This window comes from Paenibacillus massiliensis 2301065 = DSM 16942, from assembly GCF_000377505.1.
In the GTDB taxonomy this organism is placed as follows: Bacteria; Bacillota; Bacilli; order Paenibacillales; family Paenibacillaceae; genus Paenibacillus; species Paenibacillus massiliensis.
Genome location: NZ_KB898195.1, coordinates 115343 through 173013, shown reverse-complemented (window position 1 = coordinate 173013; position 57671 = coordinate 115343). Strand labels below are relative to the sequence as shown.

Sequence of the window (57671 nt, the reverse complement as noted above, 5' to 3'; positions counted from 1 at the left end):
TCCCTTGCTGTGGGAATCGACGACATTTGACAATGTGAAGGATGTCTTGCTTGGCAAGACCAAGAATGGCCCGATGCTTGTACCACTATATGAGCGCCTCCGCACAGATATTGATAATCTATGGGACCCCATGTTCGCCTTCAGGTTACTTGATATGGAGCGTACTCCAGCGATGGAGCAGGCACTGCTGAAGACCATTCAAGAGGTTCATGGAGCTGTCTTCCCGAATGAGGTGGAAATGCTGGAGATCGTAATGGCTGGCAAGCTTGGAGTGAATCCGGGGCATCACAGTATGTTCTGCAGCCAGTTATTCGCTTACACGTCTATGCAGCTCGGTCTGCTACCAGCTTCTCCAGTGCCGAACAGCTATTGGCCTGTTGACTTCTCCAGCGAAGGCAAGGTACAACCGCTGCATGGTGCCACATGGTCTGAAGAATACTATCTGCTGGCTGATGGACTGCCGACTGTCGAAGAGAATGAAGCTATGTGACACAGGTTTGGCTAATGCGTCTAAGATTCGGCTAATAACGACCAGACGAGGCTCGCTATGGTGGATATGCACGATATTCTCCATATGCCTGTTCATGACTCTGCCTCAGCCTCAAGCTGCAGCTTCGTATATTGCCGAGCAGGGAGTTCTGGACTTGAAGTCTTGGGATGCAGACCACGATGGAGCCGTGCGATTAGACGGGGAATGGGCTCTGGACTGGCAACAATATACGAACCCGGCACTCTCGTCTGGAGCCGAAGTGAACTGTGAGAGCTGTAATACAGGCTACGTCCAAGTGCCGGGTATATGGAAGTCGGGTGCCGAAGCCCCGCTCGGAATACAGGATAGCGGCTATGCTACCTATCGCTTGACGATCCAGACAGCAGCGACGGATGGGCTGTATGGTCTATATTTGAAAAGTGTCCACTCGGCCTACCGACTGTACATTAACGGTACACTCGTCTCTAGCGTTGGTGAGGCTGGAACAAGTCCAGCATCGACAACCGGGCACTATGGCAGGCCAGTCGTGTTATTCCATCATCAGGGTACAGAGCTTGAGCTCATGCTGCAGGTCGCTAATTATTCATTTCCGACGGGGGGAATTGATAAGAGCATTCTTTTTGGTACCCAGGAGCAGATCACAACCCTGCGCCAGGAAGGCTTGGCAAGAGATCTGTTCTTGTTCGGGGCCATGTTCACGATTGCCATCTATCACATGGTGCTGTATGTCCTGCGTAGGCATAATTGGTCAACGCTGTATTTCTCGCTATTTTGCTTCATGATGGCAGCACGTACATTAGCAGTGAATGAGCGATTTATTCTGATGCTGTTCACCGACATGACGCAGGAGATATTCGTCAAGATATCCTATGTGACCGTGTATCTGGGTCTTCCTCTCTTGATCCTGTTCATCTACAGTCTATATCCGTCCTATTACTCTCTGCGCATTGTCAGAGCGGTGTGTGCGATCAGTGGGGTCCTGTCATTATTGATTTTGCTCACCCCTGTTCGTATCTATCATTTCACGCTGCTCTACTACCAGGTGTTAATCCTTGTGGTCCTGATCTACATCCTTGCTCGATTAGGGGTTGCTGCTTTGCAAAAAGAGGCAGGCACGACTCTACTGCTGATTGCCTTCGCCAATCTTTTCGTCTTCGCGTTGAATGATGTCCTCTATAATAACAATCTGACGCAATTTGGCACACTTGTCCCGTTTGGAATGTTCGTGTTTATTTTGCTGCAATCCTTGCTATTATCGATTAACTTCTCCAAGGCATTCACGCGGATCGAGCAGCTCTCGGATCGTCTGCTTCAGCTGGATCGCTCCAAGGATCAGTTCCTGCATAACACTTCACATGAGCTGAAGACACCGTTACAGGGGATGATCGGCTTGGCTGAATCACTCGCTGCGGGGGCTGCGGGCCCGCTTCCTGCTGAGGCTGTGCGTCAGCTGCGTCTGATTCAATCCAGTGGACAGCGGTTGTCCCATTTGGTGCATGATCTGCAGGATTTTACGCGTCTGCAGGATAAAGAGATCGTTCTGCAGCCGACAGTATTGCATATGCATCAGGCTGCCGAATTGGTAATCAGATTACTGAAGCCTCTAACGGAAGGGAAGACGGTTGCCTTCAACAATCAGATTCCGGCTGACGTGCTCGTGTATGCTGATGAGAATCGTGTATTGCAAATCATGAGCAACCTCATTGGCAATGCATTGAAGTTCACAGATGCTGGCTCCATCACGCTGGAGGCGTCTACACTCGGTCAGTGGCAGTGCATAACGGTGCGCGATACGGGCATCGGGATACCTCATGATCGACAAGAGGCGATCTTTGAAGCCTTCGAGCAAGGAGACGGCTCGATCACCAGATTATACGGTGGTACGGGTATCGGCTTGAGTATCACCAGACATCTGGTGGAGCTTCATGGAGGGCGCATTTGGGTCAGATCGACCGAGGGAGAAGGGGCAGCATTCAGCTTCACGCTTCCTTTACACGATCCAAGTTGCCAAGCTATGCCTATGGATGCCGAGACTAGGACGGATGTGAAGACTCAGCTATACAAGTCATCTGGTCTAGCCCTTGCTGAGCTACATCAGCAGCTGGAATCCATACCGACCCCGTACTTGGAAGGCATGAGGGAAGAGGAGAACACGGAGGGACAGAGGAGGGAGAGGTGTGAATCGCCTTGTATTCTGATTGTGGACGATGATCCGATTATATTGCAGATTCTGCATAATCATCTCTCCTCCGCAGGTTACATCGTAGTACAAGCCAGCAGCGGACAGGAAGCTCTTGAGCAGCTGACTGAAGGCTGTGAGCCGAGTCTCATTATTACGGATCTCATGATGCCCCGCATGTCAGGCTATGAGCTATGCCGAGTTCTGCGGGACCAATACGGGGAACGAATCCCTATTCTGATCCTTACGGCCCGCAATCAATCAGAGGATATCGAGCTGGGCTTCGACGCAGGCACTACGGATTATCTCATCAAGCCGATCACGCGAGCGGAGCTCCTTTCCAGAGTAGAGCTGCATCTGAAGCTGGCGACCTGGAATCATAGTCTGGAGAAAGAGGTCATCAAGCGCACGGTACAGATGCGCCAGACCATGAAGGAGACAGCAGTAGCCATAGCCGATATTAGCGCTGAGGAGGAGAGAAAGCGCATTACGAAGGAGATTCATGATGCGCTGGGCTATTCCCTTACGACGACCCTGCTGCAGCTTGAGGCTGGCAAGAGTCTGATCCCGAGCAAGCCAGAGGAAGCGCTCAAGTACATGAGCAATTCCCAGGAGCTGGTGCGACGTGGTCTCAGCAGCATCCGCAGGTCGCTGAGGCAACTGAAGGAGCATGGGGATGAGCAGCAACAATACGAACGAGAGCATGGGCGTCCTTTTGCGGAGCGAATTCAGCATCTGATTCAGGAGACGGAGGCGTATACGGGAATTCAGGTGCAGTGTGAGCTGCAGGTGGGTGAGGCATCATTGAGCCCCGAGCAGCAAAGGGTTCTATACGATGCGCTGCAAGAGGGAATTACGAATGGCATCCGACATGGACATAGCCGTGCCTTCCAGCTGCAGTTACTTGAACAGGATGATTGGATCGAATTCAGCTTAAGAAATACAGGCCATCCCTATGCTCCAGAGCAGCCCGGTATAGGGCTTTCTTCGATGAAGGAAGCTGTGCATCGTCTGGGAGGCCAGATAACCGTTGGCTCCGATGGGGGGAAGGGCTGCCTTATTACTATACATTTAAAGAAGGAGCGAGATTGACGTGGAGCGAATTCGAATCATTATTGCAGATGATCAGCGGCTCCTCAGAGAAAGCCTGCATACCGTACTGGAGCTGGAGGAGGATCTGGAGGTGATCGGGTTGGCGGAGGATGGCCAGCAGGCTTATGACCTAAGCGTCAGACTGCAGCCTGAGCTGGTGTTGATGGATGTACAGATGCCGATTATGGACGGTATTCGTGCGACTCGCAAGATCAAGGCGCGCTGTCCTCACACCCAGATCTTGATCCTCACGACCTTTACGGACGACGAGTATATTATAGAAGGACTGGCTGCCGGGGCCATGGGCTACTTGCTGAAGGATATGGACAAGGCTACGCTCTTGAAGGCGATCCGTGATGCTGTAGAAGGGCGTCATCTACTGACACCTGAGATTGCAGCCAAGCTGGCGGCACGTCTGTCCTCCATGTCCAAGGTAGAGCCCGTTGCTCTGAACCAGGAGAAGCTTCACGGCATGAGCATTGAGTTCACCGAGCGTGAGAGACAGATTATTGCACTGATGGTGCATCCCATGACCAACACGGAGATTGCGGAGACTCTGTACATTAGCGTGGGCACTGTGAAAAATTATATCAGCGTCATCTATAGCAAGCTCGGTACGAGCGACCGGATGCAGGCTGTTGCCTACCTGAATAAGCTCATGACCTCTGGCTAGCCAACGGACGGTTAGGCGAGATTAATCTTGGGATAAGCATTCCTACGTAAGCATCGAATAAGCATGGAGTCCTCATTACATTTCGGATAGACAAGCCTGGCCTGTAGGTCAGGCTAATTTTTTATGCAAATAAGATCAGTGAAGAGTGGTTCATTATAAATAGAAACAGAAGAAGCTTGAGGAAGACAATGATGTTTAGAAAAAGTGTTGACAACAATTACGAATTGTTATATCTTTAAATCAAGATAAACGAAATTGAGGTAAACGCAATTAAGGTAAATGCAATTGAACATACATGATGAGCAGTCTAATCGGCATTCTATAACCTATGGGAGGTTTTTCAAATGACAATTCAAACAACAGGTATTCATCACATCACTGCTTTTGCAGGCGATCCACAGCGTAATGTTGATTTCTACGCCGGTATTCTTGGCCTGAGATTGGTGAAGAGAACGGTGAACTTCGATGCCCCGGATATCTACCACTTGTATTTTGGTGACGAACACGGTAGCCCGGGTACAATCATTACATTCTTCCCGGCTGCAGATACACCGAAGGGGAGAGTCGGCGGTGGACAGGTGGGCGTTACATCATATGTAGTGCCTACAGGGGCGTTGGAATTCTGGCGGAATCGTCTGGAGAGCTTCGGGATCGCAGTGACGACTGCTACTCGCTTCGGAGAGACTTATCTGCAATTCGAGGACAACGAAGGGCTGAAGCTGGAGCTTGTCGAGCGTGAGGGTGGTGCTAACGGCACCTGGACACATGACGGCATTACTTCGGATACAGCGATCAAGGGCTTCGGTGGTGCAATTCTCTATAGCACGAATCCTGTGCGCACCATGGATGAAATGGAGAACCTGCTCGGAATGACCAAAGTAGGGGAAGATGGCGAGTATGCACGTTATCGTGCAAGCGGGGACATCGGTAATATCGTTGATATCCCGCTGGCCAGAAAGGCTCCAGGGTATGGTGGTGCAGGTACGGTTCACCATATCGCTTGGCGGGCATCGGATTTCGATCAGCATGAGCAGTGGAGAGCGGCCGTTCAGGCTTATGGCTACCAGCCTACCAATGTAATTGACCGTCAGTACTTCAACGCAATCTACTTCCGGGAGCAGGGGGGAATTCTGTTCGAGATTGCTACAGATCCACCAGGGTTCGCCAATGATGAGCCTAAGGAAAGCCTGGGCCAGAAGCTGATGCTGCCAGAGTGGTTCGAGCCGAAGCGTGAGCTGATCGAAGGCAACCTGCAACCTATTGAAGTGCGCATTCCACCACGGCAGGGTTAATGAAGAGGGCTTGCAGCTTCTAAGCAGGCCAAGACCAATTCATCTTATGTAACGTAAAAGAGCCTCCATTTCCACTATGTACGTACAGTGGATGTGGAGGTTTTTTCTGAATCGAGCAGAAGTAGGAAGCGGGGTCAGGTCGTGACCATGTCTCCCCCGTTGATATGCACACATTCCCCGGTGACATAGGATGAATCCCGGGAGGCCAGATATACATAAGCTGCCGCCAGCTCATAGGGCTGTCCGGCTCGGCCCATAGGAGTATCGGTCCCGAAGACCATGACATCCTCAGCGGAGAAGCTGGAAGGAATCAGCGGCGTCCAGATCGGACCAGGTGCTACGGCATTCACCCGAATTCCCTGAGAAGCAAGTGATTTGGCCAGCACGCGGGTCAGGGACACGACCGCCCCTTTTGTAGAGGAGTAGTCGATCAGCTGCACATTTCCTTTATATGCCGTTATGGAGGCTGTATTAATAATGGAGGCTCCACGGCTCATGTGTGGCAGCGCCGCTTGTATCAGGAAGAAATAGGAGAAGACATTAGTCTGGAACGTCTGGTATAGCTGCTCCTCTGTGATATGTACAATGCTGGATTGAACATATTGCACCCCATGGTTGTTGACCAGTATATCAATCCTGCCGAAAGTATCTAACGCAGCACGAATGACTGCCTCGCAATTCTGCTTCAGCCTCAGATCGATCTCAAGTAACAGACAGCGCCCCCCGACCTCCTCAATCCGCTGCCGTGTTCGTTCTGCATCTGTCCGTTCATAAAGATAGGCAATGACGATATCAGCACCCTCCTTGGCAAAAGCAATTGCTGCTGCTCGCCCGATCCCGCTATCACCACCCGTAATAATAGCCACCTTGTCTTTAAGCTTGCAGCTACCGATGTAGGCGAGATCTTCACTGATGGGCTGCGGTACCATAAGGGTCTCTAAGCCCGGCTGTCGATCCTGATGCTGTGGTGGGAAGGCGATGTTCTGTTCCTTACATACCGTTGTTTTACTGTAAAATGGGTATACCGGATTCATGCAGCAGTTCCTCCTTTATTGGGCGTCCTCAGATCATACGGTTAGCCTATGCATTCGCCTAGGAAATGGTGAGTGCGACAAGATATGAATCCTTTTGGGCCTAGTTCGAGTATTATATAGGTAGATACAACCTTTGGAGGAGGGATTACGATATGGGAATCCTATCGAGGTTCAGAGATGTAATGAAAAGCAATGTGTATGCTTTGTTGGAACGGACGGATGATCCAGAGAAGGCCATTGAACGTTACATGCGAAGTATGCAGCAGGATTTGGGCCAGGTCAAAGCGGAGTCCGCTTCGGTGCAAGCACAAGAACGCAGGGCAAGGCGTGCCATGGAGGACTCCCAGGCCGAGATGGATAAGCTTCATAGGTATGCCGAGCGTGCGGTTAGGGACGGAAATGAGCAGCAGGCTCGCACATTTCTGGAGCGCAAGAGTGATCAGGCCCGCAAGCATCAAGCGCTGAAGGTAGCTTATGATCAGGCAGCAGCAGCGGCAACAGGAATGGAGCGTATGCAGGATAAGCTTACCGATGACCTGTCGCGTCTGGAGGAGCGCCGGGCTCAGCTGAAGGACAAGATGGCCGAGACGAGACAGCAGGAGCGGCTGAATGCCATGAATACCGGCGGTGAAGGAGCTGGGTCTGTATTCGGTGCGCTGGAGGAGAAGGTCAATCAGGCCTATGATGAGGCTATGGCACTGGCGGAGCTTCGGGGTGAGCGTAAGGATGATCTGGATGAGCTCATTGCCGAGCTGGAGCGGCAGGAGGCTGGCAAGAATGCGGAGCGCGGTGGGAAGGATCATCTCACGCAGGCAACGGACATCGTGCTGGACACCGAAGCAGAGCTGGCTGCACTCAAGGCCAAGGTAGACCGTGGAGAATAGGGGATTATCGCGTTGCTTGGAGGAAGGACCTTCCTTCAGGGAGGAAATTCACGTCTATGCAACGATTATATGGACCGTAATAGGCATGAACGGAGAATGTGAGGTGAATAATGCCGGTTATTGATTATAAATGCCCAAGCTGCGGGGGCAGCATGGCCTTTGACAGCACGAAAGGCATGTTGGCTTGCAGTAGCTGTGGGAGAACCGAACGGATCGAGGACTTTCCCGATCCCCTGAAGCAGTCTGTTTTTACAGATAATGAAGCCAGAGAGTATCACTGCAATAGCTGTGGTGCGGACTTGATGACCGATGCAGAGACGACAGCTACCTCTTGTAGCTTTTGCGGCTCGCCGGTTGTGCTTGCAGATCGTCTGACAGGACGAAGAGCTCCGGTGAAGATCATTCCGTTCTCCATCAGCAAGGAGGAGGCGATCGCAGCCTTCAAGAAATGGTGCCGGAACGGCCTGCTTACGCCAAGGGGCTTCATGACAGCGGACCGGATCAAGGGAATTACAGGGATCTATGTGCCTTACTGGCTGTATGATCTGGACAATGATATTGAAGTACAGGCCCGAGGCACGAAGGTCCGCAGCTATACGAGTGGCGACTACCAATATACCGAGACAAGCCATTATGATATTTATCGCAAAATACGTCTTAATTACGTCGATGTGCCGATTGATGCCGCCGCCAAGATGGATGATCATATGATGGATAAGCTGGAGCCATTCCCTCTCAGGGAGCTAAAGAGCTTCAAATCACCTTATTTGGCCGGATTCATCGCGGAGAGCTACAGCTATGATGATGGAGAGCTGCTGCCTCGTGCCAAGAGCAAGATCAGCTCTTATATTGATTCCTATATTCGTAACTCCATGGCAGGCTATGCCACCGTGACGAATGTCGATAGACAGATTGATACGCAGATGAAGGATGCTGACTATGTCCTGCTGCCAGTGTGGATGGTCGTCTATGATTACAATCGCATGGAGCATGCCTTTGCCATGAATGGTCAGACAGGCAAGGTGGTCGGCAAGCCGCCACTCAGTAAAATGAAAATGGCTACCTGGTTCGCGGGTATTGCCGGGGCAACACTGCTTACCTTGAAGATTGCATCCTTCATGATGGGAGGAGGCTTCTGGTGATGAGAAGATTCGGTATATTGCTGACGGTACTGCTCATATGGACAGCCGGAGCATTACACGGGCCTATAGCTTCTGCTACAGCTTCTACAGCTACTTCTACAGAGCACAAAACCTTGATCTATGACGAAGCGGGCTTGCTTAATCCGCAGGAAGTGGAACGACTGGGTATACTGGCTAACCAATACAGCGCGAATCGTGAGACGGATATGATTGTGTACACGACCAATAATCCTGAGAATACCGATGTAATTCTGCTGACACAGAATTTTTATGATGAACGGGCACCTGGATATGACCATGCGCATGGGAATGCAGTCATTCTGACGCTGGATATGTACAATCGTGATGTCTATCTGGCCGGCTTCTACAAGGCTGAAGATTACCTCGATAATGGGAGACTGGATAAAATACGTGCACGCATCACACCGAGATTATCAAGCGGTGATTATGCTGAGGCGTTCCAGATCTATCTGCAGACAGCAGATCGCTATATGGGGTATCCGCCGGGTATGAATCCGGACAATATTCTCTTCAATGGCTGGTTTCAGCTCATTGTATCCTTGGCAGTTGGAGGGGGAGCTGTAGCGATCATGGCCTATCGGTCTGGCGGGCGAATTACCGTGAATGGCAGCACCTATGAGGATAGTGGTACATCAGGCATACTGCAGCGCCGGGATCAATACCTGCACACGACGACGACAAAGACCGCAATACCGAAGAACAATTCTTCGGGTGGCGGTGGCGGTGGAACGACGGGCGGAGGTCATTCCCATAGTGGCAGCAGGGGTTCATTTTAAATGTAGGAACGAGTTCAGGATACATTCACAAGGTTGACGACGAAGGGGTGGAGAATTGTGGGATTTTTTAGAAATCAGTTTGCGAATGTAGTGGAATGGGAAGAATTCAGAGATGATATGATCTTCTGGAAATGGAGCAATCGAGAGATCAAGAAAGGGAGCAAACTGATCATCCGACCGGGTCAGGATGCTATCTTCATTAATAACGGCAGGATTGAGGGCGTATTTGAGGATGACGGAGAGTTCAACATCGAGTCGGAGATTATTCCTTTTCTGTCAACGCTCAAAGGCTTCAAATTCGGCTTTAACAGCGGGATGAGGGTCGAGGTGCTCTTCGTCAATACGAAGGAGTTCACCGTAAAGTGGGGTACGCAGAACCCAGTGCTGATCCCAACTGCGCAGCTTCCAGGCGGAATGCCGATTCGGGCAAATGGAACCTTTAACTTCAAGGTAAGCGATTATGTCACGCTCATTGACAAGATTGCCGGTGTACGAAGCAGTTATCTGGTAGATGATGTGAAGCTGCGTATCACGTCGGTGTTAGACCAGCTGCTAATGAAGTGGATTAGCCGAGAAGGGAAGGATATGTTCAACCTGCAGGCTAACGCTTCGGATATTGCCCGGGGAATACGTGAAGACCTCGATATGGAGGTTATGGATAATGGCATAACCATTACAGGCTTTCATGTGATGAGCTTCAACTATCCGAAGGAAATACAGGATATGATTACGAAGACGGCCTCACACGAGATGGTGGGCAATGTGCAGAAATACCAGCAAATATCTATGACGGATGGTATGGCCTCCGGGAAGATTCAGGGTGGGGGCGCCGCTGCGGATATGGCTGGAATGATGATGGGGATGAACATGGCTAGCGAAATGCTGAAGAATATGAATCAACAGGGCCAGCAGCAAGCTAACTCACAGCAAGCCAACCAACAGCAGGGTAATCAGCACCAAGGCAGCTCACAATCGGGTCCACAGCAGCAAGGTGGACAGCAGTCCGGAGGTCCTACGAGCGGTCAGACGTCAGGTTCTGCTTCAAGCGGAGAGGGTGCAAAACGACCGAACTTTTGCCCCAATTGTGGTACAAAAAACGAGGGAGCGAACTTTTGTCCTAATTGTGGACATAAATTAAGTTCGTAACTGTGAATTTTTTACTTGCTAATCCTGCAGACATGGACTATGATGTACATTATAAGTAAGCGTATACAGTTTGCGGGTTGTAACTGTTGAATCAGGCAAAACCGACTATCTTGGGAAAGGTAGGGTTCTGCCTTTTTCTATATACTGGAGCGATTTCTGTATATTGGAGTGGATAAGGTGAAGATCGAGAAAGTGCTTAACAATAATGCAATCGTGGCCCTCAAGGACAACCAGGAAATGATCGTGATTGGCCGCGGCATCGCCTTCCAGAAGCGCCCTGGTGATGTCGTCTCTGAAGAGCACATTGATAAGATATTTACTTTACAGAACGAAGATATACAGGAGCATTTCAAGACGCTGATCTCCAGTATACCGATTGAATACATGAAAGTGTCGGAAGATATCATCGCGTACGCCAAGCTTAAGCTAGGAAAGAAGCTGAATGACAGCATCTACCTGCACCTCACGGATCACATTTATTTCGCAATTGAGCGGTATAAGAATAACCTGCCGATTAAGAATGCCCTGATCTGGGAGACCAAGCAACTGTATAAGGAGGAGTACGAGATTGGGCTTGAGGCGTTGAACATTATATGTGACCGCTTTGGCGTTATTCTTCCAGAGGATGAGGCCGGATTCCTGGCACTTCACCTCGTCAATGCAGCCTTGAATGAGGAGATGCCCAATATTCGCAGCATGACACAGGTCATGCAGGAGATATTGACGATCATCAAATATCATTTTAAGACGGATTTGAATGAGAACTCGCTGAATTTTTATCGGTTCGTCACACATTTGAAGTTCTTTGCCCAGCGCTTGGTTAAAGGGAATCATTACAAGAGCAACAACGACGATGAATTGTTCAAAATGATTCAGAAGAAATACCCCGAGGCCTATAAATGCACGCAGAAGATTAGAAAATTCATCGAGAACAACTACACGTATCAACTAACGGATGAAGAGATGATGTATCTGACCATTCATATCGAAAGAATGGCCTATAACACAGAAGAATAATGCTTGTAACTAGCGAACAGGGTTGTAACTTATGAAGGCAAAACCTGGGTTGCTGGTATGGAGTCAGACTCGGATATTCCGGTTCTGTTGCTTCAGACCAGTGGCTCAGGTTTTTTTGAAGCTCAAGGTAATACTACAAACAAAAAAAGAGGGAGACATTCCAATGAAATACGATCAATTGGCGAAAGATGTCCTGTCCCGAGTCGGGGGCAAAGAGAACGTAAACAGTGTATTCCACTGTGTGACACGGCTTCGTTTCAAGCTGAAGGATGAGAGCATTGCCAAGACAGAAGAGCTCAAGGCGTTGCCAGGTGTCATTACGGTTATGCAAAGTGGTGGCCAATATCAGGTCGTTATCGGTAATGAGGTACCTGATGTGTACAATGCGCTAATTAAGGTAAGTGGACTTCGTGCTGAGGGCCAGGTAGAGGCGGAGAAGGAAGAGGGCCCTAAGGGCAGTCTGCTCAGCCGTTTCATTGATATTATCTCTGGCGTGTTCACGCCATTGCTGGGTCTACTGGCTGCAACAGGGATGATTAAGGGTTTCAATGCCATGTTCAGCTCCTTCGGCTGGATTGAACAGACCTCAGGGACGTATCAGCTGTTAAATGCGGCAGGGGATTGCTTGTTCTACTTCTTCCCGATCTTCTTGGGTTACACCGCGATTAAGAAATTCGGCGGTAATCCATTCCTGGGTATGGCGATCGGGGCCTCCATGGTCTATCCGACACTGGCGGGGCTGAGAGCTGGAGATCCGCTGTACACGCTGTTCCAGGGCACAATCATTGAATCGCCGATTCATGTTACGTTCTTGGGTATTCCAGTCATTCTGATGGATTATTCATCGACGGTTGTACCGATTATCATTGCGACGTACTTCGCAACGAAGGTCGAAGGGGTGCTGAGACGCATCATTCCAGGTGTCGTAAGAACATTCCTGGTTCCATTCTTTAGTGTACTGATTGTAGTTCCAATTACGTTTATGGTGATTGGCCCAATATCCACTTGGCTCAGCCAATTGATCGGTGCTGGCGCAGTAGGCATTTATAACCTCAGCCCGACAATTACAGGATTGCTGGTAGGCGGATTGTGGCAGATTCTCGTAATATTTGGTTTACATTGGGGGCTCATCCCGGTCATGCTCCTGAATATTTCTCAATTTGGAGAAGATCCGTTGCTTGCCATGATATTTGTGCCATCTTTTGCTCAAATCGGTGCTGTAGTAGCTGTAATGATTAGAACTAGAAATTCCAAGCTGAAGACACTCAGTGTACCTGCATTCATCTCGGGTCTCTTCGGTGTTACAGAGCCAGCCATTTATGGTGTGACACTGCCGTTGAAAAAGCCGTTTATTATGAGCTGTATCGCAGGCGCTGTCGCAGGTGGCTTCCTTGGACTGATGGGCGTTAAGAACTATATGCTCGGTGGACTTGGAATTTTCCAGATCCCATCCTTTGTAAGTCAAGCAACAGGTATTACTTCTAATATGTACTATGGAATCATTGGTGCAGGGATTGCCTTCGTACTGGGTCTGGTACTGACTTATGTAGTGGGCTTCAAGGACTCGGCTGAGACGACTGCAGCTCCTGCACAGGAATCCAAAGAGCTGGAGCCTAATCCGAATGTACGTCATGACATCTACAGCCCGATGGAAGGTGAAGTTGTAGATCTGAAATCCATTGATGATATTACCTTTGCTGGTGAGCATATGGGCAAGGGGATTGCGATTCGTCCAACGAGCGGTAGAGTAGTATCCCCTGTGAACGGGGTTGTACAAACTGTATACCGTACCAAGCATGCGATTGGTCTGGTTAGTGATGATGGTGTGGAAATGCTGATCCATATTGGTCAGGATACGGTTCAACTGAAGGGTAAGCATTTCACAGCCCACGTAAAAGATGGCGATCGTGTTCAAGTGGGAGACCTTCTGGTGGAATTCGATCTGGAGGCGATCAAGCAAGAGGGGTATGAGACCGTAACACCGATTATTGTGGCAAATACCTCCAACTACCTCGATGTAGTAGGTGTTGAGGCGACTGCGGTAAAAGAAAAGGATAAGCTCCTTACGGTTATGGGATAATTCCGTACGTTGAATAGAGGATGTCAGATAGATCGCATCAAACCAACAACATGATTCGTCAAAGGGCAGCCTCGGGAAGAGGTTGCTCTTTGGCTATAACGATACATAGCAGGATGAAGTGTCATGCGGCACCTATCTATATCATCTACAGTACCATCTGCACCCATCTATAGCCATCTTCAGCCATCTCCACAGCATGAGGAACGGCTCTACAAAAGCAGATAAAATCAGATTATTGAGCACGATAAAATTTTTTGCTATGTTTTCTGCAAAACATGTAACTTTTTCTTCGACAATTACCGACAATATATCTTATACAATCTTTATGCAAAGAATATGAAATTACTCATTGAGATGACAATAATCATTTAGGTAATGAGCGAAAGGTAGGTTATCCCCCGTGGAAATTGTTGAAGCTATACTGAAGTCAATCCCTTATTTCAAATCTATGATGCGTGAAGAAGTCACCATTACTGTTTTTGACCGGACTCATGTTCTAGGTTACTTTGAATCGGAGGGGATAAGTCTGGGTTTCAATGTAGGCGATCCTATGGCTCCAGGATTTGAGAACTTTGCGTCTCTCAAGAATGGACGAGAAGCTACATTGGTGCATCTTCCTGCGGATCTGTTCGGCGTACCGCTCGATATGATCAATATCCCGATCTTTGACGATAATAATGAGGTTGTTGCTGCCTTCGCTGTCAGCTATAACGTCACTATGCAGAATGAGCTGGATAAGGTCATTACTAATAACCGTGAGAGCACAGAGAACTTGGTTGAGATGGTGCAGCAGGTAGCCGCACATTCCGAGGAGCTGCAGGCGACTAGCGAGCAGATTCTGCAGAATACGCAGCAGGCGGTGCAGAATTCCGCAAAAATTAATAAAGTAGCCGAGTTCATCAAGGAAATCTCTGAGCAAACGAACCTGCTTGGCCTGAATGCGGCGATTGAAGCAGCACGAGTAGGAGAAGCGGGTGCAGGCTTCGGTATCGTTGCTCAGGAGGTACGCAAGCTATCTGTAGAATCCAAGAAAGCAACTGTCGATATTGAGGGTGCACTGCGTGATGTGCAGGAGTCGATCCGTCAGATGGAGAAAGAGCTGGAACAGGTCGTAACCTCATCACAGGAGCAAGCCAAGATGGTATCTTCCTTTATAGACATTACCGAACGCATGCACAAGAGCAGTGAAGCGTTGCAGCAGGTAGCCAATAATCTGACCTCCTATCAGGTGTAAGCCTTAGAGGAATTGTAGAGTTGGTAAGTGAGTAAGTGGTAAATGGATCAGCGTAGAAAAAGATAGTGACAAAGATAGAAGAGCCCCACATCCCCGGATATGAGCTATGAGCTGCAGGCTGGACACTTTGAGACAAAGTAATCTGCCTGAGCCATATTTCTATGATAGGGAGTGGGGCTCTATGTTTTGGAGCTGGAAAGTTTGCTCTGCCTATTCCAGATTGGCATGCATGCCATACATGCGTTGTCCGGTCTGCTGGGTGCGCTCCATAATCCGAAGGATAAGTGCATCTCCGCATAGCAACAGGGATTGCTCAAAAAGTGAGCCCATAGGCTGGATGGTTACACTGCTACTGTCGTTATTATCCTTGGGTGCTCCTGGCAGCTGGATGGCTATATCCGCCATCTCACCAATTCGTGAATTGGGAGCGGTCGTCAGGAGCGCAACGGAGGCACCGAGTGCCTTGGCCTTGTTCGCCATAGCAGCCAGGCCTGCCGTCTCGCCTGACCCGGAGCCAATCAGGAGGAGATCACCCGCTCCGATTCCTGGTGTCGTTGTCTCTCCGACGACATAGGCTTGCTGACCAGCATGCATGAGTCGCATGGCCAGTGAGCGCATCATGAAGCCGGAGCGACCTGCCCCGGCACAGAAGATTCGCTTGGCACCCAGCAAGGCCTCTACCAAGGGCTCGGCTGCTCCATCCTTCAGGAGCCCGGGAGCGGTCTCCAGTTCGGAGATAATGTGTGCCAAATACTCATGTGTCTGCATACTCTTATGCCTCTTGGCGGACCAGCTGCTGCATGCGGCTTGCTACCGCTGCTTTGTCCTCTACACCTGTAATGCCACCGCCAACAATGACGAGGTCTGGCTTGGCTGCAATGACCTCTTGCAAGGTGTGCTCTTTAATGCCGCCAGCTACAGCGGTCTTGGCTTGGCTAACAGCCTTTTTCACCGTCTTCAGGCCTTCAAATGGGCTCTCACCCTCAGCTTGCAAATCATAGCCGGTATGAACACAGATATAATCGACGCCGAGTGCATCCACTTCGCGTGCACGTTGCTCCAGGTTTTTAATACCGATCATGTCCACCAGAATTTCTACGCCACGCTTACGCGCTTCCTCAACTGCACCCTTAATAGTCGCATCCTCAGCTGCAGCAAGAATGGTAACGATGCCAGCACCTGCCTCAGAAGCCTTCATGACCTCATAGCCACCTGCGTCCATGACCTTCAGATCAGCGAGAACAGTCATTTCAGGGAATGCTTCCTTCACAGCCTTCACCGCGTGCAGGCCTTCATTAATAATGACTGGCGTACCAATCTCAACGACGTCAATATAGGATTCAACCTCTCGAATCAAAGCGATGCCTTGTGGGATATCTACCAGATCCAGAGCCAATTGCAATTTCATATTTGTCCACTCCTTCATTATTTGTACTATAGGTTTACCGTTCTGCCAGCGACCAATGCAGTCCTGACCGGCTTGGACATTATTTTAAGTTCATAGCCGTGATAAAGAAAGTACGCACTATTTTGTAACGTAGTCACCAAAAAGAAACTATGGAGAGCTGGAATATCCCGTGAAGCCGTAAGTTTGTGCTCCTTCAGAGGCTACCAGGTCTCATATCACAATGCTGTGAACGCAAAAAAAGCAGGCCATCCATTCAGGAGGACTGCTGAGCTGACTTGCCTCAAAGCTGTAAGCTTCAAGCTATACGTACTTCAGGGCTGAGCATGCTCCAGATGCTGCTGATGACGGCTTCCCCACACGGCCATGACATCCAGCAGATCGCGTACACTTGAGCCATATTCGGTTAATGAATATTCTACTTTGGGCGGGACCTGAGAGTATACCTTGCGATGGATAATTCCGTCATCCTCCAGCTCCCTTAGCTGCTGGGTCAGCATTTTCTGGGTTATTCCCGGCATATCACGGCGCAGCTCGCCAAAGCGCTTTGTGCCATCTGTCAGATGGCACAAAATAACGGGCTTCCATTTTCCACCGATGACCTTTAGCGTTAGTTCAACCGCACTTTTGAATTGTTGATCTCCCATCCTCATTACTCCTTCGTCCTGTCTTATTGCATTCATTGTATCGGACTGTACGAGGTTCTGCAAAACAAGTCATGAGCCCACGCATTTCTCTGGCTAGACCAATATGCTGTTTTGAGCATTTTGCCTGAATGGGAATCTGAGTCAGCCGCAATCAAATAACTACCACCAATTTAAGCAGTAAAATGCTGAGTCCAAATATAAGAATGGGTGAGCTGATTGGCGACATTTGCAGAGGCACTCGCGTTGAAGACAAGATTAGCCCCGAGATTATTGAAGAATGTCCTGGTGCAGGCCGTGGGGGTCGGATATGCAGATCCCACGCGGCCAAGCAAGGGAGCGGCTGTCATTATTTATACACATAAAGGAGTATCTTACTCTTCACTCGGGATGAGCCTCGGGCCGACGGTATTGAAGCAGGAGAAGTCAGGTCATGCTGTGCGGGTGGTTCAGGCCGCGAGACTGAATGCGCATGTCTGCTATCGAAGCCGAATACGTCCAGTTCCAGCAGGCTATAGCGTGGGGACGGTTGATGGCTCCGGGACCGCAGGACTGATCGTTGTGCCTGTAGCGGACAAGGAGCATCGGTATTTGCTCAGCAATAATCATGTACTAACCGATCCTGTGAATTCACGTCGCTGTGTGGCAACAATCCAGCCTGGAGGCGCAGATGGTGGGCGGAGCAGAAGAGACCAGATTGGAAGGCTGTACCGTATCATCAGATTGAAGCGTCGCGCTAAAAATTATATGGATGCCGCATTGTCGAAGCCCTTTTGCAGCAAGCTTCTGGACCCAAGATATGCGACAGTAGGTACCTTGCCAGGCTATGTAACATCTTACCGAGTCGGAGATCGCCTCGTGAAGGTAGGGCGTACTACGGGAAGGGTATCTGGAAGGGTCGACTCTGTCCATACCGATGTGCAGGTCAGCTATGGCGAAGGGCTCGGCACCATTACCTTCCAGGATCAGACCATTATCGCGGGGAAGTGTGCTGTCTCTCTGCCGGGAGACTCGGGTTCGGTCTGGCTGACCTGCCGGGGTCACTATGCCGCTGCTGTGAATTATGCGGGCACAGATGATGGCAAGCTGTCCATTGCCTACCCGGTGAGTTGGTTCATGCGAGCCTTTCGGATGCAGGTAGCGAGACCAGCAGGGAAGGGAGCAGCGAGGGTCAAGTGCATCCATACAAAGGGAAATCCCGCCTATGCCAGGCAGCTTAGCCAGAAGGAAATCCAGGGTTTGTGCATGACCCGACCTTTTAAGCTCTGAGGTGTGGACCGGTCATCAAGCAAATGTTTAGAGAGATCATTTTAGAGAGGTCATGAAGTAATAGCGTATGAGGTAATGAGTCAAAAAGTAATAGCGCAAAGAAGTAAAGAGGTAAAGAAGTGGTGGGATATGAAGTAATAGCGTAAAGAATTCGTGGGATATGAGGTAGTGCGATAATAATGTAATAAATGTGACCGTATTATTGTGTGAGTAGGGATAATGAATAATTTCGCTACTCTATTTTGGTACAACATACAATTCAGCTTCCAGCAGATTGCTAATCCATAGTAGAGAATATAACATGATGTATAAAAATCGTGATAACTCTGACATGTTATCTGACATTGAATGCTGGGTTAGAACATGAAGCTACTGATGGGGGCGGAGTAAATGAGTGTGGAGGCGTTAAATGAGCGTGTGCGGACAGACCTTGGATACCTGGCCTACCGTGGGGCAAATTGGGTACGTGAGCATCGCCATCCGGAAGGGCACGTCTACGATGTTATTGTAGTGGGTGGTGGTCAGAGCGGATTGGGCATCGCTTTTGGACTGCTGCGAGAGCGTGTGGCGAATATTCTGGTCATTGATGACAATCCAGAGGGGCAGGAGGGACCGTGGGAGACCTATGCCCGCATGATGACGCTTCGTACACCGAAGCATATCACCTCGATCGACCTCGGGATTCCTTCTCTGACCTTCCGCGCATGGTGGGAGGCTCAGACGGGCACTCAGGGCTGGGAGATGCTGGACAAAATTCCGCGACAGCACTGGATGAGCTATCTGCGTTGGTATCGTCAGGTGCTCCAGCTACCTGTACGCAACGAGGTCAGGCTGACCTGGATTGAACCGATCGAACGTGGGCTTCATCGTCTACATGTAGACGGTGCTGGTGCTCCCGCCGAGACGCTGCTGACTCGCAAGGTTATTCTGGCTAATGGCATACAAGGCGGAGGAGAGTGGCACATCCCGTCTATGATCAAGGAGCAGCTCTCTTCCGAGCTGTATGCCCACACCTCACAGCCTATAGATTTCAATTCGCTGCGGGGTAAGAAAATTGCTGTACTTGGTGGCGGAGCCTCTGCGTTCGATAATGCCAACTATGCGCTTGGCGAGGGTGTGGCTGAGGCTCATGTGTTCGTACGGCGCGGGGAGCTGCCACGGATCAATCCTATCCGCCAGATGGAGCTGTCCGGGATGATCGAGCGTTACGCTGCACTTGGAGATGCTGACAAGTATGCAGTAATGTCACACTTCTTCAGGCATAATCAGCCCCCGACGAATGATACCTTCGAACGTGCATCCTCCTGGCCAGGCTTCCACCTGCATCTTGGTGCGCCTTGGGAAGCTGTGGAACAGACCGACGCTGGGGTGCGTATTACCACACCGAAGGGAGTGGATTCATTTGATTATCTGATCATCAGCACAGGACTTCTGACGGACCCGGCACTGCGCCCTGAGCTGAGAAGTGTGGAGCCAGTTATTACACGCTGGGGTGACCGATACACGGCTCCAGAGGAGGTAGCGAACCCGCTATTGGATCTGCACCCATATCTGAGTCAGGGCTTTGCCTTCATCAGCCGAACCCCGGAAGGGGAAGACAGGCTACATGGTCTGTTCAGCTTCAACTATTCGGCGCTGATCAGCTGCGGCTTATCGGCCTCGGCTTTGTCAGGCATGCGCTTTGCGATCCCCAAGCTGGTCGGCGCCGTGACGGATCAGCTCTTCCTGGATGATCGGGAGGAGATTCTGGCTGATTTCTTCGCATATAGCGAGCCTGAGTTCACCGGAGCATGGCCAATAAGAGCATAGCCTAGCTAGCGACCAAATCGGTATTCCTTGGGGGAGTACCCCGTATGCGTGCGGAACAGCTTGATGAAGTAGCTGGTATTGTCATAGCCCAGTGATTGAGCTACCTGCTGTGTCGTAATGTCTGACTGCTCGAAGGCTTCCTTGGCCTGCTCCATCTTGATGCGTGTCACATATTCAATGAAGGTCTCGCCGGTCTCGCTCTTATAGATTCTGCTAAAATGGCTTGGGTTCATGCCGAGATGTCTCGCAACGTCCTCCATGCTAATTTTCTCATGCAGCCGTGCCGAGACGTACTTCTGAGCTTCATGGATGACAGGACGCTTGGATTGCTGGGCAATGGATTCTGCCAGAGTAATCTTGTCGCGTACATATCCGTCAATGAATTCCTGCAGCTCCTCCAGCGTATTGAACTGGAGGAGCTTCTTGTGCAGCGTCTCAGCAGAATGACCGTGGAAGTGCAGAAGAGAGCTGTACTTGACCTCGATATCCATCAACAGCTTGAGCAGGAAGGCTCGCACGGCATCGACCTGGAAGCGTCCGTCCCGAATGTACTGTGTCCATTCCCGAACGATACCGCTGCAGCGATCCCGATCCTGTACAGCAATGACCTGCTTGATATCATCCAGCGCCTGCTGGTAGCTACTAAAGATATCCTCGCTCGAGGTTGTAAAATTTGTACGCTTGTAGATGCTTCCCTCTGCTGCATAGAAACGTTGATTGTCTGTAACTAGTAGCTCCTGCATCCCCTTACGCAGCTCTGCCGGGGAAGAGAAGGGCTCGGACATGGCAGCCGACATCCGGATGTGCAGCCGCTGAAATGCACTCAACAGTGAGGTTAGATGCCCACGTACGACCTCGTACTGGTTCTGCTTGATCGTCTTCGGGAAAGGAAATAGCAGCAGCGTCTCCTGCTGGCTGAACTGGAAGCTCACGCCGATCCCTGCGCGGTCGATCAGCTCTTCAATGACATTATCGAAAGCATAGCCCATGAGAGTGCCATTCTGGAACCGTCTTTGTAGCAAGTGGGCGTTGTTAGGATATAACAGCACAGGCATGTAAGGTGTCGTATGGATATGAACGCCCAGCTCCTGCAGCTCACGCGTCCATCCTGCCTCGTTAATCACGGGATTATGCAGGGATTTGCGCATGAATTCGGCTTTGTACAAGGAATGAGTCTCGTGTACGATCCGTTGCATCTGTAGCTTCTTTTGCTGCTCGGTCAGTTCCCCTTGCAATTTGTCCACGATATTGCGCAGTTGTGTCGTAATCTCCTCAGGCTGCATGGATTCCTTAAGTATATAGGCGGTCACCCCGATGGATACGGCTTGCTGTGCGTACTGGAATTCATCGTGGCAGGAGAGAATGATCGTCTGCAGCTTAGGATTTCGTTCCTTCAGCTGACGAATGAGCGCCAATCCATCTACCTTGGGCATGCCGATATCCGTAACGAGAATGTCTGGCAGCGTCTGCTCGCAGCATTCCAGAGCTTCGCTACCATTGTGGCAAAGGCCAATGATCTCAATTCCAAGCTCCTTCCACGGAATCGAGTGCTGCAGGAATTCCAACACAGGGTAATGATCATCAGCCAGCAGTGCTTTCATCATACGTATCCCATCCTTTCCAGGGAATGTAGAGTTGGACGCATGTCCCTTCCCCCGGTGAGCTATCAATTCTCATATCACTGTCCTTGCCATAGATAAGCTGCAGACGGTGGTACACATTGTTCATGCCGATCCCTGACATGCCCTGACGCTGCGCGGAGAGCGTGTTGGTATCCATCCTGAGATTCCGGTTCAGCTCCTCCAGCTGATCAGGAGGAATGCCCTGACCGTCGTCTGAGACAGTGACGATGAGGAGGTCTTCTTGTATTTCCGATGTAATGCAGATTGTGCCGCTACCCTTCTCCAATCCATGGATGAGCGCATTCTCAATAATGGGCTGGAGTACAAAGCGTGGCATCATGACGTCCAGCGTCTCGGGAGCGAGCTCCGTCTCGTAGTGGAATGGTTCACGCAGCGTTACCTGCATGAGCACCATGTATTCCACACTGATGCTGATCTCTTCATCGAGTCGTACCATACGGTCCTGGCGTTGGATCGTCATGCGCAGTAGCCTGGACAGGGAGCTAAGCAGATCGGCGCTCTCCCGATCGCCTCTCAGCCATATTTTCATACGGATCGAATTGAGAATATTGAACAAAAAATGCGGGTGAATCTGGGCTTGTAGCATGGATAGCTCAGCCTTGCGCTTGTTCTCTTGCTCTGTCGTGATTTCCTCTACCATTCCTTCTACCCGGTCCAGCATTTTATCAAAGGATTTGGCCAGCATGCCTACCTCATTCTCCCCGCGAATACCCGAGCGCACGGAAAGGCGGTCCGCTTCGATACTGGCAGCAACCCGACTTAACGCGACAAGCGGCTTGGTGAACTGGCGCAGCAGATAAATCAGAATTGTGACGAACAGGACCATGAACCCAACCTGCCACAGGAAATTAATCCAGTAAATCCGGTTCGCTTTGGACACCGCGTCATCATAAGGAATAAGACTGACGATCGACCAGTTCTCATAGGGCATCTTCTCCATGGCATACAGATAGGAGACACCATCAATGGAGATCACAGGTGATTCCTTGGCACTGTGCTCATTCATAGCATTAAGATGAGGGAAGGTCTCACCCACACCCTCTTGTCCGGCCAGAATTCGACCGTGGTCATCTACGAGTAGAATCGTCTGCTCCTTGTAGGCTTCGAAGAGCTCAGAGATCCGTTTCTCCGAAATGCTGACGACGAGGTACGCGTAGGGTCGTGTGCCCGATGTACGGAGCGTGCGCACGAAGGTAATGACCTGAGGATTACGCTCCTGTTGATTCTCTACATAGTTGGGCTGAATACCCAACCACTTGTTCTGATAGGCAGGCAACTGGTCCATCGTCTTGAACCACGGCTCCTCCATGAATTGGAGAGGAGTGAACTGGTTCATGAGCAGGTAATTGGTATAGAAGCGTTGATCTGGCGTGAGCACGGTCACGAATACCCCATCCTTGTCATGCGTCAGCGAGTTGATCCGTTCGGTAACATTATAGGTGCCGCGATAGAAGGTATCCTTGTAATTGCCGCTCTTCAAAAAAGGGGTGATGCTGCTGTCGAACTCCAGATGATTGGCAATGCTGAACAGACCCTGTATGGTGTTCTGAAGCTGCAGCTTGACGAGCTTGAGCGATTCAGAGGCATTCGTCACAGCCTGCTCCTTGATCAGATTGTTGGTGAACATACCGCTGATATAGACGACAAACCCAAAGGGAATAATCAGGCATATTAAGGAGGTCAAAATAATCTGGTGTCTCAGCTTGGAGTTGCGAATATATCGAAGCATATCATTCATCCTCTTCAGGTAGTTCGGCATCATTTCCTATTTTTATTATAAAGCGCTTCCAAAAGGCATGCACCCCAAATTTTTTGTAAGGGGTCATAGAAGGCTGATATTCCGCGTGTGAATTACGATGCAGAGCACTTCGGCATCAAGTCTGTAGGCAATCCTGCGTTCATGGCACTGTACTTGAGAGGTCAGAATGGAATATTGGCTAAATGCAAGGAATTAGGACACCGCATAAGCGGGTCCTAATCCGTGGGATGAATCTATGAAGATGTAGTGCGCTATTGATTCGCGCTAATCAGGTTCTTAATGTTGGTCTGCGCATTGGTGACGGCCGTATCCAGATCCTGAGCACCCAGCAGCATTTTCTCCATTTCGTTCATCAGGGCTTTATCCAGCTCTTCTTGATAAGGTACGGAGATGTACATCTTAGCAAGCTTTGTGGCATCAAGCACATGCAGCAGGGATTCCTTGTCGATCAGCTTCTCTGCATCAGGACCAGAGGTCATCTTGTCAATCAGAGCCTGGGAGTCCGATTTAGCCCAGCCGTTCAGGTATTTACCTTGCAGCTCCATACCTTCTGTAGTGAACCATTTTGCGAAGGTGTAGGCTTCTTGCTTGTGCTTGGATTTAGCATATACAGTTACAAAATCACCATCTGCCTTACTTGCAATCGGATCGCCAGCTTTAGCTGTCGGATAAGGAGCGAAGGCTGTCTTGAAGTTCTGCTTGATCGGTCCGTTACCGGCTGCTTCTGTAATCATCCAGGAACCGATCATCAGCATGCTAGCTTGACCGTTCATGAATACATTCCGATAGTGCAGCTTCTGGCTAATAGTATCCTCATAGGGTACAGCGGAGCCTTCCTTGGCAGCACGATCACGAATCGCGAGCCCTTGGCGGAACAGGTCGTTGTCTACATTCGGTGTACCGTCAGACTTGATTACGTTGTTGTTCTCCAGTTGACCCATCAGTGGCAGCATGGAGTAGTCTACCCATGTGTGGAAATAGGTACCGTATTGCTTGGAAGGGCCTTCACCCTTGGTCAGCTTCTGTGCATAGTCGAGATACTCATCCCAAGTCCATTCGGTCGGTACAGGTAGGCCTGCTGCATCCAATTGGTCTTTGTTCAGCATGACGAAGTATTGATTGACTTTACCAGGGAAGGCATAGTGCTTGCCATCAATGGCCGTGTCCACTTGATATTCATCGTTGAATGTCTGGCCGTCCTTCTCCAGATACTCATCGAGCGGCTCCAATACGTCAATCGCAGCACGCTGAGCATAAGCAGTTGGGTTATTCATAATCATAACGTCCAGCTCTTCGCCAGAGGCGATCGCAAGGTCAATCTTCTTCATCGTCTCGTTGGCGTCATTCAGAACACCTACGACGGATTCTACTTTAATATTCGGATGTTGCTTCTCGAATTCAGCAATAAGCTTGTCGAAGCCCTCGATTTTGTCATCGTACCAGTGGAAAAACTTGATTGTGACTTGTTCATTGCCACTCTCACCGGAACCAGAGGAGCTTTGCTCATTCGCAGAGCCTCCGCAGGCAGTCAGTAATAGAGAGAGAAGCAGCACCGCGCAAAGGCTGATGGAGACAGAGCGCCGTTTTTTCATGGATATAACCTCCCTGTGTGTATGCTTTCTTTATAATGGATGAAACGCTTACATTGATCATCCTATCATTTGCACTGACATGCGACATGCAACTATCTTTTTGAAAAGCAAAATATTTTGACTTCATGTGCGTTATTCGATGTTAAAGTTGTCATTACTTTATGAAGTGTTTCTGTTAGGAGTATCCTTTAACAGTTATCTTGCGCATGTCCAGTGCATCGATATTATCCCTTAACGCCGCCGACTGCGATGCCTTCAATAACCTGTTTTTGCCCGATGATAAATATAATGAGCAGCGGAATGATAGCAGATACCGCTCCCGCCATGATCAGTGAGTAATACTGTCCGTAGGCGTCGGCAAATTTGTTGATACCCAGTTGGAGCGTATACAAATGATCGGAGCGTAGGAAGATCAGTGGATTCTGATAGTCATTCCACGTCCAGATAAAGCGCAAGATTGCATAGGTTGCAATGGATGGACGAACGAGCGGGAACGCGATCTGTGCGAAGATTCGGATATGACCCGCACCGTCGATCTTGGCCGCTTCGATGAACTCCTGATTAATCCCCAGGAAGAACTGACGCAGCATGAACGTCCCCATAACACTGAAGCTACCCAGCATGATGAGTCCCAAATGGCTGTCGAACAGGCCAAGCCAGCGGTACAGAATGAACTGCGGCACGAGAATAGCTTGCCCTGGAACCATGTAGGTGGCCAAGACGATCAGGAAAAGAAACTCTCGCCCACGGAACTGGATTTTGGAGAAGCCATAGGCCGCCATACTGGATACTGTTACAGAGATTAGAACTGTTAATAAGGTTACCTTAACGGTATTCCAATAGTATAAGGCAAACGGATAGTTCCCGGCCCATACCTGCGAATAGTTCTGCAGGGCATTCCAGGTCGTCGGAATCCATTCGATTGGATATTTGAAGACATCGGCTTCGATCTTGAAGGATGTGGACAGCATCCAGATGAATGGCAGCAGGAATATGATCCCGATAATCAGCATAATCACGGTCATGATCAGCTTGCCGGACTGCCCTTTAATCGATTGTAGCATAGACATGTTCCCTCCCTTGGAGCCTCATTAGTAATTGACCCATTTCTTCTGTGCGACCCATTGAATACCCGTAATCGCCAGTACCATGAGCAGCAGGACAATCCCCATGGATGAAGCATATCCGGTCTTCAGATTCACGAATGCCGTGTCGTAGAGATAATACACCATTACAGAGGTGGAGCCGGCTGGTCCGCCCTCGGTGAGGACCTTGATCAGATCGAAGATCCGGAATGTAGAGATGACACCAGTTACCAGCAGGAAGAATGATGTTGGTGACAGCATAGGAACCGTAATGAATCTGAATTTGTGGAAAGCATTGGCCCCATCAATATCAGCGGACTCATACAGGTCCTTTGGAATGTTCTGCAGTCCTGCCAGATAGAGGATCATGTAGAATCCGATACTAGTCCATACGTTAATCATCATGACCGAGATCAAGGCAAAGTTCGGGTCAGCGAGCCATTTCGGTGGGCTGCTCATTCCAAGGGACATCAGGAACTGGTTCACTGGTCCATAGGAAGGGTGGAACAACACTTGATACACGATAGCTACAGCTACTACGCTGGAGATGTAAGGCATGAAGAAGATGACCTTGAACATCCCTTTCAGGAATACCTGCTTGTTCAGCACGACGGCCAGCACCAGCGAGACAATCATCGTGACCGGAATGACGATCAGGAGCAGTAGGTTATTAACTAAGGATTGAATGAACAACGGGTCCTTCGTTAATTTAATAAAGTTGTCCAGACCCACGAATTTGATCCTGTCCAATCCGGCGACGAAGTTCCAGTCCGTCAAGCTCAGAACGATTGTAGCCAGAATCGGAATGAGTGTGAATACGAATAAGCCAGCCAGCATCGGACCGACAAATAGATATCCCATGAGTGTTTCTTTGCCGTTTTGACCAGCTGAACGGACCTTTGTCTTGCGCCATCCGGTCTGTTGTGTTTCTGCCACGGCCGTGTTGCGATTCCCTTTCATAGTCATCCCTCTCTCTATAGAATTTAGCAAATGAGTTCATTACGCATCTGCGCTGCAGCGTCTGTGCCTGGTCCCAATATGTTGTGCCAGGGACAGCTCAGCGCTTGCTCTATACTCCACATTGTAGGCAGGGAGGGGTGTCCATACATGAAATATATTTTTCAGTTTTGGAATTATTGTGCGCGTCTGTGCGCCGCAGGAATAGAAGAATGCTTGATGTAGACCCATTTGAGCCAAGAAATCAAGGTCTAATCATGCTCAGAAGACGGTGTACATCGGTAGCTTTTATGGCAATGAACGCGATAGCTTCTATAGATAAGTCAAAAAGCTTTGTGAAAAGAAAAATATGTTCCATCTGCTGCAAGAACAAGCCGAGTATAATGGGGGCATAACCTCAAGATTAAGGAGGAAGAATGCATGTTCACGTCTGCCGAGATACGTCAGGCCCTGCAGGATGGACCTCCCGCTTCGTTCCCTGTCATGAAGAACAGAGAGCGCTGGGAGATGATAGGCAGAGCGGATGTATTGCAAGCACTAACGAACGAAGTCAGGGAAATGGCTCATCAGGATGCCCACAGCGTGCCACCTCGCCTGACCTACTCCCTGTATCGGCTATTCGCCGAGACGGGTGACCGGACGAACTATCAGGAGGCTTATTTCGAACGGAGACGCCGTCTGGCGAGTCTGGCATTGAGCAGCTTGTTGGAGAATAGTGAAGAGCTGATCGCACCGCTGGAGGATATGCTATGGGACATCTGTGAGGAATTCACCTGGAGCCTTCCAGCACATATATCATCCACCCAGGATATTAGCAGTGTTAGCACGACGGTGGATCTGATGGCTGCAGAGACAGCACAGGCGTTGGCCGAGATTGCGGTCTGGCTGGGGGATAAGCTAAGTCCTGAGCTTGTTCGAAGAATTCGCTATGAGGTGGATCGGAGGGTGCTGCGTCCAGCCTTCGAGGGCCCAGTCCCGTTTCACTGGGAGCAGGCGACACATAACTGGGCAGCCGTCTGCGCAGGAGCTGCGGGCATTGCCGCATTGCTGCTCGTGCAGGATCGAGACAGGCTAGAGCGGATATTGAACAGAGTGTGTGGATCAATGGCCTGCTTTGTAAGCGGATACGGTAATGATGGCGGATGTGCTGAAGGGCTGGGGTATTGGGTATACGGGTTCGGCTATTATGTGTACTTCGGTGACCTGTTATATGAATATACCGATGGCAGGCTGGATCTATTAAGCCAACCAAAGATTGCTGAGATTGCCTTGTTCCCTGAGCGTATTCACTTTGCTGACGGTGTATCCGCGAACTTCTCGGATAGTGGCGAGATCGAGCCTCTTCCTTCAGGGTTGCTCTCCAGACTATCTGTACGGATACAGCATCGTTATTCGCTCCCGCTCACGGTTCCGGCTTTTGGCGAGGACCCTTGCTACAGATGGTGTCACGTCTCACGTAACCTGCTGTGGACGAAGGAAGAGGCTCTGGGACGGGCACAGGCTACAGAGAGCCATTACTTGCCGGAGCTGGCCTGGCTTATTACAAGAGGTATCTTGGAGAATTCGCAAGGCGAGAGATTGACTGCAGGTCTGGCCGTCAAAGGGGGACACAACGACGAGCCGCACAATCATAACGATCTGGGCCATGTGACCGTGCATGCTGGAGGAGAGAATATCCTGTGCGACCTTGGAGCGGGGGTGTACACGAAGGCGTACTTCTCAGACCAGCGTGATGAGATTGTGAATATATCGTCCCGTTATCATTCTGTGCCCATCATCAACGGACAGGTCCAGCACTCGGGCAGGCAGGCAGCCAGCATCGTTCTGAATGTGCAGTATGCACCTGACAGTAGCTCTATCGCACTGGATCTGACGGGAGCATACGAGGTGGAGGGGCTGCAGTCGTACAACCGCTCTCTGGATTGGCAATGTGCGGAGCCTGACACGAGGCGTGGAGATCGTGCCGATTCGGGAGATGTGCTTACGGGAGCGAACGGAAATGATGATGCCCTGACCAAGTTGGAAAAATACACCTCACATACAGCGTTTGGGATGCAACATCCCCCTGCAATGGCCTCACTGACGATTCGGGATGTATTCACGTATACAGGTTCTGCGGCACCGCTGGAGGTAGAAGAGCGATTCATTAGCTGTCATCGGCCTGAAGTGACTGCTAGCAGCATATGCTGGACAGGAAGCAAGGCAGAGGTTGAACTCACTTATGATGGAGAGCAATCCAAGGTGGAGGTTACCCCGGTAGCGCATCTGGACCATGACGGGCATCCCTTTACCTTCTACGTTACTGCCATAACAAGGAGTGGAGTAAGTGAGCCTGCTGACCCGGCAATATCAGGGCATCCGATGGTTGAGACTTGGGAGATGAATGTGACGATTCGGGCGATTTGAGCGATTTGCAGCGGATGATTGAGCCTGGACCTGGCGATTGGTGCATGATTGGTGCATGATGATCAGCTTGGACCCAGACTCGTCAGCTTGAACCCTTATGTATTGCCAATGAATATTTCAACAATGCAAATAGTGAAGACAAACAGAACTGACAAATAGATAAGCATTCACTCTTATGCAAACAGATAAAGTTCACCACCCTTTGCATGTTGCCATGCAAAGCATTAAAAAGCTGACGAAGGAGCGGTTATGACGATGAAGCATGTGACAGAAGTTACCCGGGAGGATTACCCATGGTCAGTCCAGGCGCAGGAATACCTCGCAGCACTATCCTCGGCTGAGGAGTCTGTAGCCAGTGGCTGGGATCGCCAGCGCAAGCTGGCATTACTCGAAGGCTTGGTTAACGCCTATAAGCAGCATCAGGATCAGCATGGGGCTGTTATTGACCCCTATTCGGATCAGGAGCGATACTACTCCACCCCTTGTTATGCACTTGCCGCAGCCGTGCTCGTGAATGAGGGGAGAACAGAGCTGCTGGAATCCGCAGCCTCGGCACTGGAGAGCAGCATCCAGAGTGTGGTGACTCGCACGGCTCCGGATGAGCACCCGGATTTCTTTCCAGTCATGATTATGGGGGCTTACCGACTGCTCAAGACACGGCTGCCTGATCGTGCAGCTCATTGGCATGAGCAACTGCAGCAGATTCAGCCAGAGGAGTACTATCGGTTCACCATGAGCCATATGAAGAATCCGAATCGGATGATTAATTGGAACGCCATTATGATCTCCGGCGAATATGTTCGCTATCTGGAAGGAATGGCATCTGAGGCAGGCTGGATGGATACCTATCTGCGTAATTACCACTTGCCGCGCTTCACGGCACTTGGACTGTACCAGGATGGTCCGCTTAATCTTCCGAACAGCCCCTTCTCCTATGATGCTGCGACGAGATACCATCTTGGTACGATGCTGAGAGCCGGCTATCATGGGGAGTGTCTCGGGGAGCTGGAGAAGCATCTGGCCCGCGGAGCCTTCAGCTCACTGCTTATGCTGTCACCACAAGGCATGATCCCGCCGCGGGGAAGAAGCGGTCAACACCAATGGAATGAAGCAGCGGCGGCCTTCACCTTCACGACATCGGCTCAAGCTGCCTACGAAGCGGGGGATGTGGCCTTGGCAGGAGCCTTCCGCAGAGCCGCCGCATTATGCTGGGATGCCATTGGACGCTGGGTTACACCTGAGGGTAATTTGCGCATCGTCCGCAACTATTACGAACCAGAGGCGCGGCATGGCTTCGAAGTGTACAGCAATCACACCTGTTATAACCTATGGACGACCGCGGCCTTGGCTTACACGATCCTGCATGACGGCGTGGATGTGCCGGAGCGGCCTATACCTGCAGAGCTTGGCAGCCGCGTGCTCGTCGGGGATGGCTGGTTCCAGACGATCCTGGCTGCGGTGCCAGGGCAGCAGATGGTCATCCAGACCTCGCTCAATGATCCCTATCATATTCCGGGTATCGTCCGCATCCAGCATCAGCAGCTTCCTGAGCTGATCGGTCCGGCTGCACCGGGACATAAGGATAGCGGCTTCACTGAATACGGGGAGGGAGATATTCTTCCGATCAGCTACGCCCCAGCATGGCGCACCTTGGATGGACAGTGGCACAGTCTGGCAGAGGGTCTGGAAGGCTCCAGCCCGTTCGATCGGGACGTGGGTATTGATCCCGCGGACGGTGGGGGCGCCGTTCAAGTGAAGCATGAAGCAGCTGGTGAGCAGTTCAGTGAGCTGGAGCTCTCCTGGAGCGGTCCATTCAAGGGCGTATCCGAGGTACAGACCCGCTACAGACAGGAGCCGGGACGCATTACCGTGACCTATGAAGTGAGTGGAGAAGTTGAAGCTATCGGGGCCATCATACCGTTAATGTATTTCGACGGACAGGAGTATAGCCATATTTGTCTGGAAGGCCAGACACTTGTCAATGAGTTCAGAGGTGCAGCGGTGACGGTGACAAGCGATACCCCTAATGCGGTGGTAGAGCTTCAGACGGAGACTGTAGCCTGCCGAAACGGATTGCTCAGATGGGCGCGCATCGAAGCGAGTGGACGCGAGATTAGCTTCCAGATCGAGCTGGCTGAGAACGCTACGAGTTGATAGCGTGTGGGATGATTAGAGTTAACGGCAAGTAGGATGACTTATGAGAGCTGACTATATTGGAAAATTAAGGAGTGATTAGAGTTGACTTCGACTTGGATTGATACTGCCTGGCAGCATACAGTAGATAGCACGCTGCGAACGGCTCAAAGAATCAGTGATTCCTTCCCGCATGTTGTCTTGGATGGGGCCTACGACCAGCGCGAGGCAGCTTGGTGGACTGCGGGCTTCTGGCCCGGACTGCTATGGCTCGTCTATCGCTCAGAGCAGCGTAATGAGCTGCTACCTATAGTGGCAAGCTGTGAGCGACAATTGGAGGAGTGCCTGCATGATACGGAAGCTGTGGACCATGATCTTGGATTCATTTGGCTACTGAGCGGAGTAGCCAGCTACGGACTGACTGGAGAGCAGGACTCAAGACGGCGCTCGCTGCTAGCGGCGAATCTTCTCTCGGCTCGTTTTCATCTGAGCGGCCGCTTCATTCGTGCCTGGAACTTCGAATCTACGTTCATGGATACCCGTTATGTTGCGATTATTGACAGCATGATGAATCTACCGTTGCTGCACTGGGCATCCGCGGAGAGCGGAGACTCCAGATTTGCAGAGATTGCCGTGGCTCATGCCGATACGGTCGCGAGCGAGTTCGTCCGCAGTGACGGCTCCATCTCTCACGTCATGGAGTTCTTGCCAGGACAGGCTCCAATCCAGCATGGTGGTCAGGGCTACGCCCCGGGGTCAGCATGGGCGAGAGGGACCTCTTGGGCAGTGTACGGCTTCGCGCTCTCCTATGGCTGGACCCGGAATCCGCGTGATCTTCAGGTGGCCGAAGGAGCGGCAGACTTCTTCCTGGCCGAGCTGGGCGATGACATCGTGCCTTATTGGGACTTCCGTGCTCCAGAAGAGCATCGAATCGCTTGGGATTCATCAGCGTCTGCTATTGTAGCAAGTGGATTGCTAGAGCTGGCGCGTTATTCGACCAAGGGCGAGAAGTATAAGGAAGCGGCTGAAAGAATCCTTAAGGGACTCTACGAGCAGTATACTTCACCAGCAGGTGAAGAAGGGATCATCACGAAGGGGACGGTTCATTACCCAGAGCAAAAGTACCTGAATGTGCCGATTATCTACGGAGATTATTTCTTTGCAGAGGCGCTCGCGAAGCTGCGTGGTGAACAGGGCTTTTTCAGCCTGAGCAGCAAATAATGAAGCAATATCTCGGCAGAGATAGAGATTAGTCCCGTCTGGGCATTCATACGGTCATAAAGCCATAAAGCCATAAAGCCATAAAGCTACGTAGCTACACAGGTCTTTACATTCACCTGCTTGCCAGTCACACGTAGAATACGTACTTATACGCAGGCAAAAAGAACGGATACGCTAACCAAGCTGTATCCGTTCTTTTTTTATGGAATAGGAGACCGTGAAGCCATGAGCCTCGCAACAGCGTGAAAGGACAGGCTAGACCAGATGACAAGCTACCTGGTGCCCCTCGCGAGCGTAGCGGAACTCGGGAACTACCTCCCGGCAGCGCTCTTCCGCCCACGGGCAACGGGTATGGAACTTGCAGCCGCTCGGTGGATGAATCGGACTCGGAATATCCCCCTTTAGTACGATGCGCTCCCGCTTCAGCTTGGGAATCGGGACAGGAACGGCTGACAGCAGCGCTTTGGTATATGGGTGCAGTGGATGTCGGAACAGTTCGTCTCTGGAGGCGCTCTCCACCATTGATCCGAGATACATGACCCCAACTCGGTCGCACAGATGCTCCACTACACTGAGATCATGCGATATGAATAAGTAGGCCAGACCGCGCTGCTCCTGAAGGCGCTTGAAAAGGTTAATCATTTGTGCCTGAATCGAGACATCCAGGGCAGATACAGGCTCGTCTGCAATAATGAGGTCGGGATTCAGCACCAGTGCGCGGGCGATACCGATCCGTTGTCGCTGTCCTCCCGAGAATTCGTGTGGGAACCGATCAATGTGATGCTCTGACAGGCCACAAGCGGTCAAGGCCTCCATTACCCGAAGGCGGACATCCTCTCCGGATGCGATGCCATGATCCAACAAAGCTTCTCCGATCGCATCCCCAATCCGCATTCGCGGGTCCAATGAGCTGTAGGGGTCCTGAAATATTAACTGCAGCTGGGGTCGAAGCTGCCGTAATTGTTGGGGGTCGAGCTGATAGAGATCGATGCCTTTGAAGCGGATTTCACCCTCTGTCTTGTCCGTGAGGCGGACAATGGTTCGTCCCACGGTGCTTTTGCCGCTACCTGATTCCCCCACCAGTCCGAAGGTCTCTCCGGGACGGATCGTAATTGAGATGTTGTCAACCGCTCTGACATAGCCTACCGTCCGATTCAGCAGGCCCTGCCGCACGGGGAAATACGTTTTTAGGTCTTTCACCTCAAGGAGTGCCTTAGCCATGGTGTAGTTCCTCCTTGTCGGATAGATTCTCATATAGCCAGCACGCTACCTTTTGCTCGGGATTCATCATTTTGAGCTGTGGTTGCTGTGTCTTACAGATCTTCATGCAGTACTCACACCGCTCATGGAAATGACAGGAGTCGGTCAAGGTTAATGGATTGGGAACCTGGCCCGGGATCGAATACAGTTCAGCCTGCCGCTGATTCATAATGGGTTTGGAACGAAGCAGGCCTTGTGTGTAGGGATGCTGCGGGTGCTCGAACAGCCTCACGACCTCTCCTTCCTCCACAATATTGCCTGCATACATGACAATGACATAATCGGCCATCTCTGCTACGACGCCCAGATCATGAGTAATAAGCAGCATGGACATCCCTGTATCGTCCTTGATTTGTCTCAGCATATCGAGAATTTGCGCCTGAATCGTCACATCTAATGCAGTAGTAGGCTCGTCGGCTATCAGCAGTCGGGGGCCACAAGAGATGGCGATGGCGATCATGATTCGCTGTAGCATGCCGCCGCTCAGCTCATGCGGATAGCTGTCCAGAATGTACTCAGGCCTGGAGATACCTACCTGCGCAATCAGTTGAAGTGCTCGTTCTCTGGCTTGTTTTTTTGTCATTTTTAAATGGGTGCGCAAGGGCTCCATTACCTGCTCGCCGACCTTCAGGACAGGATTCAAGGAAGACATTGGTTCCTGGAAGATCATCGAGATATCATGGCCGCGGATGCTGCGCCACAGAGAACGGCTCGCTTGCAGTAGATCCTGACCCTCGAAGCAAATGCTTCCCTGATCGATCCATCCTGCTTGTTCATCAATCAAGCCCATTATGGACATGGCCGTGACACTTTTGCCACAGCCGGATTCTCCTACGATGCATACCGTCTGACCAGGCTGTACGCTGAGACTGACGTCATTCACCGCTTGCACAGTACCCTCCTCCGTATGGAACTGAACACGTAAATGCTCAATATCGATAATGCTGCTCATGGCGAAGCCCACCTACCTTTTCTGTTTGGGATCAAGCACGTCACGGAGCCCGTCGCCGAAGATATTAATTGAAATAACGGTGATGAAAATGGATAACCCTGGTGGTATCCACAACCAAGGATGCTCTTGAAAATCAATCATATTGTTGGCTGCATCAATCATATTTCCCCAGGTCGGGGTGGGCGGCATGACCCCAAGCCCAAAGAAGCTGAGCACGGATTCACTCAAAATGGAGCCTCCGATATTCAATGTGGCCATGACGATCAAGAGAGGCACGATATTCGGGAGCAGATGAGCGAATAGCTTGCGTCGATCCCGCAGGCCGAGGACGATAGTCGCCTGCATGAATTCCCGCTCTCGCAGGCTCAACATCTGTCCGCGTATCATACGAGCCATCCCTGGCCAGTTGACCAGACTGAGCATGAGCATGACGATATACATCCGGGATTGAGGGGGGATCTTCCATTCCGAGAGTAGGGCTCCAAAGATGAACAGAAGAGGTAGCCCGGGAATGGTCAGTAGCAGATCTGCCAAGCGCATAATGATCTGGTCCACAATGCCGCGATAGTAGCCAGCGACAGCCCCCAGTAGAGAGCCGATCAATACGGACAATAGCATGGAGGCTAGTCCGACGGTCAAGGAAATACGACCTGCTAGTAGCACACGGGTGAGTACGTCTCTACCCAGTGCATCGGTCCCCAGCCAATGTGCCGGACTTGGACCCTGCTTCATGGCGGCCATGTTGATCTTATTGTCGATGTATGGAGAGAAGAACGGACCAATGAAGCAGGCAGCGAACATGGTCACCACCACAATAAAACCACCCACCGCCAGCTTGTTTCTGAGCAAGCGTCGTAAAGACATTCGCCAGAGTGAGGAAGGTCTAGAGGCGCGAAGCTGTGGCCTTATTCTGTCAGATTCATGCCTGGTTGGTGTAAGGAATGAACTCATGGCCGCAGCCTCCTTAATGCAGCCGGACCCGCGGGTCCGCAAAATGATAAAGCAAATCGGACAGCAGTGTGCCCAGTACAGTCAGAATGGCGATAAACATGGTGAAGCCCATGAGTAAGGGATAATCACGGAGAGAGAAGGATTGCATATAGAGCTGTCCGATCCCTGGCCAGTTGAAGATTCGTTCAATGATCAGAGAGCCGCCGAATAAGGAAGGAAGCTCAAAGCCGACGAGTGTGATGGCTGGCAGAAGGGCATTGCGCAGGGCATGGGTGTATAGCACCTTGCTCTCGCTCAGTCCTTTGGCCCGCGCTGTTCGAATATAGTCCTGTCTGATTACCTCGATCATATTGCTGCGAAAGTAACGGGTAAGTGAACCTACACCGAGCAGGGTCATGACGATGACAGGCAATGTCATATGCTGGACAACCTCAAGGACATAATCCAACCCTGTCGCATTACTTCCGGTAGTCAGCATGCCACCAGGCGGTAGCCACTTGAAATCCACTGCCAGCAGCTTGATCAGGAACAGACCGATGAAGAACGAAGGTAATGACATTGCTGCAAAGATGCCCACCATGACTAGAGAATCGAACCAGGAATATTGTCGATAAGCTGCAACGACCCCAATAATGACGGCAATGAACCAGGTCAGAAAGGTGCTGACGATGGCGAGCAGGAAGGAATTCCAGATGTACTCGTGAAAAAGGGTCAGCACAGGCTTCTGCTGTGCAAGCGAGTATCCGAAATCGCCCTGAATCGCTTGCTTCATCCAGATGAAATAACGCTCCAGAACAGACTTATCAAGACCGTATATGGCTCGTAGCTCAGCCTTTCGTTCAGGTGTGAGCTTGATATTGCCAGAGATAAAGTCACCCGGAGTCAGTGCGTACAGACTAAAAATGAGAAATGAGGCAGCCAGCAGAATGACGACCATGTAGATTAACCGTTTGACAATATACGTGCTCATGGAGGACTCCTTTTAGTCAACTGCCCCATGAAATCGGCACAATCACCGGATTCATAGGGCAGCAGGGATAGGGTGTTTACTTCAGGGACCATTCAGGCAAGCTAGTAGCAATCCCGCGGAAAGGACTGACCTCCAGTCCTTCAATCCGTCCGTTATAGGCATAGACGGTTTTGCGGTAATTGGTGAAAATGACGGGTAGCTCATCATTCAACAGTTGATATAGCTCATGGTACACCTGCTTGCGTTCTTCAATATCGGTAGTAGCGAGACCCTTGTTGTATAACTCCTTCACTTTGGGATTGTTGTATCCCTTGATTTCATCATTCACGAATTTGAGTACGCCTTCGGAAGGATCGGTGAGCATCGGTGTAGAGAATGAAGCCGCATCATAATCTCCTCCTTCAACCTTCGAGAGCAAGGAATTGAAATCGGCAAATATCTCTGGGTGGAAGTCCACGCCAATGGCTTCAAGGTTCTCTTTGGCTACAGCTATGAAGATATCAGATGCTGGGCTCTTGGTCCCCAAATAATGAAAGGATAGCTTCTGACCATTCTTCTCACGGATCCCGTCCGCTCCGCGTGCCCAGCCCGCCTCGTCAAGCAGTTGGTTAGCCTGTTCTGGATCATATCCATATGGGTTGATCCCCTCCTCGGTGTAAGACCAAGAGATGGGAGAAGACGGGATATTAGCGACTGCACCCGCTCCCTGGTTGGCATCGACATAGATGGATTGACGATCCAGACCGTAAGCCAGTGCCTGACGAACTCTCTTGTCCTGCAGATGCTCCTTCTCCAGATTGAGCTGAAGATAGCCATATGTGCTCGGTGTATAGGGAAGCAGATTCAGGTAAGGGATATTCTTCAGCTTGCTGATGTTCTCTGAAGTAGCCGTGAAGGAAGCAAAATCAATCTCACCAGTCTCTATGAACTGCCAGGCATCGCCCTCCGCGGTTTTGTAGATGAAGCGCTCAGTCTTGGGTTTGCCTTTGTAATAATATTCATTGGCTATGAACCTTACTTCTTGCCCTGGCCGGAATTGATCCAGCTTGTACGGACCATTGCCGACAGGGGTGCTATGTAGATTCTTGATGTAATCCAGTTGGCCGAAGCTGTAATCCTTACCATAATAGGCTTTGGACAGCACCTCTGAGCCTAGCGTGAGCAGGACAGTCGCATTGGGTTGCTCTAGCGTGACTGATATCGTTAATGGATCAATGACCTGAATCCCCGTGATTTGCTCCACCTTGCCATCCGTATAGTCTTTACCGCCTTTAATGCGGGTAGAGGCAATATCAAAATCCCCATCATAGGCTTTGTCGTGAAGCAAAGTCCAGGTGAAGGCCACATCATTGGCAGTCAGTGGAGACCCATCACTGAACTTGGAATCCTTGCGCAAATGAAAGGTATAGGTGAGCTGATCGTCGGATACATCCCAGCTCTCTGCAAGATCAGGAACGGGTAGCCCCTCCTGGTCCACAGTAACTAGGGAAGCGAAGAGCAGCGAAGCTACGTTGCCGTCATAACCGCTCTGATGAAAATAAGGCGTAAATGCGCCACTTGGATCAGTCAGGGCAACAATAATGGTATCCGTCCGTTTTTGGGCGGTGTCAGGAAGCTTGGATAGATCTGCGGCTCGATAGAGCCCATCCAGGCCAGATGAGGATACACTGGTGGTATCGACCGTGCCCAGGTTATTTGTGGTGCCATTTCCACTAGTGGCAACCTGAGCCTCTCCGCTGGAGCATGCAGCCAGTACAAAGATCATGCCAATCAATACACTTAAAGCCTTCAAGTTCTGTCTCATAAAGCCCTCCCATAAGGTAATAGTTAACCTTACCAGCGGTGGTCATTATTGCTGGCGGCGTCTAATTGTCAAACAGATAAAAACTGAAATTCCGATGGAAATAATAAGATTAATGGCGAGCTAAGCCCTATTATAAGAACTCCATTTAGTTCTGTAAATAAAGAACCTAAAAAAACTTTATAATTAACCCAAAAATATCCACAATAAATTCAAAAAAGACCGTATGATCTAGCCGACCGCAGCCATATAAGGCGCCCTAGCTAAAAATTCATACGATCCTATTTTTAGTAACCATTAACCCTCAATATATTCATCCAGAAGATGCTGAACCTGCTTCAAGGCTCTTCGACGGAGAGTGTATTCGACCAAATTCTCCCCCTCCAGATGGGCATATACTAATCCTGCCCCACGAAGTTTCGAGATATGATCATGCGTAATTCCTTTGGACAATTCCAGATGTCGGACAATTTCAATGAATGAACGGGGGCCGTGCTGAAGGTACCGCAGGATTCTAAGACGGTTTCTCTCACCAAGACTGCGAATAACCCTTAGGCTGTGAGTGGGGAACAGATCCTGATCGCCAAGATAGAGGCGGGAAGAATAGTGGCACAAGAGACTATTGCCAAAATAGTAGATGACATTCAAGGGCTGGAAATGATACTGAGGCACAAGAATAACCTTCTCCAGTCCTTGCACTGGACGAAACATTAAGCCGTTGGTGACATCGTCCAGCACCTTCTCCTGAGGAAGAGTCTGTAGATCATGCTGCCTTCTGTCCGCTTCCTCTTTCAGCCTGGTGAGGATCAGAGGGTCCACCTGACTGAAATATTGAGTATTCCACGCTGTCAGCACATAGATCATACGGCTGTGAAAGGTGGGGATTTCGGTGGGGAAAGGGACATCGTGACTATTAAATATTCTGGCCAGGCTCTGAACCGTTTGTGCCTCCAACCAGCGTACGAACGGCTCTGGCTCCTGTTCGTCAGACAGACTGGCCAGAAGATATAGGCATTTCCAATCCTCATCCACGTTCATATCGTCCAGCGCAGCAACCAATTCAGGTGTTAGACGATCACGGGTCGTAAGGGCCCAGGAAGAGGAGAGGTCCACTTTCTTGTGGGACTTGCGACAGATCATAGTGTGAAGGCTCGCCATACATTCGTATAGTGGTGAAAATACTACGTCCAATCGGTAGCTCAAGCGGAGTCGTCCTTTCCTGAGAATTCATTAGGCTGCTACAAAAAATCGAGAAATACATAGAAAACAAATCAGGCCATGGCTGCAATGGGATGTCATTGCTGCAATGGACGTGCGCAAATCATAAGATTCTAGGCGCTAGGCCACTTTTTATCACCAGTCAGATACTTCTCGGTCAGCACGGACAGCAGCTGAATGCCGACTTCATTTTGCCCACCCTCGGGAATAATCAGGTCTGCATATTTCTTTGAAGGCTCGATGAAGGCCTCGTGCATAGGCTTGACGGTAGTCAGATATTGCTGATGAATGGATTGAATCGTCCGTCCGCGCTCCTCAATATCACGGAGTACACGACGCAGAATCCGCACATCAGGATCAGTATCGACGAATACTTTGATATCGAGAATTGTACGGAGCTTCTCATCTGATAACACATGAAGCCCTTCCAGAATGACAATGTTGTTAGGCTTCAGCTTGATCGTCTCCGTAGAGCGCGCATGGCGAGTGAAATCATAGATAGGTGCGTGAGCCGGCTCGCCTTGCTTGAGCTGTGTCAGGTGCTCCATGAGCAGGTCATTGTCAAAAGCGAAGGGATGATCGTAGTTCGTCCGTTCGCGCTCCGCGAAGCTGAGGTGAGGCTGGTCTTTATAATAATTATCCTGAGAGATGAAGGTAACCTTCCCTGATCCCAGGCGGTCAATAACTGAACGAGCAACGCTGGTCTTCCCAGAGCCGGTGCCGCCGGCGATACCAATAATGAGCATGGTGATTCAATTAACCCCCCTGAAGTTATAGGCTGTACAATTCATGTATTGTAGCACAAGCTGCACTTTTTTTCACGCACTGAAGCAAGTTATTTCAGGAGTAACCCATCTGGTGCACCCTACACATCAAGACAGCTGATTACAAGAATCGCTTGTGTGCTGTATCTGAATTGCTATAATCCAATTTTATAAATCGAAGCGACGGATATCCTTTTTTTCCAGCATGTTTTATGCCTGCCTCAACAAACTCAGGATGTACCTCTAGCATATCAATATTTTCGTTGTAACTATTTTTTTTCATGATGATATACCCCCAATCTTTGAGGAACTTGAAATTTCTATAAGCATCAATGCATACACAAAATATATACGCCAAGAAACCGTCCCCGTGTAAATGGCCAGTCGTACTTCCATTTTACCAAGAGACGGTATGTACATACTTTTAGTATAAAAAATCAGGCTAAACAGCAATCTTTAAGGCTCGTTTGTCCGGAATGGACATTCATCATGTTGCGTCCTGAATCGGTCCGCATATCATCCTATTCATAACGAAGCGCGTCGATCGGCTTGAGCTTGGAGGCCTTAAGTGCCGGATATACGCCGAAGACTACTCCAACCAGTACACAGCTGGTAAAGGCATAGATAATTGGCTCATACGAGAATTCAATCGGCATGCCCGCGAACTTCTGCAGCATCTTGGCTGCGCCAATCCCGGTGCCAATCCCAATCAAGCCGCCAATCAGACTGATGAAGACCGACTCGGTCAGGAATTGGGTCAGAATATTGCTGCGTCTTGCTCCAATCGCCTTGCGGATACCGATCTCCCGCGTACGCTCGGTTACGGATACCAGCATGATGTTCATAATACCGACCCCGCCAATGACGAGTGCAATACCAGCCACGCCAAGCAGCAGCAGATTCATCGTATCGTTGACACCAGAGGACATTTGCATGATCTCTGATTGCGTCATGAACTGGAAGTCATCTTGCTCCTCAGGCTTCAGCTTATGACTGCTACGTAGCAACTGCCTAATCTCCTCCTTGGCCTGATCGATCTTGTCGAAGGTGATAGCGGAGGCATTCATTTCCTGAATATTCATCTGGCCAAACATGTTCATCCCCGTCGTAAGGGGAATGTAGACCTGATTGTTCGTATAGCTGCGTGCGCTGTTGGCTGGATTCATCACGCCGACGACCTTGAACGGAATATCCTTGAGCTGGATCGTCTGTCCTACAGCGGTAGAGGCTGCTTGCCCGAAGAGCGACTGTGCTGCATCGGAGCCCAGAATGATAACGTTCATGCGGTTGTCCACCTCGTGATGGGTGAAGGTGCGACCGTACTTCAGCGAGAGCTTTTTGACACGGTAAAAGGACTCGGTAGTAGCCTCAACCTGAGCATCTACGACTTGCCGCTTCCAAGAGGCTTTGGCTGAATTCATGGCACTAGGCGCTACATCAGCAACAGAGGGAAGCTTCTCCATGCCCTTTGCATCTTCAAGGGTGAAATTTTTGGGCTGGGCCATCGTCATCCAGTTGTTCTCGTCGAAGGGTGCATACGGATAGATCATGAGCAGATTACTGCCTAGTCCGTTGATCTCCTTCGTGATGCTGGCGGACGTTCCGCGGCCAATAGCCATGATGGCAATCACCGCACCGATCCCAATGATGATCCCCAGCATCGTCAGGATCGTACGGAGCAGATTACTGCGCAGACTGCTCAGTGCTACACGAATCGTCTCGAGGAAACTCACTCCACCACTTCCTTTCGCGCGAATCTCCGGTTCTCTACCGGATGATCCTGTTCAATCTGCCCGTCGCGAAAGTGAACCAGCCGCTTGGCGTACTCCGACACCTCAATATCATGCGTGACCAATACAATCGTCTTCCCATGATCGTTGAGATCCTGGAAGATCTCCATAATCTCGCGGCTTGTCCGCGAATCCAGCGCTCCGGTCGGTTCATCAGCGAGCAGAATTACGGGATTGGCGACGAGCGCTCTGGCAATGGAGACACGTTGCTGCTGTCCGCCGGATAGCTCATTTGGCTTATTGTACATTCGCTCGGCCAGTCCGACACTCGCGAGCGCCTCAATAGCTCGTTCACGCCGCTCTCGGGCGGACACGCCCGCATAGAGCAGAGGCAGCTCCACATTTGCAAGAGCTGTCGAGCGGGGAAGCAGGTGGAACTTTTGGAAGACGAAGCCGATCTTCTCATTGCGGATATGTGCCAGCTCATATTCACGCGCGTCCAGAATGGAGTATCCGTCCAGATAGAATTCGCCGGATGTAGGTGAATCCAGACAGCCCATCACATTCATCATCGTGGATTTTCCGGACCCGGACGGTCCCATGACCGCTACGAATTCCCCTTCTTGAATGGACATACTTACGTCCTTGAGCGCGTGGATCTCCTGATCACCCACGTGATAGATTTTCTTCAGATTTCGAATCTCCATTACTGCACTCATGGGAAGACCGCTCCTGCCGAGCCATCCATCATGCCAGCGCCGCCTGGTGCAGGGATGACGACCGTATCTCCCTCATTTACGCCCGACTTTAATTCCACACGGTCCGTCGTGTAGAGTCCCAGCTCTACCGGCTTGAATTCATAGGCAGACGTATTGGAGGGATCAGCGGCAACATAGACCCCGTCTGCTCCTCCATCGGATTGGATGGCTGTTACGGGTACGAACAGGACATTCTCGACCTTGCTGAGCTCAACAGCAATATTCATAATCATCCCCGTCTTCAGCTTGTTGTCCGAATTCGTGATGGATAATTCAGCGGCGTAAGCATTCACGCCCTCATCTGCAGATACTTCTGGTGAGATGAAGGTGACGGTTCCCTCGAATTCCTCGCCAGGATAAGCCGTCGTCGTCAAAATGGCTTTTTGCCCCGTTTTCACCTTTACGATGTCACTCTGGTTGATCTTGGTCGCTACCTTCAGGTCACTGGAGTTGGAGTTGTTCATCACGATGAATGGAGCTGTCGGGCTCGTGCCCACATCGCCATTGACCTTGAGGATGACACCGTCCCAAGGTGCCGTAATCTGCAGCTTGTTCAGCTCGCTGCGCTTTTGCTCCAGATCTGTCTCAGCGCGGCTAATGTCGATTTGCAGATTCTCAAGCGTGTCCTTCTCCGGTGGATCTTTCAGTTTCTTCAGCTCCAGCTGGGCTGTGCGATAGGACATCTCTGCATCCTCAATGCTGCTCTCGATCTGATCGCGAGTCTTGCGCATCTGCAGCTCAGTTGTGTCATAGCTGGCCTGTGCTTTCTCCCAAGCCTGCTCGGCCTCTGTCATCTCCTTGGCGGAGATGGCTCCCGAATCGCTCAGGAACTTTTGATCCTCGTAGGTCTTGCGTGCCATCTCCAGGTCGCTCTGGGCTGTCTTGAGCTGATTCTCGGCCTCCTGCAGCTCATAGCTGCTCTTCGCGGTCTCCAGTGCCTTCGCAGCCTTCTGCACGTTCATTTCCTGCAGCTCCACCTCGGTCTCCTTCGGACCCTTCGTGGCATCCGCGAGCTTGGAGCGGGCCATGCGAAGGGCATCCTCGGCGTTCTGGATTTGCAGCTTGGCTTCCGTATCGTTTAGCCGACCTAGCAGCTGTCCTTGCTTCACCTGATCTCCGATTTTGACATTGACCTCAGCCAGCTTGTCTGTACTGGTGCTGTTGAAATTCAAATTCACTTCCTTGGAGGCTTTGACCGTTCCCGTAACAGACAAGGTCTCGGTGATGTCACCGCGCTCAACAATAATCGATTCATTCGGAATGGCCATCATAGCTGGCTCATCAGACTTGCCCATGGAGCTGTATACGGCGGCCCCTCCGCCCCCAAGTGCTAGTACCACGATGGCACTGATGATCCATTTCTTCCGGCGTTTCTTCCGTAGCTGCTGTAATGCGTTGTTCATTTGGTTCTCTGACATGTCTGGTTCCTCTCCTAAAAATTTTGTGAGCTTTACTTCCTGAGTTACCTTCGTACAAAACTCGCTTCGGAAGCATAGACTTAGTTTTGTGAGCTTTACTTCCTGAATTACTTCTTACAAAACTCAGTTCGAAAGTATGGGTCAGCTGCTCCAAGGTTTGTTCAAGGTATAGTTGGACTGAATCAGCCCAATGGCCAGATCGTTAATCTGCTGCTTCAACTGCTCCACGCTCAAGCGGGCTTTGATGAGCTCTAGCTCTACGATCATGCCGCGCTCCCATTTCTTCTGAGCCAGCACCAAGTCAGCTTGGGCAATCTCCAGATCTTCGTGCAGCTGTACGTATTTTTTCTGTTCATCCTGCAGCGTGGTGTATAGAGATCTTACCGATTCGGCAAAATTATCCTTGCCGTTGGTCAGGGCCTCGTTGGCATTTTTTAGATCCAGCTTGACCAGTTCATAGTCCTCGGCGGTACCTTGAAAATTGTAATAACGCAGCGTAATTTCTGCATTCTTGACGGCGTCCTGCAGCTGCCAGATCGTTGGGTTATCTTTGAGCAGGCCTGTGATATGTGTCTCCACATTCATAGGCTCTGGTTCCTTATAGACTGGAGGATCCACAAGGTTGAATGACGTACCTTTGGGCTTGTTCATCAAGGTATTCAGCTCGTCCTTGGCCTTCTGTAGATCGGTCTTGCGCTGCTCCAGCGTCAGCTCCGCATCGGAGCGTGCTTTCGTGCTATCGATCTTGCTCTTCTCCGAGATTAGCCCACGGGCCAGCTTGGCAATAGCAATCCGCTCCTCCAGCTTGGCGATCTGAACAGACTCTTGGGCGACAAGGACCTGATTCTCGGCCGTGAAGATCCCATAGTAGGTTTTCATAGTCTGAGCATAGACCTTATCTTTCTCGAATTCGGACTGCTTCTTGGCTGATAGATAGGAAAGATTGGCAGAGGTGTAGTCTCTCCAGGCAGAATTGTTGGCGGAGGAATCCGACTCTTCCAGATTGGAGGGTTGCTGTATGTATCCCAAAGCATCGATGCTCTTTTTCAGCTCGAGGTCTTTGCGTTCAAGGTCCTGTGCGGCTGTCTTCAAAGTGTAGCTGTTGGCCTGGGCCCATATGTTAGCCTGCTCCAGAGTCAGGTCCTGTTGCTGGGCGTTGTTACTGCTGTTGACTGTCTGTGTTGTAGCAGTGGGTGCAGTAGTCTTGGCTTGGGATGAGGCAGATAAGGCTGCCTCCGTGCCAAGGGGAGCTGTAGATGTGGAACCCCCGGCGGCCCCGACAGCTGACGGCATACTGAGGGCGGCAGACAACGACAGCAGCAGCACGGCTGCGGCTGGTTGATGTTTCATGGAGATGCTCCTTTCCAAATGACAAAATATGAAAATATCAATCTCTTAACATTTTACTGAGTGGAGCGGCAACAAAACAAGATTCTACAAACAACACTTTTGTAATCAATTCATCGACTCTATATGCTGCATGGTGCGAAATTTGGCACAAAATCATGAGATATCTGTTCACTTGAAGTGATATGAAGGTGTATAGGGAATATTGTACGACAGGTTGTCGTTGTTAGATGAATTAAAGGTTGAACAACTGAATAGTGAGGCCATTGGTGTAATGCAACCCAAATGGAACTATATACATATAGTCCTGTGCTGAAAATAATACAATTTTGTAAATCTGGCATCGCCTAGATTACGAAGAAACAAGTATTGTTCATGAATTTAAAAGGCATTTTGCATAAATCCATAACCATTCGCTAAGGTCTGGCAGCACATGGTGTCGAATGCAGACGATTCTACAAGCGGAAACAATCGGATTTATGCAAAATGCTAATCTCGAGTCCTCGCGCTCTCAAGGCCTTGAGGCGTCTGAGGCTGTCCAATCCTTGCGGAGCGTAATCAGCTCGCCCAGTTCTTCGGTTGTAAGCTCCGTAATCCAGCCCTCGGAGCTGGAGATGATATGCTCACTAAGCTGCTGCTTGCTCTCAAGCATCTCGTCAATGCGTTCTTCGAGCGTGCCCAAGGCAATGAATTTGTGCACCTGAACGTCCTTGGTCTGGCCCATTCGGTACGCACGGTCGGTCGCCTGGTTCTCGACAGCCGGGTTCCACCAGCGATCGAAATGAAAGACATGATTGGCAGCCGTCAGATTCAAGCCGACCCCGCCTGCCTTAATCGACAGGATGAACACGGCAGGGCGTGTTGAGGGGGAAAGAGCCTCAGACTGGAACTCTTCAATCATTCGGTCACGGGCCTTCTTCGAGGTGCCGCCATGCAGATACAGCACTGGTTCGCCGAGCACGCGCTGCAATATCTGTTGTAGTATATTGCCCATCCCTAAATATTGCGTGAAGATCAGACAGCGCTCATCCGCTTCCCGTAGCTCCTGCACCATGCCGAGGAGGCGTTCCAGCTTGGACGAGCGGGCAATCATTGCAGCGTCATTCATCTCCTGCTCCACTTCGGTTAGGCTGGTAGCGCCAGACATGGTGGAGGAGATGTCCTCCTTGGTCAGCAGCACAGGGTGGTTGCACAGCTGCTTCAGCTTCGTAAGAGCTGAGAGAATGGCACCCTTGCGCTTCATTCCCTCCAGCACCTGAACCTGGGACATCAGCTCACGCACGGTCTGATCGTAGAGTGCGCTCTGCTCTGGCGTCAGGTGAATGTAGGTCTTCATTTCATTTTTGTCAGGCAGGTCCAATTGAATGGAAGGATCCTTCTTCTTGCGTCGGAGCATGAAGGGCTGTACGAGCTTCTGTAGCTCTGCTGTCTTATGCTCGTCTCCATCCTTCTCGATCGCCTTTGCAAATCGATTCTGGAAGGCCTGTGCGCTACCCAGATAGCCTGGATTGGCAAAATCATAGATGGACCATAGCTCCGCCAACCGATTCTCAATCGGTGTTCCCGTCAAGGCAATACGGTGCTTGGCAGGGAAGGTACGAACAGCTGCGGATTGACGGGTCTGAGCGTTTTTGATGTTTTGTGCTTCATCCAGACAAAGCGACTCCCAAGTGAACTTCTGCAGCAGCTCCTGATCAAGGGCAGCCGTGGCGAAGGAGGTGAGCACAATATCAACGCTCGCGACGGCAGTAGCAAATTCCGCATCTTTGGCTCTCCCGCTCCCATAGTGAAGCATGATTCTCAGGGAGGGTGCGAAGCGCTGTAGCTCCTTTTGCCAGTTCCCCAGTACAGAGGTCGGGCAGATCAGAAGTGAGGCGCCCGGCTCAGCGTGTTCGGCCAGCCAAGAAGGTAGAGATGTGCTGTTGTGGTCTGCTTCCTTCTGAGAAGGACGAGTCCTCTGACTGGTATTCGTTATCTGAGCTTCATCAGATGTAGCTTCATGTCTCTTGGCATGGTCAGCAGATGATAGAGCGGCCTGTCGGGTCTCTTTGACATGCAAGAGATAGGTAATGAACTGAATGGTCTTGCCGAGACCCATATCGTCCGCCAGACATCCACCAAGGCCTAGAGAGCGCATATATGCCATCCATGAGAAGCCCTGAAGCTGGTAGGAACGCAGCTCAGCCTGTAGCCCATTCGGGGCAGGCAAGAGCGGCCAGTCCGACTGCTGGGTGAGCCGCTCGATCACCTGCTGCAGATGATCATTCAGCTCGACCTCCAGCTGCAGCTGGGATGCATCCTCAGTACCGTCGCCTGCCTCTGTCTCGCCCTCGGATGCGATTCTTATATAACCGCCACGCAATTGGAGCTGGAGTACATCCTGGAACGATAACCCGCGCTTGCGATTCATGCTTCGCATAGCCTGACGAATCTGCTCCAGCAGAGCAGGATCGAGTGGAATCCATTGCTCACGGAAGCGGACGAGCCGCTCGTTACGAGCGACCAGGGCTGCGAAATCCTCCTCAGACAGCTCCTGCTCGCCGATTGCGATACGCCAGTCGAATTCAATCAGGCTGTTCAGTCCGAAGAAGGAGCGTCCACGGGCTTCGCCCTCACCCTCCTGCAGCTTGGCACGAAGCCGAGGCTTGCGTCGTGAAGCGGCCTCCCACCATGCTGGCAGCAATACTTGCCAGCCGCTCTCCAGCAATCGTTTGCTGTCGACCGTCAGGAACTGCCAGGCCTCCAGGTTGCTCAGCGGCTTGTCCAGTATGGACGAACCTTCAGCACGTTCAATGGCCTGCTGGGTGATTCCGGGTAGACAAGCTTGAATCCGTTGCGTCCAGCTCTCTGAACGCTCGCGTATCATTGCAGTCCATAGCTCGGGCCAGGAGCCGTGGGCTTGTCCATCCCTATCCAGCCATACCGGGTATAGCTCTGCGTGATCGTGTATGGCCTGAAGCACCAACTGCAGATGCCATTCGGGCTCAGGATGAGCGGGGTCAGCAGAACTTGCTTCAGACATAACAGCGTCCGTCATTTCGCTCTCCATGATGGGCTCCAGCAGCTGCAGAAGTGGTCGGAATGGCATGGTCTCTGCTGTCCAACCAATATGAGCGAGCCAAGTCTGCTCATCCATACCTTCCCATACACCCTCCGTCGCGAACAATGCCGGGTAATCACGGCGAAGATCTGCTGCTTGCTCCTGCGTACCATAGCATTCATGAAATACGCTGGCTGAGAAGGCAGCAAGGATGCCTTGGGCGAAGCCGGAGTCTTGTAGCTCGACTTCTTTCCGCTTCACTCTTAATTCCTTCACTAGGCTTCGTTCTGAAGGCTTCAGTACCTTGGGATCGGGTGACCAGTGAAGAGAGCCGTTTCGAAAGCTCTGTAGATCAGGAGCATAATGACCTGCTCTCAAGCAGCCGATTAGCAGAGGGGCCAGCCGCTGTAATCGGGTGGCATCCTCGTTCCAATGCCATTCGATGTGGACTGGCCAAGCTCCAGCTGCGAAGAATGGAAGCACCTGCTCAGCAGGAAGTAGAACAATCTCTGTATCTCCAGCCTGCTGAACCGCTAGCTCCGTCCCGTAATAGGATGTCTCGTCCCATGCGAAGAGACGCTGCTTGAGCACGATGCCCTGCAAGGGGCGCTGTAAGCCATCGTGACCATAAATGAGAGCATCGCCATATTCGGTCATATGCACGTGCACCGTCATGGTATCTATAACTGAATTAAACTCCATACTGTAATCTCATCCTTATTATGTGAAGAATATAATCCCGATGGTGACTAAGAGAGTAATTTGCTCTTGCGCAGCTCTTCCTGCAGCGCCCGAAGACGACTGTGACGATTAAGGAAGGCAGCCATGAAATCATCCCATCGCTCTGTCCGCTTCAGCTTGGTGTAGAGCTTGGACAATCTTTTCATAAGCTTGACTGCAGCCTTGTAGCCGGTTCGGTTCTTCTGGACAATGTAGCGCTCGACAGCCTGATGATACCAGGGAAGAAGTAATTCAGGGGCATCCTTCTCTATAGGCTGGAGCATGCTCACTCGATAATCCAGCGGCTCGGCACCTGTGCTGAGCTGGAAGTCAATCCAGCGTCTCCATTCTCTATGCGTGTGCAGCAATTCAGTGTACAACACTTTTCCCTTGCCTGGCAGGCCAGCCAGCGTGCTCCACATCTGTTGCTCTGCTTCTGGGTGATGGAGGAGGACCTCCTCCCAGTACGATGCATACACCTTGAGCTGACTTGAGCGCAGTAGACTTGAGCCTGACTGGGGTGGGAAAGCAAGTAGCCACTCCTGTAATCGGAGCCAGCCTGCACTCTGCTGGAGCTCCTCCAGGTAGCGCAGCAGCTGTCTTCCAGCGGCTTCTCTGGCTTGAGCGGCGTCCTGCAGTAATTGTCTAGCCTGCTCATCCTGCTGCATCCCCCAGAACATGCGGCTCTGCGCCAATTGGAGTCGTGATGCTGAGCGTGTACTCCCAGCCACCTCATAGGCTGCTTCGAGCTGTGCCAGCTCCATTTCCATCGGCTTATGTGTCATGGTGCCTTTAGATGAATCAATCCATTGCGGTCTTAGCCACTGCTGCCAGAACAAGTCGTAGAAGTCCGAGTATAACTGAATCTGCTCAGGCTCAATCAGCAGTAGGCGCCGCAGGTAGTCTAGTGTCTCGTCTAGGCGTGGTAGATAGTAGGAGCGATCCGCCTCCGTAACGTTCTCCAGCGGTTCCTTAAGCATCTGCATAATCAAGGTACTCTGATCGTCTATCGCTACCTGCAAATGATAACTAATATGGTAAGGCGCCGACCGACCGCGCTCATGAAGAGGGCGAATAAGCTGCTCCAGCACATACAGGCGTGCATGAAGAAGATACAGTCGCTCCATCTGGTACGACCATTGGGGCTGCAGTCTTAGGATGGAATTTATCGCTTCATGAATCATCAATCCGTCAGGTGCATGCAACCGGAAGGAGGCTGTGCATTGACGAAACAATTCGTGCCATGTCGGTATGGGACGCTCTGCCAGATCCACAACAACCGTATTGCCCTCCGTCTGCTGGCCTTTCCTTGCAGAAGGGCTTATGCCTGCATTGACAATGGCAGGGATAGGCCCTCCGTGAGCCTTGGTATAGCCTAGCAGTGCAGCAATCATGTGCTTGCAGCCCTCTACACCGCAGGTACAGCGGCTCTGCTCAACGGTGTTCAGCTGTATGACAACCTCCTGAGGCTCCTTATCGTCCACGACTGCACAGATTAATCCAGGTGGATATTCAATCTCCTTAATCCGCCCCTGGGTAAATAGAGAGAAGCCACGCTTAATGGTAAGATCGTCGAAGGTATCAGCTATCTGACGAATTAAGGTATGCCAATGCTGTTCCGTTAGATTCCTTTCTGAATGTGTACTCATGGTAAGGTAATCCCCTAATCTTCAAATCTGGTGATGGGCAATCAAGATATGAACTTGAACTAAATTATAGTTGGTCAAGCGTAGTTAACCTGATCGAGTTGAATATAATTACTTGATATTATACCAGCTATTGAGGTTGCAAGGGGAACAAGTATTCGGAATATAGGGCGACGGCCTTCATTTTTACGAGGAAAGTAAGTACTAGAGCGGGTGTGGGATACTATGAATGGGGATTTTGAATAAGTGAAAAAAAGGATCGCCGCTTCTCAACGAGAAACGATGATCCTTTTACTTTTGACGAATCGAGCCAATCGAACAAAGGGATGAACTGTTTCAGATTGTTTTGTTAAAAACATTTAGAAGTGCTAGCAGTTCGTATTCCTGCCCTTTATCTCCGGGTCTTCCTCCAGAGCAGGAAGATGAAGAAGGGACCGCCCAGAACAGCCATGACGATTGAAGCGGGAATTTCATAAGGTCTTGCTACATAACGGCCAAGCGTATCAGCCAGCAGTACGGTGAAGCTCCCAAGTAGGATCGAGAATGGAATGAGCCACTTATGATTGGAGCCTACCAACAGGCGGGCAATATGTGGGGCAATCAGGCCGACGAAGGCCATCGTACCCGCCACAGCTGTGGAGATGCTCGCCAGCAGCACGGCCACGGCTGATACACACAGTCTAACACTGGCTACACGTACGCCGAGATTACGAATGACTTTCTCCTCCAGCCCTAGCAGATTACAATAACGAATCGTGAAGAATGCTAATAACAGGCCAGGGGGCACATAATAAGCCAGCGTTCGTACATCATCCCAGGTCTTCATGGAAATATTGGATCGCACCATCGACATGACGATGCTCTGTTTGCCCCCGGTCATATACCCTAGCGCATCCAGTAATCCAGTGAAGACGGCATGGATTGCAATACCAGTCAGAATAATCTGCAGCGCCTGAAAGCCACCCCGCCAGGAGAAGAGGAAGACGAGAGCGCAGGCAGCCACCCCGCCGACAAAGGCGAACAGAGGGCTGAGAAAGTACAGTTGAGGCAACCACATAATCACGATCACGGCTGTCAGATTCGCACCACTGGAAATCCCTATAATACCTGGATCAGCCAAGGGATTCTTCATGACCGCCTGCAGCAGTACGCCAGATACCGCTAATGCAGCTCCAGACAGCAGGGAGATGATGATTCGCGGAAAGCGCAGATCATATATAATCTCTACCATCTCGTTATATTCGATGAATAGTCCCCTGAACAGCTCCGAATACGTCACCTGGATGCTACCCAGATTCACGGCTATGCCCACCAGAATAATAAGTAGTACAGTCAGTGCAATACAGTGGGCAAGTTTCCTTTTCAGTGTGAGACTATGATTCATGCGCAGGCTCTCCGTAGAATATCGCCCTCAATTCATCCAGCGCTTCCTGGTAGTTCAGATTGGCGCTCATGCCGAAGCGCTCATTGCTCAGATCGTATACGTCACCAGCCTGCACGGCTCTAAAATGCTTCCAGATATCACTTGTGGCAAATTCCTCGCGGAACATCTCTTGTACCATTTCTGGCATGGCATGGGAGGTGCGCAGAATAATATCCGGATCAAGCTTGGAGAGGGCCTCCGTGTTGAGTGTAAGCAATGCCTCTTCCTGATCCTTCAGCACATTATCTCCACCAGCGAGCTTGACCAGATTGCCGGCATAGGATTTTTCAGTAGCAACCATATACGAGCCCGGAAGACCCATTAGTATGAGCACCTTTGGTTTGGCTTGATCTGCGATATCTGTGCGCAGCTCTGCCATGTACGCCTCAAATTGCTGTCGTAGCACCTCTGCCTGCTTCGTGCGGTTATATTTTACCCCGAGCTGCTCGGTGCTCTTCAGCATACCCTCGACACTTCCCAGATTCACGAAAGTAGCGGGTACTTGGATGCCTTCATATTGGGGCTTCAGATCATATTGCAGGGTGTTTGGGCTGATCACATCTGTCGGGCGTAGGGACTTAATAATCTCCAGATCGGGTGTCATGGGCTGCCCAATCTGAACAGAGTCCTTATAGCGCTCAGGCAAAGCGAAGGCAGTGTCCGGTACACCTACCAGGTCAAGCTCTAGCTTATCGAGTATCATACATAATGCCGCTGAGGTGCTAATAATCCGCGGCTGTTGTGTACTCGCAGCATTCGAATCTGTTTTTGCGCGTACTGCACAGGCGGGAAGCATCGCCAGCATGGCGGCACACAGGAAGAGGGTTAATCGTTTCTTCAACACGTCATTCCGACTCCTTAGCTGGATAACTCCGTTCCAGTTTTTTTCTAGCTGTACCTTACAAGATCAATCATCTGAATTCCCAGGTCTGTTACTTCTTCCGCAGCTTCATTAACTTCATTAAATACAGGCCTGCTGCACATACTGCAAGCAGAACTAGTAGCAGTGCGGGCATGGAGAGGAGTGATCCGCTCCTACCGCCTTCATCCTCCGTTGCAGAGGCAGCACGCTCATTCTGCCGGGCACCGCTCTGATCGAACTCGACGATTCCTACTTCATCATCGCTATCGTCGGCCCCGGATGCAGTGATATCTGTCGCTATGGGGGCTGCTACTCCTTCAGTTGCCTGCTCGCTGGCGACAGTTCCGTCTTTGGCCGTTGCATCCATCTGCTCGGCAGATGAGCTGGGTTCACCTGCCGGATTCGTGTCTCCGCTCTCAGTATGTTGCTCAGTTGCCTGTTGCTCAGAAGTTTGCTGGGCAGCGGAGTGAGCTTTGTTAGCAGTCAGATCAGTGGAGTCCTGAGCTTCTGCGTCGGATGTTGAGGCGGAAGCGCTGACCGTTGGTATGGATTGCTTTTCCTTATTAGCTTGACTGGCTGTATTGGCTGAGTTGACTGTACCGGCTGTCGATTGCTTTCCTTCACTTGGAAGTGCTGGAGTTGCATTTTGCTTCTGCTTGGAAGACGCGTCGCCTGCTTTATCTGTTTTACCAGCCTTGTCATTCTTGTCATCCGAAGATGAGTCCCCTTGAGGGGTACCGCTATTCCCTGATTTTGGGTTAGCCGCTGGACCAGAAGTTGAGGCCGTGGACTTGTTGTGACTAACCGAATTGTCGCTCGACTCCATACTGATTCCTTGCGGTAGCTCTGGCTCAGCTGCGGACGTTTGCTGCTTGCTAGTCTGGTTATAGGCTTGGAAGGAGCCTTTGTCTGGCTGAGCTGAATCTTCAAGCAGGCTGACGAAATACACCACATCACGCCCCATAGGCTCCACATAAATGACTGGCTTGATGAACAAGGTCGGGTCACTGACCTCGAACTGATAGTCGCGGGTATCCTCTGCCTTGTTCTCTCCAGTAATCTTGAACGATACAGGAGAGTATGCAGCTCCGTCCCCCTTGGACTTCTGAACATGAATAGTAACCTTGCTAATATACGAGATCATCTTCATTCTCAGCGTGACCAGGTACTTTCCGTCTCGAACCTCCAGCAGGGACTTGGAGTAGGTGACATTACGGCTCATGCCGTTACCAATGGAGGTATCACCGCCATCATCTACCTTGCCCGTGTCTGGATTCGTGTAATAAGTCTTGTTGTCCAAAAGGTATAGTCCCTTATCCAGCCCAGCAGCAGTCGCTGTACCTCCGAATAGCGGACCTATCACCACAAGCAGCATGCAGGCCAAGCCTACTGTGACGATGGAAGTGAAATATCGCCTGGACATCCGTTATTCCTGCTTTCCAGTGGAGTCAAGGTTCAACCCCTTGGTTAGCATGCTGGCGATCTCGGCACGAGTAGCTGGTGTCTTCGGTGCAAAATGCTGGTCATCCTTGCTGGTCATGATCCCGGCCTGTAGCAGCTGTTGTACCTGTGTTGTTGCCCAGGAGCTGATCTCAGAGTCATCCTGGTATACAGGTCGAGTCTGCCCCTCAGCCTGTGCAGCCAACGAGATTCCTGTATCCTTTATGTAGGCAGCGATAATCACAGCTGCTTCCTCACGAGTGACAGGACGTTCAGGTGCGAACAAGCCCTGACCTGTGCCTTTGACGAGCCCGCGCTCAGCAGCCCAGGATACATAGCTCGTATAATATTTCCCGGCAGGTACATCGGTAAAGGAAGAGGCAGGTGTTGAGGTAGACTCGACACCTGCGTGTCTGCCGAGCACAGTAGCCAGCATGCCACGCGTGACGGATTGCTCGGGGCTGAAGTGTGTCGCATCGGTACCGTTGAACAATCCCAGAGAGGTGACTACGGCGACCTCCTGTTGGGCCCAATGTCCTTGCATATCTGAGAATACCTGTGAGCTGGTCGCTACGGGAGCTTCTTTACCCGTTTCTTTTACATTCTCTTTTACATTCTCTTTTGCAGTCTCACCTGCAGCCTCTTTCACAGCCCCTTTACCACTCTCAACGGTAGCTGCTGCATTAGACGCTTCCTTATCATTAGCCTTCTCATTAGTCTTTTCAGTGGTTGCAGCCTTCGTCTGCAGTGAGGTCGTATCCAGGCTCAGGCGGAATTTGGGCTTCTCCTCTCCCATGATGAAGGGGACGGAGACCTGCATGCTCTGCGGCTTCTCTATGCTTTGCAGAGGGACGACAGCCTCGATTGAATTGGTACTCTCGTTAAATAGCAGTGGAATCTCCTTGAAGCTGCCTGTAGCATCCTGATACCACAGCCCCTTTACTTCTTTTAGCGGAATGTAGGCATTCCCTTGCAGAAGAAGGATAGCGGAGGGCTGTCCATTCTTGATCTGCAGTACGGTTCTGGAGATCAGTGCGTTGCTCATGGATACTTCGTCGCTATTCTCCTTGAGTGCTTGAGCAGAGATGGTGTAGAGCCCATCCTCCAATGAGGTCACCGCTTGGACACTAGATGCCGCTGCAATTGCCGTGGTCGTTGGTGCTGCAATACCCGACCATATGAGCGTTGCTGCCAGAGAGTAGATGATCGTGGCACCCCAGCGCGTGTTCCTTTTATGGCTTGTGAACATGTTTGTATTCTCCTTTCGAATGTGTGCGTAGCTCAGTTATTCTTTACATGGCTTAGTTATTCGCTGTATAGCTCAGTTGTTCGTTCATGGCTCCCCAGCACGTAGAATTGCCTTCATGTGCTCATTCGTTGTCTGAGTCGGTACAAGGTGCTGGAGGCCATGTGCTTAAGGGCTAGACCTGGATGGTAGAGTAACATCCGCGGCCCTGAGTAACGCATAACCTCCTTGATCCGGGCTCTCATCTGGCGTGAGTAGCAATGAATGGGACATTGCTCGCAAAAGCTCTTGGATTCTCCGAATCGGCATTGATCGAGACGCTTGTGGGCGTAACTCAGCAACTCGTTGCACTCGGGACACAGACTGGAATGGTTACTAGAATGTCTGTGTCCGCGGCAAAAGACAATAATCATCTTCTCTACAATGTATTTCTCAGATGCGATACGATTATTCCCATTATCCATAATTTAGGACACTCTTCCATTATCAATATGATGTACCTCGTCAGCAATGCTCATTGTAGAAGCACGGTGGGAGACGAGGACTATGGTCCTCCCTGCACGCTCCTGGTTCAGGGCTCGGAGGATGACAGCTTCGTTGAAGCCGTCCAGATTACTGGTTGGCTCATCCAGCAGCATGAGTGGTGCCTCACGAACGAAGGCACGTGCCAGACCAATTCGTTGCTTCTCTCCACCAGACAAGCGGTCTCCAAGCTCTCCAACCTTCGTCTGATAGCCTTCTGGTAGGGACATGATGAAGTCATGTACAGATGCTTTGCGGGCTGCGGCTTCGATCTGTTCGGGAGTCGCGTTCGCCCTTCCGATACGGATATTGGCCTCGATCGTATCATTGAACAGGAAGGTATCCTGTGTGACATAGCTTTGCAGATTCCGTAGAGCTGCAGTATTTACTGTACGAATATCTTGGCCTGCGATCTGGACGGAGCCGGTTTGCGGATCGTAGAAGCGCATTAACAGCTTGAGCAGCGTAGATTTACCTGAACCGCTTTTCCCTGTAATCCCCAGGATGCGGCTGCGATTCACAGGGATATGAATGTCATTCAGCACGGGAGCTCCGTCATACGTGAAGTTGATGCGATCCCACTTCGCGCCAGTGAATGGTGGCTCACTTCCGGTCGTTAC

General features: G+C 50.8%; 45 protein-coding genes (2 of these 45 running past the window's edge). 16 read left to right on the top strand and 29 right to left on the bottom strand.

Annotated elements, in window-relative coordinates; genetic code table 11:
* The 4 genes from D328_RS0121070 to D328_RS0121055 all read left to right on the top strand — a co-directional run.
* Positions 1-490 carry the 3' portion of a hypothetical protein gene (locus tag D328_RS0121070; RefSeq protein ID WP_018887026.1) on the top strand. The gene continues 161 nt to the left of window position 1, outside the view, so 490 of the gene's 651 nt are visible here — the last part of the coding sequence; its start codon lies beyond the left edge, outside the window; it ends in the stop codon at positions 488-490.
* Between the two features lie 154 nt (positions 491-644).
* Entirely contained in the window at positions 645-3761 is a 3117-nt protein-coding gene (locus D328_RS29525) for an ATP-binding protein (protein WP_169445811.1), read from the top strand.
* A 1-nt stretch (position 3762) separates the two neighbouring features.
* Entirely contained in the window at positions 3763-4434 is a 672-nt protein-coding gene (locus D328_RS0121060; RefSeq protein WP_018887024.1) for a response regulator transcription factor, read from the top strand.
* A 344-nt stretch (positions 4435-4778) separates the two neighbouring features.
* Positions 4779-5726 carry a ring-cleaving dioxygenase gene (locus D328_RS0121055; protein ID WP_018887023.1) on the top strand — a complete coding sequence of 316 codons (948 nt, stop codon included), beginning with the start codon at positions 4779-4781 and terminating at the stop codon, positions 5724-5726.
* Positions 5727-5860: 134 nt separating this feature from the next.
* Here D328_RS0121055 and D328_RS0121050 read toward each other — a convergent pair whose 3' ends face one another.
* Entirely contained in the window at positions 5861-6760 is a 900-nt protein-coding gene (locus tag D328_RS0121050) for a glucose 1-dehydrogenase (RefSeq protein ID WP_018887022.1), read from the bottom strand.
* A gap of 152 nt (positions 6761-6912) precedes the next feature.
* On the opposite strand from D328_RS0121050, the gene D328_RS0121045 reads away from it, so the two are divergent.
* The 7 genes from D328_RS0121045 (at position 6913) to D328_RS0121015 (ending at position 15060) form a co-directional block, all read left to right on the top strand.
* Positions 6913-7644: a PspA/IM30 family protein gene (locus tag D328_RS0121045; RefSeq protein WP_018887021.1), complete on the top strand. Its 732-nt coding sequence runs from the start codon at positions 6913-6915 to the stop codon at positions 7642-7644.
* 110 nt (positions 7645-7754) lie between these two features.
* On the top strand, positions 7755-8786 hold the full coding sequence (locus tag D328_RS0121040; RefSeq protein WP_018887020.1) for a hypothetical protein: 1032 nt from the start codon (positions 7755-7757) through the stop codon (positions 8784-8786).
* Positions 8786-9583 (top strand): TPM domain-containing protein, encoded by a 798-nt coding sequence (locus tag D328_RS0121035; RefSeq protein WP_018887019.1) that lies wholly within the window; start codon positions 8786-8788, stop codon positions 9581-9583. The genes D328_RS0121040 and D328_RS0121035 overlap by 1 nt, the downstream gene beginning before the upstream one ends.
* A 57-nt stretch (positions 9584-9640) precedes the next feature.
* Positions 9641-10729 carry an SPFH domain-containing protein gene (locus tag D328_RS0121030; RefSeq protein WP_018887018.1) on the top strand — a complete coding sequence of 363 codons (1089 nt, stop codon included), beginning with the start codon at positions 9641-9643 and terminating at the stop codon, positions 10727-10729.
* 177 nt (positions 10730-10906) lie between these two features.
* A complete protein-coding gene (gene licT / locus D328_RS0121025; RefSeq protein WP_018887017.1) occupies positions 10907-11746 on the top strand; it encodes a BglG family transcription antiterminator LicT in 840 nt (279 codons plus the stop codon).
* A gap of 163 nt (positions 11747-11909) precedes the next feature.
* Complete coding sequence (locus D328_RS0121020; protein WP_018887016.1) at positions 11910-13826, top strand: beta-glucoside-specific PTS transporter subunit IIABC; 1917 nt, start codon at positions 11910-11912, stop codon at positions 13824-13826.
* 448 nt (positions 13827-14274) lie between these two features.
* Positions 14275-15060 (top strand): methyl-accepting chemotaxis protein, encoded by a 786-nt coding sequence (locus D328_RS0121015; protein ID WP_051091184.1) that lies wholly within the window; start codon positions 14275-14277, stop codon positions 15058-15060.
* A gap of 210 nt (positions 15061-15270) precedes the next feature.
* On the opposite strand, the gene hxlB is transcribed toward D328_RS0121015, so the two are convergent.
* The 3 genes from hxlB to D328_RS0121000 all read right to left on the bottom strand — a co-directional run bounded on the left by hxlB (position 15271) and on the right by D328_RS0121000 (position 17112).
* The gene (gene hxlB / locus D328_RS0121010; protein WP_018887014.1) at positions 15271-15828 is read right to left on the bottom strand and encodes a 6-phospho-3-hexuloisomerase; all 558 of its coding nucleotides are present in this window, start codon (positions 15826-15828) and stop codon (positions 15271-15273) included.
* Positions 15829-15832: 4 nt separating this feature from the next.
* The gene (gene hxlA / locus D328_RS0121005; RefSeq protein ID WP_018887013.1) at positions 15833-16468 is read right to left on the bottom strand and encodes a 3-hexulose-6-phosphate synthase; all 636 of its coding nucleotides are present in this window, start codon (positions 16466-16468) and stop codon (positions 15833-15835) included.
* A 311-nt stretch (positions 16469-16779) separates the two neighbouring features.
* Positions 16780-17112: a winged helix-turn-helix transcriptional regulator gene (locus tag D328_RS0121000; protein WP_018887012.1), complete on the bottom strand. Its 333-nt coding sequence runs from the start codon at positions 17110-17112 to the stop codon at positions 16780-16782.
* Between the two features lie 216 nt (positions 17113-17328).
* Between D328_RS0121000 and D328_RS0120995 the strand changes: the two genes are divergently transcribed.
* Positions 17329-18378 carry a chymotrypsin family serine protease gene (locus tag D328_RS0120995; RefSeq protein ID WP_018887011.1) on the top strand — a complete coding sequence of 350 codons (1050 nt, stop codon included), beginning with the start codon at positions 17329-17331 and terminating at the stop codon, positions 18376-18378.
* Between the two features lie 390 nt (positions 18379-18768).
* The gene (locus tag D328_RS0120990) at positions 18769-20187 is read left to right on the top strand and encodes an FAD/NAD(P)-binding protein (protein WP_018887010.1); all 1419 of its coding nucleotides are present in this window, start codon (positions 18769-18771) and stop codon (positions 20185-20187) included.
* A 5-nt stretch (positions 20188-20192) separates the two neighbouring features.
* Here the strand turns inward: D328_RS0120990 and D328_RS0120985 are convergent, their stop codons facing one another.
* From D328_RS0120985 to D328_RS0120965, 5 genes are all read right to left on the bottom strand, one after another.
* Entirely contained in the window at positions 20193-21791 is a 1599-nt protein-coding gene (locus D328_RS0120985) for a helix-turn-helix domain-containing protein (protein WP_018887009.1), read from the bottom strand.
* Entirely contained in the window at positions 21769-23559 is a 1791-nt protein-coding gene (locus D328_RS0120980; RefSeq protein ID WP_018887008.1) for a sensor histidine kinase, read from the bottom strand. Before D328_RS0120980 ends, D328_RS0120985 begins: the two co-directional genes overlap by 23 nt.
* 281 nt (positions 23560-23840) lie before the next feature.
* Complete coding sequence (locus D328_RS0120975) at positions 23841-25181, bottom strand: ABC transporter substrate-binding protein (RefSeq protein ID WP_018887007.1); 1341 nt, start codon at positions 25179-25181, stop codon at positions 23841-23843.
* Between the two features lie 224 nt (positions 25182-25405).
* Positions 25406-26245 carry a carbohydrate ABC transporter permease gene (locus D328_RS0120970; protein WP_018887006.1) on the bottom strand — a complete coding sequence of 280 codons (840 nt, stop codon included), beginning with the start codon at positions 26243-26245 and terminating at the stop codon, positions 25406-25408.
* A gap of 27 nt (positions 26246-26272) precedes the next feature.
* Positions 26273-27226, bottom strand: coding sequence for a carbohydrate ABC transporter permease (locus D328_RS0120965; protein WP_018887005.1), 954 nt, complete (start codon positions 27224-27226; stop codon positions 26273-26275).
* 417 nt (positions 27227-27643) lie between these two features.
* Between D328_RS0120965 and D328_RS29520 the strand changes: the two genes are divergently transcribed.
* The 3 genes from D328_RS29520 (at position 27644) to D328_RS0120950 (ending at position 32983) form a co-directional block, all read left to right on the top strand.
* Positions 27644-29629 (top strand): heparinase II/III family protein, encoded by a 1986-nt coding sequence (locus D328_RS29520; protein ID WP_018887004.1) that lies wholly within the window; start codon positions 27644-27646, stop codon positions 29627-29629.
* Positions 29630-29884: 255 nt separating this feature from the next.
* Complete coding sequence (locus D328_RS0120955) at positions 29885-31783, top strand: hypothetical protein (RefSeq protein WP_018887003.1); 1899 nt, start codon at positions 29885-29887, stop codon at positions 31781-31783.
* Positions 31784-31867: 84 nt separating this feature from the next.
* Entirely contained in the window at positions 31868-32983 is a 1116-nt protein-coding gene (locus tag D328_RS0120950) for a glycoside hydrolase family 88 protein (protein WP_018887002.1), read from the top strand.
* 255 nt (positions 32984-33238) lie between these two features.
* Here the strand turns inward: D328_RS0120950 and D328_RS0120945 are convergent, their stop codons facing one another.
* The 20 genes from D328_RS0120945 to D328_RS0120855 all read right to left on the bottom strand — a co-directional run.
* The gene (locus D328_RS0120945) at positions 33239-34204 is read right to left on the bottom strand and encodes an ABC transporter ATP-binding protein (RefSeq protein WP_018887001.1); all 966 of its coding nucleotides are present in this window, start codon (positions 34202-34204) and stop codon (positions 33239-33241) included.
* Positions 34197-35195 carry an ABC transporter ATP-binding protein gene (locus tag D328_RS0120940; RefSeq protein ID WP_018887000.1) on the bottom strand — a complete coding sequence of 333 codons (999 nt, stop codon included), beginning with the start codon at positions 35193-35195 and terminating at the stop codon, positions 34197-34199. The genes D328_RS0120945 and D328_RS0120940 overlap by 8 nt, the downstream gene beginning before the upstream one ends.
* Positions 35196-35207: 12 nt before the next feature.
* A complete protein-coding gene (gene opp4C, locus D328_RS0120935) occupies positions 35208-36146 on the bottom strand; it encodes an oligopeptide ABC transporter permease (protein WP_018886999.1) in 939 nt (312 codons plus the stop codon).
* Positions 36147-36159: 13 nt separating this feature from the next.
* A complete protein-coding gene (locus tag D328_RS0120930; RefSeq protein ID WP_018886998.1) occupies positions 36160-37116 on the bottom strand; it encodes an ABC transporter permease in 957 nt (318 codons plus the stop codon).
* Positions 37117-37192: 76 nt separating this feature from the next.
* Positions 37193-38920 carry an ABC transporter substrate-binding protein gene (locus tag D328_RS0120925; protein WP_018886997.1) on the bottom strand — a complete coding sequence of 576 codons (1728 nt, stop codon included), beginning with the start codon at positions 38918-38920 and terminating at the stop codon, positions 37193-37195.
* Between the two features lie 294 nt (positions 38921-39214).
* A complete protein-coding gene (locus D328_RS0120920; RefSeq protein ID WP_026281307.1) occupies positions 39215-40120 on the bottom strand; it encodes an ArsR/SmtB family transcription factor in 906 nt (301 codons plus the stop codon).
* A gap of 128 nt (positions 40121-40248) precedes the next feature.
* Positions 40249-40881 carry a uridine kinase gene (udk, locus tag D328_RS0120915; RefSeq protein WP_018886995.1) on the bottom strand — a complete coding sequence of 211 codons (633 nt, stop codon included), beginning with the start codon at positions 40879-40881 and terminating at the stop codon, positions 40249-40251.
* A 139-nt stretch (positions 40882-41020) separates the two neighbouring features.
* Positions 41021-41182 carry a hypothetical protein gene (locus D328_RS31105; protein ID WP_018886994.1) on the bottom strand — a complete coding sequence of 54 codons (162 nt, stop codon included), beginning with the start codon at positions 41180-41182 and terminating at the stop codon, positions 41021-41023.
* A 238-nt stretch (positions 41183-41420) separates the two neighbouring features.
* Complete coding sequence (locus D328_RS0120905; protein WP_018886993.1) at positions 41421-42632, bottom strand: ABC transporter permease; 1212 nt, start codon at positions 42630-42632, stop codon at positions 41421-41423.
* Complete coding sequence (locus tag D328_RS0120900; protein ID WP_018886992.1) at positions 42629-43348, bottom strand: ABC transporter ATP-binding protein; 720 nt, start codon at positions 43346-43348, stop codon at positions 42629-42631. Before D328_RS0120900 ends, D328_RS0120905 begins: the two co-directional genes overlap by 4 nt.
* Positions 43345-44805, bottom strand: a complete 1461-nt coding sequence (locus tag D328_RS0120895) for an efflux RND transporter periplasmic adaptor subunit (protein WP_018886991.1) — start codon at positions 44803-44805, stop codon at positions 43345-43347. Before D328_RS0120895 ends, D328_RS0120900 begins: the two co-directional genes overlap by 4 nt.
* Before the next feature lie 141 nt (positions 44806-44946).
* Positions 44947-46155 (bottom strand): TolC family protein, encoded by a 1209-nt coding sequence (locus D328_RS0120890; protein WP_018886990.1) that lies wholly within the window; start codon positions 46153-46155, stop codon positions 44947-44949.
* 508 nt (positions 46156-46663) lie between these two features.
* The gene (locus D328_RS0120885) at positions 46664-49894 is read right to left on the bottom strand and encodes a DEAD/DEAH box helicase (RefSeq protein ID WP_018886989.1); all 3231 of its coding nucleotides are present in this window, start codon (positions 49892-49894) and stop codon (positions 46664-46666) included.
* A 47-nt stretch (positions 49895-49941) separates the two neighbouring features.
* Positions 49942-51561 carry an SWIM zinc finger family protein gene (locus tag D328_RS0120880; protein ID WP_018886988.1) on the bottom strand — a complete coding sequence of 540 codons (1620 nt, stop codon included), beginning with the start codon at positions 51559-51561 and terminating at the stop codon, positions 49942-49944.
* A 388-nt stretch (positions 51562-51949) separates the two neighbouring features.
* Complete coding sequence (locus tag D328_RS0120875) at positions 51950-52924, bottom strand: FecCD family ABC transporter permease (protein WP_026281306.1); 975 nt, start codon at positions 52922-52924, stop codon at positions 51950-51952.
* Positions 52925-52931: 7 nt separating this feature from the next.
* The gene (gene isdE, locus D328_RS29515) at positions 52932-53825 is read right to left on the bottom strand and encodes a heme ABC transporter substrate-binding protein IsdE (RefSeq protein ID WP_018886986.1); all 894 of its coding nucleotides are present in this window, start codon (positions 53823-53825) and stop codon (positions 52932-52934) included.
* A gap of 88 nt (positions 53826-53913) precedes the next feature.
* Positions 53914-55266 carry a heme-binding Shp domain-containing protein gene (locus tag D328_RS0120865; protein ID WP_018886985.1) on the bottom strand — a complete coding sequence of 451 codons (1353 nt, stop codon included), beginning with the start codon at positions 55264-55266 and terminating at the stop codon, positions 53914-53916.
* A 3-nt stretch (positions 55267-55269) separates the two neighbouring features.
* Entirely contained in the window at positions 55270-56532 is a 1263-nt protein-coding gene (locus D328_RS0120860) for an S-layer homology domain-containing protein (protein WP_018886984.1), read from the bottom strand.
* Between the two features lie 113 nt (positions 56533-56645).
* Positions 56646-56993 (bottom strand): nitrous oxide-stimulated promoter family protein, encoded by a 348-nt coding sequence (locus tag D328_RS30815; protein ID WP_081625321.1) that lies wholly within the window; start codon positions 56991-56993, stop codon positions 56646-56648.
* Positions 56994-56996: 3 nt separating this feature from the next.
* Positions 56997-57671: the 3' portion of an amino acid ABC transporter ATP-binding/permease protein gene (locus D328_RS0120855; RefSeq protein WP_018886983.1), read on the bottom strand. It continues 984 nt past the right edge of the window; only the last 675 of its 1659 coding nucleotides appear in the window; its start codon lies beyond the right edge, outside the window; it ends in the stop codon at positions 56997-56999.

Excerpts from the sequence above, each read along its gene's own strand:
- D328_RS0120895 (WP_018886991.1), bottom strand. The coding sequence starts at position 44,805 with ATGTCAGAGAACCAAATGAACAACGCATTACAGCAGCTACGGAAGAAA.
- D328_RS0120930 (WP_018886998.1), bottom strand. The coding sequence starts at position 37,116 with ATGAGCACGTATATTGTCAAACGGTTAATCTACATGGTCGTCATTCTG.
- D328_RS0121045 (WP_018887021.1), top strand. The coding sequence starts at position 6,913 with ATGGGAATCCTATCGAGGTTCAGAGATGTAATGAAAAGCAATGTGTAT.
- D328_RS0120940 (WP_018887000.1), bottom strand. The coding sequence starts at position 35,195 with ATGAGCAGCATTATCGATATTGAGCATTTACGTGTTCAGTTCCATACG.
- D328_RS0121040 (WP_018887020.1), top strand. The coding sequence starts at position 7,755 with ATGCCGGTTATTGATTATAAATGCCCAAGCTGCGGGGGCAGCATGGCC.
- D328_RS0121015 (WP_051091184.1), top strand. The coding sequence starts at position 14,275 with ATGATGCGTGAAGAAGTCACCATTACTGTTTTTGACCGGACTCATGTT.
- D328_RS0121000 (WP_018887012.1), bottom strand. The coding sequence starts at position 17,112 with ATGGGAGATCAACAATTCAAAAGTGCGGTTGAACTAACGCTAAAGGTC.
- D328_RS0121055 (WP_018887023.1), top strand. The coding sequence starts at position 4,779 with ATGACAATTCAAACAACAGGTATTCATCACATCACTGCTTTTGCAGGC.
- D328_RS31105 (WP_018886994.1), bottom strand. The coding sequence starts at position 41,182 with ATGAAAAAAAATAGTTACAACGAAAATATTGATATGCTAGAGGTACAT.
- D328_RS0120865 (WP_018886985.1), bottom strand. The coding sequence starts at position 55,266 with ATGTCCAGGCGATATTTCACTTCCATCGTCACAGTAGGCTTGGCCTGC.
- hxlA (WP_018887013.1), bottom strand. The coding sequence starts at position 16,468 with ATGAAATTGCAATTGGCTCTGGATCTGGTAGATATCCCACAAGGCATC.
- D328_RS0120970 (WP_018887006.1), bottom strand. The coding sequence starts at position 26,245 with ATGCTACAATCGATTAAAGGGCAGTCCGGCAAGCTGATCATGACCGTG.
- D328_RS0120965 (WP_018887005.1), bottom strand. The coding sequence starts at position 27,226 with ATGAAAGGGAATCGCAACACGGCCGTGGCAGAAACACAACAGACCGGA.
- D328_RS0120860 (WP_018886984.1), bottom strand. The coding sequence starts at position 56,532 with ATGTTCACAAGCCATAAAAGGAACACGCGCTGGGGTGCCACGATCATC.
- D328_RS0120880 (WP_018886988.1), bottom strand. The coding sequence starts at position 51,561 with ATGAGTACACATTCAGAAAGGAATCTAACGGAACAGCATTGGCATACC.
- D328_RS0120900 (WP_018886992.1), bottom strand. The coding sequence starts at position 43,348 with ATGAGTGCAGTAATGGAGATTCGAAATCTGAAGAAAATCTATCACGTG.
- D328_RS0120885 (WP_018886989.1), bottom strand. The coding sequence starts at position 49,894 with ATGGAGTTTAATTCAGTTATAGATACCATGACGGTGCACGTGCATATG.
- udk (WP_018886995.1), bottom strand. The coding sequence starts at position 40,881 with ATGCTCATTATTGGTATCGCCGGCGGCACCGGCTCTGGGAAGACCAGC.
- D328_RS0120945 (WP_018887001.1), bottom strand. The coding sequence starts at position 34,204 with ATGGCTAAGGCACTCCTTGAGGTGAAAGACCTAAAAACGTATTTCCCC.
- D328_RS29520 (WP_018887004.1), top strand. The coding sequence starts at position 27,644 with ATGTTCACGTCTGCCGAGATACGTCAGGCCCTGCAGGATGGACCTCCC.
- D328_RS0120980 (WP_018887008.1), bottom strand. The coding sequence starts at position 23,559 with ATGCTTCGATATATTCGCAACTCCAAGCTGAGACACCAGATTATTTTG.
- D328_RS0120955 (WP_018887003.1), top strand. The coding sequence starts at position 29,885 with ATGAAGCATGTGACAGAAGTTACCCGGGAGGATTACCCATGGTCAGTC.
- D328_RS0120975 (WP_018887007.1), bottom strand. The coding sequence starts at position 25,181 with ATGAAAAAACGGCGCTCTGTCTCCATCAGCCTTTGCGCGGTGCTGCTT.
- D328_RS0120925 (WP_018886997.1), bottom strand. The coding sequence starts at position 38,920 with ATGAGACAGAACTTGAAGGCTTTAAGTGTATTGATTGGCATGATCTTT.
- hxlB (WP_018887014.1), bottom strand. The coding sequence starts at position 15,828 with ATGCAGACACATGAGTATTTGGCACACATTATCTCCGAACTGGAGACC.
- D328_RS0121035 (WP_018887019.1), top strand. The coding sequence starts at position 8,786 with ATGAGAAGATTCGGTATATTGCTGACGGTACTGCTCATATGGACAGCC.
- opp4C (WP_018886999.1), bottom strand. The coding sequence starts at position 36,146 with ATGAGTTCATTCCTTACACCAACCAGGCATGAATCTGACAGAATAAGG.
- D328_RS0121020 (WP_018887016.1), top strand. The coding sequence starts at position 11,910 with ATGAAATACGATCAATTGGCGAAAGATGTCCTGTCCCGAGTCGGGGGC.
- D328_RS0120890 (WP_018886990.1), bottom strand. The coding sequence starts at position 46,155 with ATGAAACATCAACCAGCCGCAGCCGTGCTGCTGCTGTCGTTGTCTGCC.
- D328_RS30815 (WP_081625321.1), bottom strand. The coding sequence starts at position 56,993 with ATGGATAATGGGAATAATCGTATCGCATCTGAGAAATACATTGTAGAG.
- D328_RS0120990 (WP_018887010.1), top strand. The coding sequence starts at position 18,769 with ATGAGTGTGGAGGCGTTAAATGAGCGTGTGCGGACAGACCTTGGATAC.
- D328_RS0120985 (WP_018887009.1), bottom strand. The coding sequence starts at position 21,791 with ATGATGAAAGCACTGCTGGCTGATGATCATTACCCTGTGTTGGAATTC.
- D328_RS0121050 (WP_018887022.1), bottom strand. The coding sequence starts at position 6,760 with ATGAATCCGGTATACCCATTTTACAGTAAAACAACGGTATGTAAGGAA.